The sequence below is a fragment of the Mesorhizobium sp. EU05-FHT14A09 genome (assembly GCF_058790995.1).
Genome location: NZ_JBYTDF010000009.1, coordinates 1 through 56,620, shown reverse-complemented (window position 1 = coordinate 56,620; position 56,620 = coordinate 1). Strand labels below are relative to the sequence as shown.

The following is a 56,620-nucleotide window of genomic DNA, read 5'->3' as shown; positions in this document are numbered from 1 at the left end:
GACAGGAAAGCCTTGCCGAGCTGCAGGCCGGCGAGCGCCAGCATGATCGCGGCGGCTGCCATCAGCACAGGCTTGCGGCGGGCCTTCAGGAGGTTGCCGATGCCGAACGACTTGATGCCGCCAACCTTGCCCGACTGCTGCTTGAGCGCTTCCGCCTCAGCGGCCGCCGCCTGGGCGGCACGGCGGGCTGCGGCGATGAAATCGGCTTTGGAGGCATCCGCCGCCCCCGACTTGGTGGGCTGGCCGCGCTCGTCGCGCACCCGCTTCATGATGGCGTTGAGGTCCGGGGCGCCCGAGCCGGGCTCGAGCGGACGGTTGAGCAGCTTCGGCTCCAGCGGCTCGTCGAGATCGACGGTCGGGACCTCGCCGCTTTCGGCCAGTGCCGTCGGCTGCGTCGGTTCGTTCTCGCGGCGCATCTTGAAGGCGCGTGCGATGCCGCCGAACATTGATTTGTTCTGGCTGGAGATTTCCGAATCGGCGGCAATGGCTTCGGAGCCGAGCGCGGCGCGTGCCGCTTCGGCCGCCGCCTGTGACGGCGTGCGTGCCCCGCCGCGCATGGCCGGAGCCATCGGCTCGTTCGGGAACGGCAGCGGCTCGTCCATGTCGAGCGCCGGTGCATCGCGGACGGTGATCTTCGGCGATGCCAGCGGTGCGCTGCCTTCCAGCGAGCCGAGGCGGTCAACGATCTTGAGCAGCGTGTCGTGGATGGCTTCGAACGTCTTGGTGTTGCGCTCGTCGGAGCGGCGGGTCAGGTCTTCCAGCGTCTTGAGGTCGCTGGCGAGCCCGGTCACGGCCACAGTATCGCCGTTCGACAGGCCGAGCGAGCGCACGGCATTTTCGGCGGCCTGTCTCGCGGTCTCCAGGATGGTGTCGCGATTGGTCGAGATCGATTCCTCGATCCGCTCGAGGCGCGGTGCGATGTCTTCGAACTCCGGCAGCGGTGCGCCGGGGCGCGACAGATGCGCGGTCAGGCCGGAAACCTGCGCCTCGAGGCTGCGCAGCAGGTCCGGATCGATGCCGGCTGCCTGCACCGAGCTGGAGTCGAGGCGGCTTGAGATGTCGTCGAGCCGGCTCTCCAGGCTGCGGATGGCATCCTGGCCGGCAGTGTCGGTGCCGCGGCTTTCCAGGCGCTGCGCCAGCGCGCTGAAACGGGCATCGATGGCATCCATGATGCCGGAATTGTCGGGTTCGGGCGCACGGCGCTCGAGGCGGTCGGCGACATCGTCCAGCCGGCGCTCGAGATCGCGGAACAGCATGTTGCCCTGCTGCATGGCGTCGTCCTGGCGACGCTCGATGATGCCGGACAGCGCTTCGAAACGCTGTTCCAACCCCTGGAACAGGTGGTCCACGACTTCGCCGCGCGGGCGTTCCTCGGCGACGTCCTCGATTTGGCGGGCAAGCGCTGCGATGCGCTGTTCGATGCGCTCGAACGGTGCCGGATCGAAGGCGCTCGATTGCGCGGCGACTGTCGAAGCGACGATGGCGCGCGAGATCTCGTCCAGCCGCTCGTCGATCATGCCGTAGACATCGCCGCCACGGCGGCCCTGCTGGCTGGCGAAATGGTCGACCGCGCCGGCCAGCGTGCGCACCTTGTCTTCCAGCGAGCGCAGCGAAAGCGAGTCCGGCAGCTTGTTGACCGCGGCGCCGATCTGTTCGAGCCGTTCGGCAAGGGCTGCGACATCGATCGCTTCGCGTTTGCCGGTATTGCCGTCGAAACGGTTCTCGAAGTTCGACCAGCGCTGGTCGAATTCCTGCCAGCGGCGGTCCACCGCCTGCACGCTTTCCTCGCGCGCCAGCGTGTCCATGGCGTTGCGGACCTGCTCCAGCTCGAGCCGCAGCAGGTTGACGCCCTTGTCGTCGCTCTTTTCGGCAAGACCGCGGATCGCGCCGGACAGGCGTTCGAATTCGAGGCCGAGTTCGGCGCTGTCGCGCGACGACGGCGCTTCCTGGGCGACGCGCTGGATATCCTTGCGCAGCGCCTGGAATTCGCGCTGCAGGCCGGAGCTCATCTGCTGGCGCAGTTCCTCGCGCAGGCCTTGCAGTTCGCTGGCGATCTTGCTCACCATCGCCACGCCGTCTTCCTGGCCGCGCATGCGTTCGATGTCGCGGGCGATCGACTGATAGGGCCGTTCGCTGCGCTGGCGGGAGGACCGGGGCTCTTCGTAGGCGCGCTGGTAGCCGCGCGTCGTGTTTTCATAATCGCGCTCGCGGGGGCGCTGGTCCTCATAGCCGCGCTGCGCGTGACGTGGAGCTTCATAGCGCTCGCCATAAGGCTGGCTGCGGCCGTAGCGCGGCTCTTCCTGGCGCGATGGCTCCTGCTGGCGCGCCGGCTCCTCGCGGTTGCGGCCGATCCGCTGTTCCAGCGCTTCCATCGACCGGTTGAGGTCTTCCAGCGAGGCATAGTCCCGGCGCGGACGCCCGGAATTGAGATTTTCGAGGTAGGACCGCTTGTTGTTCATCGAGCGCCCGTTTCGCATTTGGCTGGCCTTTGCCAGCAGTTCCCCAAACCACCCAGTCGGGTCCGAAGACGGTTCGGCCAGCGGAAGCTTGCTTCCTGGGTTGGCGCCCGCGCTTCGATGAAACCCGTGTGAAAAGCGAGACAGGATGGACACGGACCGACAGCCGCACCTTTCGCCCAGCATGGTAAACAACCCGTTAACCAAGCTTAAGAAGTCGAAGGATTCGTTGAGAAAAGCTTTCATCGTTGACCGTGGGGCATGGCCTTACGGCACCCCCACTTGCATTTCCGAAACGATGTCGGTATATCCTTTACGTAAACGTAAGTTGTGCAGTGCGGTAGCGCTTACGCATTAAGTCGAAACCAGGAAGCAACGCCCCCTAGCGCTTCCGCCACAGGCGACGCCAGGCAGCCAAGGCCGCGCGCCATAGCTGGGGCCTAACGGGAAATGTCGATGACTGTGCAGATGAACAGCGCTGGCGGGGTAGCCAGCAACACCAACGCCATATCCAACGAACCGGGCGAAGACCTGGTGCGCATCGGCGAGATGGCCAAGAAATACGGCGTGACGCTGCGCACGCTGCGTTTTTATGAAGACAAGGGCCTGCTGAAGCCGGAGCGCGACGGCGCCACCCGCCTCTATACGCATCGCGACCGCGTGCGCCTCAAGCTCATCCTGCTCGGCCGCAAGGTCGGTTTCTCGCTGCGCGAGGTCAAGCAGATGATGGATCTCTACGATCCGACCGGCACCAACACCAAGCAGCTGCGCCTCGCGCTGGAGAAGTCGGAAAAGCAGCTCGTGCGCCTGCAGAAGCAGCGCGCCCTGATCGACGACGCCATCAACGAGCTGAGCGGCGCCATGAACTCCGTCCGCCAGATGGTCGCCGACCGCGCCGCCTCCACCTCGGCCGCCGCGAACTGAATTTCGGATCGTCCGGTTGGGCGGTCTGTGACTGGACTGAAACTGAAAGGCGCGTTGCTTCGGTGGCGCGCTTTTTTGTGACTTGTTCAGCAAACAACGCGCTCCTCTTGGAATTCTTGGCGCGTCGCTCATCTCTCGCTCGCTAGATCATAGCATGCGAGACTAGATCAAGTCGGGTGCCTCGGAATTCTGACTAGTCCAATCTGTGGCTGCTGTCTTGACGCGATCCTTTTTCGGCAAGATGCAGAGCGGAGTTAGAAGCCAGCAGGTTGGCCGAGGGGAGCCTTGGACGGTTCAGCACGCGCACAGTGCGGGCAAGCTTCTGAAGCCAAATGCAATATCGGCCACATCAAGCGGTTCTACGAATCCGTCGAGATCAAAGAGGTCATGGGCAGCTACACGATCGATCACGTGCGCCGAAAGTTCTTGTGCGAACAATGTGACGCGAAGAAACTGGAAGATGAGTAAGCAGGTGCTGCGGGGCGTGCAATGACTGTTCAAGGTAGCGCTGATCGCATTCGCGAGGGGCTCAAGCGTTTTCGTGGCGAGCGCCTTGTTCAGAAGGGCGGATATCCCGGCCAGTTCAGTATCAACGGAGGTGATTGGGTCTCCAAAAGGGGAGGATGTGTTTTTTCGATCTTGCCGGGTCACCACTGGGCATTCCGCCTCAGGTCTGGATTTGTTCAGCCGATGTATGTGTGGGATGCCAAGCTGGTTTTTGACGGGCTTGACCCTGTGGGCATCTCTATTACCCGATGGCTCGAAGAAGCTACCCGCGAGCCTTTCCCGCGCTCTTCGCCGAACGTGGCATATTGCTCGCACATCACCGTTCAGAGGATAAACTACACGGATCCCTTCTATTCTAGGATTGAAGGACTTTCCGATTCGGATCTTGAAGACATCCGGTCGCTGATTGAGAAGCCATTGCAGGATTTGCTGGGGCGTAGCATCGAGGAAGTACGGCCCCAGCAAAAGTATGCCGGGGGTCTTGCTGTTTCGGTGGTTGGAGAGTTGCACTGGAATTGGCGTAATCCCATGCCTGAGCTTCTCGCAGTACAGGAGGAAATCCTGGATTTCACTGCAACCTTCAAGTCCGAGAGGGTCGCGAGCCGACCGCTTTCTCGTTACAAGCTGGATAATACGGTGAGCCGCCGTGAATGGTCTTGTGCCTTCACCGTGGAGGGTGAACCGAGTGTTCGTGTTCTAATCCCGTCAGAGGACCGAGAAAATCCCGACATTTTCGATGTTGTCGTTGAAATCTCGGGGATGGTTATACCTGTTCGGGTGGAACGCATGAGCCCTGTTCCGTTAGGCGGAGTTGCTTCTTTCCACGATGGGCCAATACTTGACTACTACCTTCTTTTCCATCCCTGTGGTGTTCATTTCGCGCCATATCCCAAAGCTCCATCTGAGTTGAGTCGGGCTATCGGTGATCGCGCGGTAGAGCATTTGAAGAATGCCTGGCTTGCTCGTGAGCTTGGCCTAAAGCGAGATTCTCGTCTGTTTGTAGATGTTTTAATCGCCTAGATAACGCCGGCGTCGGCTGCAATTCAGCATATTCGTCAATCTCCACTACCACAGAGGTTACCAATGGAGTCAGCCAGTCTGTCCCTTGGCCCGATCAACGTCTTTCATCGCAAGTCTGGTCTCCGGAACTCTGCTTAATCTCGTCGCCATTTGGGGGAGGGCGGCACGTCTGTGACGCTAGACAGGCATCCCGGCTTCGACCAGTCGCGTCCAGTAAGCGACACCGAACGGAATCGCGGCGTCGTTGAAATCATAGGCGGGGTCGTGCAGTCCCGCCGTTGCGCCATTGCCAAGCATGGCGATGTTGCCGGGCCGTTGCTCCAGCATGAAGGCGAAGTCCTCCGAACCCATGATCTGCGGATGAGCGGCATCGACGGCGTCGGCGCCCATGACGGCGCGGGCGACGTCCGCGGCAAACGCGGTTTCCTCCGCATCGTTCACCACCACGGGATAGAGGCTCCTGAAGAGGACGCTTGCGCTGGCGCCATAAGATGACGCGATCCCTTCGACGATATCGGTGATGCGCCGCTGCAGGGTGTCGCGCACATCCGGTTCGAACCAGCGCATGAGGCCGCGGATCTCGCTCGATTGCACGAAGGTGCCTCCCGGCTGCCCACCCTGGAACGATCCGACCGAGACCACGCCGCTCTTCAGCGGGTCGACATTGCGCGCGATGATCGTCTGTAGGGCAATCAGGATGTTGGCGGCAGGCAGCAAGGCGTCGACGCCGGCATGCGGGCTGGACGAATGGGCCGCCTTGCCGTCGATCGTCACCCTGAAGCTCGCCACCGCCGCGCCGAACGGCCCGGGGCGGGTGGCGAAGCGCCCGATGGCGAGGTCCGGGTCGTTGTGAAGGGCGAAAACCTTCTCGATGCCCCAGCGCGTCATCAGGCCGTCGTCGCACATCGCCTTCGCGCCGGCTAGCCCTTCTTCCGCCGGCTGGAAGACCAGGACGGCGGTTCCATCGAAGTTGCGGGTCTCGGCGAGGGTCCTCGCCGCGCCCAACAGCATCGCGGTGTGGCCGTCATGGCCGCAGGCATGCATCCGGCCATCGATCTTCGAGGCATAGGCAAGGCCGGTGGTCTCCTGGATGGGGAGGGCATCCATGTCTGCGCGCAGGCCGATGACCTTGCCCGACGCGTGCTTGCGGCCGCGCAGGGCGCCGACGACACCGCTCCTGCCGATGCCTTCCGTGACCTCGTAGCCAAAGGTGCGCAGCTTGTCGGCCACGAAGGATGCGGTGCGCGGAAGGTCGTAGCCGAGCTCCGGATGGGCATGCAGCTCACGTCGCCAGGCAATGATGTCATCATACATGGATGTACTCATTCCGAATGATCGCTGCGCAGGCGGGCTGCCGAAGCCTCGACCTGCGTGAGCATTGTCTCGACCTTCTTCTGGCCGCGCAGGAGCCATCATCACTGTGCGTAAGCCGTATTTCAAATGCAAGGAACTGCCGCCGGCAACGGCCCGCTCCGTCGTCGCCTGTCGAAAACCCTCCTAAAAAAGTGACCACCCACGCATATTGACGTTTACGCAAACGTCAATATTTGTTATCCAGATCTCACAGTCGGCCCGAAAGCCGTTTTGGTGCGGGCGCGTTGATTTTGTGGAGGAAGACGCAATGCCGATCTACCAGGCGCCTGTCCGCGATACGTTGTTCGTTCTGAACGAGGTGCTCGGTTTCGAGCGGTACAGCAATCTCCCCGGTTTTGCCGATGCATCCGGCGACGTGCTCGAGGCGATCCTCGCCGAAGGCGCCAAGCTGGCCGAAAACGTCATCCAGCCGACCAATCGTGTCGGCGACATGGAAGGCTGCGTGCGTCATGACGATGGCTCGGTGACGACGCCGAAGGGGTTCAAGGAAGCTTATCGGCAATATTGCGAAGGCGGCTGGATGGGCCTTGCCGCGCCTGCCGAATTTGGCGGCCAGGGCCTGCCTTATGCCGTGCACACCGCGGTCGCCGAATATATGGTCTCGGCCAATCTCGCGCTGTTGATGTATCCCGGTCTCACCCAGGGCGCGATCGCCGCGATCCTCACCCATGGCACCGACGAACAGAAGACCACCTTCGCGCCGAAGCTGATCGAGGGCGTGTGGACAGGCACCATGAACCTGACGGAGCCGCATTGCGGCACCGACCTTGGCCTGCTGCGCTCCAAGGCCGTGCCGAACGGCGACGGCACCTACAAGATTTCCGGCCAGAAGATCTTCATCTCGGCCGGCGAGCACGACATGTCCGACAACATCATCCATCTGGTGCTGGCCCGCATCGAGGGTGCGCCGGAAGGCGTGAAGGGCATTTCGCTGTTCATCGTGCCGAAGTTCAAGCTCGATGCCGACGGCAATCCGGGCGAGCGCAATGCAGCCTCCTGCGGCTCGATCGAAGAGAAGATGGGCATCCACGGCAATTCCACCTGCGTCATGAATTATGACGAGGCCGAAGGCGTGCTGCTCGGCGAGGCCAATGGCGGCCTCAAGGCGATGTTCACGATGATGAACGAGGCGCGTCTCGGCGTCGGCCTGCAGGGCCTGGCGCAGTCGGAAGTCGCCTATCAGAACGCTGTCGCCTACGCCAAGGAGCGTCTGCAGGGCCGTTCGATCTCGGGCGCCAAGTCGCCCGACAAGAAGGCCGACCCGATCATCGTGCACCCGGACATCCGCCGCAACCTGATGACCATGCGCGCCTTCAACGAGGCCGGCCGCGCCTTCACGCTGTGGACTGCGCTGAAGTCGGACATCGCCCACCGCTCCGGCGACGACGCCGACCGCCAGGCCGCCGACGACCACATGGGCCTGATGACGCCGGTGGTGAAGGGCGTGCTCACCGACAAGGGTTTCGAGCATGCCGTGATGGCGCAGCAGGTGTTCGGTGGCCACGGCTATATCGAAGAGCACGGCATGAGCCAGTTCGTGCGCGATGCCCGCATCGCCATGATCTATGAAGGCGCCAACGGCATCCAGGCGCTCGACCTCGTCGGCCGCAAGCTCGGCGCCAATGGCGGCCGCGCCATCCAGGCCTTCTTCAAGGAAGTCGGCGAGTTCTGCGAGGAAAACCGCGCCGACGAGAAGCTGGCGCCGTTCACCAAGGCGCTGAAGAAGGGCCTCAACGATCTGCAGGCCGCCACCATGTGGCTGATGCAGAACGGCATGAAGAACCCCGACAATGCCGGTGCGGCCTCGACCGACTATTTGCATCTCTTCGGTCTGGTCACGCTCGGCTACATGTGGGGCCAGATGGCCAAGGTCGCGCAGGCCAAGCTCACCGAAGGCGCCAACGGCTCGTCATCTTTCTATGACAACAAGCTGGTCACGGCGCGCTATTATATGGATCGCATCATGCCGGAGACGGCGGCGCATCTTGCCCGCATTTCCTCGGGTGCCGATTCCATGATGGCGTTGTCGGCCGACGCGTTCTGAACGGTACCGGCGTCTGTTCAGGATTGAACAGACGCCCTATATAAAAGCGGTCAACAGGGAGCAGTTCATGGCAACCAACCCCGCCGACATCCTGTCCTTGCCGCGAGCCGGTTGGGCTGGCGACGAGGTCGCCATGCTCTACGACATGTCGACCCGTTTTCTCTCCGAAGAGATCGCGCCGCACTACGACGCATACGAGAAGAACGAGATCGTCGACCGTTCCGCCTGGGAAAAGGCCGGTGCAGCCGGCCTGCTCTGCGCCTCGATGCCGGAAGAATATGGTGGCTCGGGCGGCACCTATGCCCATGAAAGCGTGATCGCCGAGGCGCTCGGCCATGTCGGTGTCGACGGCTTCGGCATCGCGCTGCACAACGCCATCGTCGCCCCCTATATCCTGCATTACGGCTCGGAAGAGCAGAAGAAGAAATGGCTGCCGAGGATGGCGACCGGCGAGCTGATCGGCGCCATCGCCATGACCGAGCCCGGCGCCGGCTCCGACCTGCAGGGCATCAAGACCCGGGCGGAAAAGGACGGCAACCAATACCTGATCAACGGGTCCAAGACCTTCATCACCAACGGCCAGAACGCCAATCTCATCATCGTCGTCACCAAGACCGATCCAACCAAGGGCGCCAAGGGCACCTCGCTGATCGTCGTCGAGACCGACGAAGTCGAAGGTTTCACCCGCGGCCGCAACCTCGACAAGATCGGCCTGAAGGCCAACGACACCTCGGAGCTCTTCTTCAACGACGTGCGCGTGCCGACGGCCAATCTGCTCGGCCATGAGGAAGGCCAGGGTTTCGTCCAACTGATGCAGCAGCTGCCGCAGGAGCGCCTGCTGATCGGCGCGCAGGCGGTCGGCATGATCGAGCGCGCGCTCGCCGTCACCGTCGACTACGTCAAGGAGCGCAAGGCGTTCGGCAAGGCGGTGGTGGAGTTCCAGAACACCCAGTTCAAGCTGGCCGAACTGAAGACCGAAGCCACCATCGGCCGCGTCTTTTACAATGACTGCGTCAAGCGCCATCTCAATGGCGGGCTCGACCCGGTCACCGCCTCGATGGCCAAGTACTGGCTCTCCGACCTGCAGTGCAAGGTCGTCGACGAATGCCTGCAATTGCATGGCGGCTATGGCTACATGAACGAATACCCGATCGCCCGCATGTATCGCGATGCCCGCGTGCAGCGCATCTACGGCGGCACCAACGAGATCATGAAGATGTTGATCGGCCGCTCGCTCTGAGCAACCGGTCCAACCTTTAAGGAGCATGAAAATGGCCGACGCTTATGTCTATGACGCTGTGCGCACGCCGCGCGGCAGGGGCAAGAAGGACGGATCGCTGCACGAGGTGCCGGCGGTGCGTCTCGGCGCCAAGGTGCTGGAAGCGCTGCGCGACCGCAACGAGCTCGACACCGGCGCCGTCGATGACATCATCTTCGGCTGCGTCGACCCGGTCGGCGAAGCCGGTTCGGTGATCCCGCGCGCCGCCGCCTTCGAGGCTGGCTACAACACCAAGGCGCCCGGCATGCAGCTGTCGCGCTTCTGCGCCAGCGGCCTCGACGCCATCAACCTGGGCGCGGCCAAGATCGCGCAGGGCGCCGACGATATCGTCATCGCCGGCGGCGTGGAATCGATGAGCCGCGTCGGCATGGGCGCCTCGGGCGGCGCCTGGTTCATGGATCCGTCGGTGGGCTTCCCCGGCTGGTTCGTGCCGCAGGGCATCTCGGCCGACCTCATCGCCACCAAGCATGGCTTCTCGCGCGACGACGTCGACGCTTATGCGGTGGAGAGCCAGAAGCGCGCCGCCAATGCCTGGCAGAAGGGTTATTTCAAGAACTCGGTCGTGCCGATCAAGGACCAGAACGGCCTCACCATCCTCGACCATGACGAGCACATGCGGCCGACGACGGACATGCAGTCGCTGGCTTCGCTGAACCCCTCCTTCGTCATGCCTGGCGAAATGGGCGGCTTCGACGCCGTTGCCGTGCAGCGCTATCCGGAGCTGGAAGAGGTCAACCACGTCCACCATGCCGGCAATTCGTCGGGCATCGTCGACGGTGCCGCAGCCGTGCTGCTCGGTTCCAAGAAGGGCGGCAAGGCGATGGGCCTCAAGCCGCGCGCCCGCATCCGCGCTTTCGCCAACATCGGCTCCGAGCCGGCGATCATGCTGACCGGCCCGGTCGACGTCACCGAGAAGCTGCTGAAGCGCGCCAAGATGAAGCTGTCGGACATCGACCTGTTCGAGCTCAACGAAGCCTTCGCCTCCGTCGTGCTACGCTACATGCAGGCCTTCGACATCCCGCACGACAAGATCAACGTCAATGGCGGCGCCATTGCCATGGGCCATCCGCTCGGCGCCACCGGCGCCATGGTGTTCGGCACCGTGCTCGACGAGCTCGAGCGCCGCAACCTCAACACCGCTCTGGTGACGCTGTGCATCGGCGCCGGCATGGGCACCGCCACGATCATCGAGCGCGTCTGATTTCGGCCGGAAGGAGAAGACAATGAGCTACAAGAACTTTTCGGTCGACATCGACGGCGACGGCATTGCGCTCGTCACCTGGGACATGCCCGGCCGCTCCATGAACGTTTTCACCGAAGAGGTGATGCGCGAACTGAACGCCATCATCGACCAGGTCGTGGCTGATGCCGCCGTCAAGGGTGCGGTCATCACCTCGGGCAAGGAGACCTTCTCCGGCGGCGCCGACCTCACCATGCTGCAGCAGATGCTGGGTCTCTTCGCCAAGGAAAAGGTGAAGGACAAGGAAAAGGCCACCCAGACGCTGTTCACCAATGTCGGCTTCATGACCGGCCTGTTCCGCAAGCTGGAAACCTGCGGCAAGCCGTGGGTGTCGGCCATCAACGGCACCTGCATGGGCGGCGCCTTCGAGATGTCGCTGGCCTGCCATGGCCGCGTCGCTGCCGATTCCGACAAGGTCAAGATGGCGCTTCCGGAAGTGAAGGTCGGCATCTTCCCGGGCGCCGGCGGCACGCAGCGCGTGCCGAGGCTGACCGACACGCAGGGCGCGCTGGAGATGCTGACCTCCGGCAAGAACCTGACCGCGCAGAAGGCCAAGGCCATGGGCCTGGTACACGAGATCGCCGAGCCGGCCAAGCTGGTCGAGACAGCCAAGGCAATGATCCGCAATGGCCTGAAGCCGGTCGCTCCCTGGGACGAGAAGGGCTTCAAGCTGCCGGGCGGTCCGGTCTATTCGGTTGCCGGCGCAAATCTCTGGCCACCGGCAATCGCCATCCTGCGTCGCGAGACCTATGGCAATTATCCGGCTGCCATGGCGATCCTGAAATGCGTCTATGAAGGCCTGCTGGTGCCTTTCGACACCGCGCTGAAGATCGAGACCCGCTACTTCACCGAGATCCTGCAGACCAAGGAAGCGGCGGCGATGATCCGCTCGCTGTTCGTGTCGCTGCAGGAGCTCAACAAGGGCGCCCGCCGTCCCGAAGGCATCCCGGAGAGCAAGTTCAAGAAGATCGGCGTGCTGGGCGCCGGTTTCATGGGCGCCGGCATCGCCTATGTCACCGCCAAGGCCGGCATTCCGGTCGTGCTGCTCGACCGCGACCTGCCGTCGGCCGAGAAGGGCAAGGCGCATTCCGACAATCTGATCTCGGAGCAGGTCAAGAAGGGCCGCGCCAAGCCTGAGGAGAAGGAAAAGCTGCTGTCGCTGATCACGCCGACGGCCGACTATGCCGATCTCAACGGCTGCGATCTCGTCATCGAGGCGGTGTTCGAGGATTCGGAAGTCAAGAAGGGCGCCACCGAGAAGGCCGAGGCCGTGCTGAAGTCGTCGGCGATCTTCGCTTCCAACACCTCGACCATCCCGATCTCGTCGCTGGCCAAGAACTCGTCGCGGCCGAAGAACTTCATCGGCCTGCACTTCTTCTCGCCCGTCGACAAGATGATGCTGGTCGAGATCATCCTCGGCAAGAAGACCGGCGACAAGGCGATCGCCACCGCGATCGACTATGTGCGCGCCATCAAGAAGACGCCGATCGTCGTCAACGACACGCGCGGCTTCTACGTCAACCGCTGCGTGCTGCGCTACATGTCGGAAGCCTTCCAGATGTTGATCGAAGGCATCCCGGCGCCGATGATCGAGAACGCCGCCAAGGCGGCCGGCATGCCCGTCGGTCCGCTGGCGCTGACCGACGAGACAGCGATCGACCTCGCCCAGAAGATCATGAAGCAGACCATCCGCGACCTTGGCGAAAAGGCCGTCGACAAGGACCAGTTCGCGCTGATCAACACGCTGGTCGACAAGCACGAGCGTCTCGGCCGCAAGAACACCAAGGGCTTCTACGACTATCCGCCGAAGCCGGCCAAGAAGAAGCTGTGGCCGGGCCTGAAGGACCTCTACCCGCAGCTCGACCCCGACAAGGTCGACTACGAAGAGGTGCAGCAGCGCCTGCTGGTTACCATCGCGCTCGAAGCGGCGCGCGTCATGGAAGAAGGCATCGTCACCGATCCGCGCGAAGCCGATGTCGGCTCGATCCTGGCGTTCGGCTTCGCGCCCTACACGGGCGGTGCGCTGTCCTACATCGACGGCATCGGTGCCAAGGCGTTCGTGAAGATCGCCAAGGGCCTGCAGAAGAAGTACGGCGCGCAGTTCAAGGCGCCGAAGCTGCTTCTCGACATGGCCGAGAAGGGCGAGACCTTCTACCAGCGCTTCGACCCCTATGCGAAGGGCGAGGTCAAGGAAGCGGCGTAAGCGGAAACAGCTTTCTCTCTCCCCGTTCACGGGGAGAGAGATGCGGCAGGTGAGGGGGCTGCACCCGGCTTGCGATTTTCAGAGCAGCCCCTCATCCGACCCTTCGGGCCACCTTCTCCCCGTGAACGGGGAGAAGGGAAGAAAGTAAAAGCATGTATGTCTGGGCACGTTTTGCGCGCATGGCGCTGACGGCGAAGTCGCGCGGCGCTACCGCGTCGGAGATGAAAGCCGGCTCACTTTCCGCTGTCTGCCGACCGACATCGACTTCAACGTCCATCTCAACAATGCGCGCTACATGATGCTGGCCGATCTCGGTCGCATCGACATCTTCATCCGCGCCGGCCTGATCGCGCTGGCACGGAAGCGGGGCTGGGCGCCGATGCTGGGCGGGCTGCAGACCGTCTATGTGCGCGAGATCAAGCTGTGGCGCAATTTCCAGGTGGTGTCCTCGATCGAGACCTGGGACGGCACCCAGGTGCTGGGCGGGCATCGTTTCGTGCTGGAGAACGGCGAGACCGCGGCCCTCATGAAGACGACCGCGGGTGTCTATGACCGCAAGGCCAGGCGTTTCGTCGACATCCAGGAACTGGTCGAGGCGCTCGGCTACGATGTCTCGCCGCGCACGCCGACCGAGGCGGAGCGGGCCTTCATGGCTTCGCACCAGGGGCTGCGGGCTGCAGCGAAGGCTGGCTGAACCCGAAGTTATGGGGCTACCCGCGTGCCCGCAGTGCAGCTGTCAGGGGCAGCCGGGTTGCCGCGATTGCCGGGAGCGCGCCGCCGATGATGCCGATGGCGAGGCCGAGCAGGCCGGCTGACAGCATCACATCCGCGTCGACCGTCAGCCGGAAGCCCATGCTGGTTTCGTTCGCCCCGACGGTGCTGGCTTCCCAGCCATTGAACAGCAGCCATGAAGCGAAGATGCCGACACATGCGCCGGCCGCGGCAAGCGCCACCGCTTCGAACCAGGTTGCCATGAATGCCGAGAGACGGCTGAAGCCAAGCGCGCGCACGGTGGCGATCTCGACGGTCCGGTCGGAGACCGAGCTCATCATCGTGTTGAGCGCACCGGCTGTCGCGCCGATCGCCATCAGCAGCGCGACCGGCCAGCCGAACAGGCGGATCAGGCTGGATGTGCGGCCCGACTGTGCGGCATAGAGATCGGCTTCGGAAACGGCGACAAGCGGCGTCGAGGTTACTGTGGCCAGGCCTGCCTTGAGCGCCGCGATCGATGCGGGGGAGGTGAGGCGCAAACGCAGGCTTTGCACTTGTCCCTGCCGATCGAAGGCAGCTCGAACCGCGTCGAGGTCGCCCCATATCTCGGATTCGAACGCGCTGCCATTGGCGGCGAAATGGCCGACAATCGTCCAGTCGACAGTCCCCAGCCGCACAGTGTCGCCACTCGCAAAGCCCGGGAAGTCGGCGGCGATGCGTGCGCCGACCACGATCTCGCGGGCGCCGGGTGCAAACAGCCGGCCCGCCTGGAGCACGATGCTTTCGCGGATCGAGGGGCCGGCGGCATCCATGCCACGAAGCGCGAGCGTCGAGGCCTGCCGACCGGCGGCTTCCACCGGCACCACCAGTTCGCGGGATACGAGCGGGTTCCCGGTTTCGTCCCGGACGATGTCCGCAGTCATCGCGCCCGCCAGCGATTGAATGCCGCGAACGGCGTCCGCCGGAATGTCCGATCCGGCTTCCTGGTTGGTGCCGCCGCCGAGGATGACGGCCACCAGCGGCGAGCCGGTGCCGGACAGCGCCTTTTCGAACCCCCCGGCCATGGCCAGGAAGCCGGCAAGGACGGCGACGACGAGTGCCACCGAAAGCGCCATCGACAGCGAGATTGCCAGGCGGCGCGGCAGGCTGCGAAGATTGGCCCGCGTCATCACGAGCGTCTGTCTGATCTGGGTGGACATGGCGACTACCTCGTTCTGAACGCTTTGATGATGGGGATGCGCATGGCGTTGATGGCCGGCAGCAGGCCGGTGGCGAGGCCGAGCAGCAGGGCGATCGCTGTCGCCCTGGCCAGCACCGGCAAGGAGAAGACGAGGCCGACGACGGGCCCGACAAGCACGGTCGCGAGCTTGGCCAACGCAAGGCCGACGCCTGCACCGATGATGAAGATGAACAGCGTCTCGCTGAGCACGAGCGCTACGATCCTGAGGCGGGAGACGCCCAGCGTCTTCAGGACGCCGATTTCGAAGCTGCGCTCGCGCACAGCGAAGACCATGGTGTTGATGACGATCATCAACAGCGTGACGAAGGCGGCGCCGGTGACCAGGTCGACGATCAGCCCGACATCGGCATACTGGCGCAGGAAGGCTTCGAGGAACTGCTTTTCCGACTGCGTTCGCGTCGGTGCGGCCGAATTCGCAAACAGCGCATCGATGCGTGTGGCAAGTGCACTTGCCTTGATACCGTCGCGCGGGCGGACGACGAAGGCGTCGACGGTGTCCTTGCCCTTGGACCGGGCCGCATTGACATAGTCGTATCGGGCGATGACGAAATAGGTGTCGGTGCTGGCGCCGGCACCTTCGAAGATGCCGGCGATCTCGAAGCGCCAGTCGCGAGTGCCGTCCTGTCTGGCCATCTGGAGCGCGGTGACGGCGATGTGCTGGCCGACTGTCCACCCTTGCGCTTCGGCCAGCGCACGACCGACCAGAACCCGGTCGCGGCCGCTGTCCAGCGCCTCGATCAAGCTCGGCGTCAGCCCGAGTTCCTTGCCGTTGACGGCCATCAGGGACTGCGGCTCGACGGCGCTGACGGCAACGACATTCTTCTCGTTGCCGGAAAACCCGCGCAGGCGCGCCATATAACCGACAGCGCCGACATCCGGCTCGGCGGCGATGCGGGAAAGATGCGCCATCGGCAGCGCCTGCGCGCGTCCCGCCGCGCTCATCACGCCCAGCACGTCCTCGCTGGCGGCCGAGGCGCCCTGCGAACCCGCCAGGAAACTCGCGGTGAGGCCATGGATGAGGAAGGCGACGGCAACGCAGACCATCAAAAGCACGGTGCGCAGCGGCTTTCGCCAGGCATTCTTGCGGGCAAGACCGAAGAAAGTCATCAGGCGGCCCTCTTCTCTTCGACGAACTGGCCCTTGTCGAGATGCAGCGTTCTTCTGGCGGAGCGAGCCGCCTGCGGGTCGTGCGTCACCATGACGATGGTCTTTTCCAGGGTGCGGTTGAGGAAGCCGAGCATCTCCAGCACATCGTCGGCGGACTTGCGGTCGAGATCGCCGGTAGGCTCGTCGCAGAGCAGCAGGCCAGGATCCGAGACGATGGCGCGCGCGATGCCGACACGCTGCTGCTGGCCGCCCGACATCATGGCAGGATACTGCTTCTCGCGGCCGGCGAGTCCGACCAGTTCGAGCACCTTGCCGACGCGCGCGCGGCGTTCGCCTGCCGAAAGCGGTTTCAGCAGCAGCGGCAGCTCGACATTCTCCGCCGCGTTCAGCATCGGCAGCAGGTTATAGAACTGGAAGACGATGCCCATATTGTGCGCGCGCCAGGACGACCGCGCCGTCTCGCCCATCTGGTCGAGCCGGTGGTTGCCGATGCTCAGGCTTCCGGCATCCGGCACGTCGATCCCGGCCAGCATGTTGAGCAGTGTCGACTTGCCCGATCCCGAAGGGCCCATGATCGCGACGAAGTCGCCACGCGGGATGACGAGGTCGAGTTCGCTGAAGATCGGGATCGGCTCGCCGCCGATGCGATAGCCTTTGCGTATGCCGGCAAGCACTATGTAGGGATCGTGGGTCATTGGCTGTCTGCTCCGGTCTTGCTGTTGGTGAGTTGGAGGCGAATGCGTGCGGCCATGTTCGGCCGGATGCCGGCTGGCGGATCGGTGAGCGCGAGGCGCAGGCCGACGGTGCCCTTTTCGATCGAGGCGATGGGGGCGACACGTTGCACTTCGACCGCAAACGGCCGGTCGGGAAATCCGTCGAGAACCGCTTCGCCGCGCAGTCCCCGCTGCAGGTCGGCCATGCCGGTCTCTGCGACATCGGCATCGATCACCATGGTTGTCTGGTCGCTGATCGTCAGCAGGCTCTGGTTCTCGCGCACGCTGTCGACACGCGCGAGAACGGTGTCTCCGACATGGGCGTCGAGCCGCGTCACGGTCCCGGCGAAGGGCGCCCGCACCGTCAGTTCGCGGACTGGCTCCTCGGCGATGCGGATGGCAAGCTCGGCGGTGGCCAAATCCTGTCGTGCCTGGGCGACGGCGTTTTCGGCGCGATCGACCGCCCTGCGCGCCTCTTCCAGTTGCTGGCGCGAAGCGGCGTCGCGGGCCGCAAGCGTTTCGGTGCGACCGAGGGCCGAACGTGCCTGGTCGAGGTCGATGTTTCGGCCGGCGAGCGAGAGAACCGCCGTCGCCCTTGTCGCCTCGGCGCGTTCGAGCGCGAAGCGGGCGCCGGCATCGTCGAGTGTCACCAGCACCTGGCCGGCTGCCACCAGGTCTCCCGCCTGGACGGCAACGCCGGTGATCCTGCCCTCGTATTTGGAAAAGACCGTGGTGATGCGGGGCGCGACCACATAACCCGAGCCGCTGATCTCGCGCGCGGCCGGTGTGCCGACAGATCCTCCCGCCGGCGCGGCCTTCGCCGGCGTTGGCTGTTCCACGGATGTCGAGGCGCCGGCCGCCTCATGCGCAGTTCCCGCTGCCAGGCCTGTGGTCTCGATACCGCGATGGATTTGCGGCTGGAGGAAAGCGATGGCAGCTGTCGCCGCCAGCGCTGAAAGACCCAAGGGCGGGATCAGCCGCCGAAGCGGTTTTGGTCGCGCCGCACCACTGTCCGGAATGGGTGACAGCGGCGTCAGCGCTGCGGCGAGTTTGCGGTCGTGTTCTGTGATCATGTTCATGCCGCCAGCATGACCGGCGTGGCGGCAAAAGAGACCTGGAACGCGTTCCGGACCGTCCTCGATCGCGATTCAGTCCTTCATGCTCAGAGGCTTGTTTTGAAACTGCGGCGGCATTTTCAGCTTGTGGTGCGTCCTTCGAGGCTCGCCGCATAATTTTTCGCTATAATTATAATGCCTTGCGGGCTCGCACCTCAGGATGAGGACCGCTGTACAACGGCACCAAAGCTCTGAGACATTTCAGAATTCGGCACCCGAATGGCACAACCGCCCTCATCCTGAGGTGCGAGCCCGCAAGGCGTTGGAATTCTGCCAACAACTTATATGGGCGAGCCTCGAAGGACGCACCAAGGCACCAACGATGCGCGGACCCGGGTTCGAAGCCTTCCTCTCAGGCTGTCCCGGCCTTCGCCTGCCTCCAGCTCAGCGGCGTCCTGTCGGTGACGCGCCGGAATTCGCGGTTGAAGTTGGATTTGGTCAGGAAGCCGACGTCGAACATGATTTCGGTTACCGGCTTCGCGGTCTCGGCAAGCAGGCTGCAAGCCTCCGCGATCCTGTAGTCGTTGACATATTGCGAGACGTTCTTGCCGGTCGCCCGGTTGATCGCCGTGGAAATCTGCCGCGCCGGAATTCCCGTCTTGCGGGCCAGCCGATCGAGATTGAGATCGACGTCGCGATAGACGTGCCGGGTCTCCATGAGTGTCTGGACTGCCGCCAGCGTTTCCCTGTCTTCCGCCTGTTCCAGCCTCGGCAGCGCTTCGCTTGCCTGTGCCGGCATGCCTCGGCGGCCAGCGGTCGCCACCGCGATCGACAATGCGGCCAGCAACGCCAGATTTGCGATGGTGATCAGCAGCGGGGCATGCGTTCCCCGTGTCCAGGCAAAATCGGCAAAGACGAAAACATCCATCATCGCCGACATGAGCAGCGCGGATGCCGCAAAGAGGCTTGCCCGATAGGCCGGCCCGGCATTCTCGAAGGGCGCCAGGCGAAGCGCATCGGCGCCCGGGCGCATCAAGAGCAGTATCGCGATGGCGTAGCCGGTGAAGATCGACGCAATCGCCAGGTCGATGGCATCACGCCACAGGACCATCAGCAACACGATGGCAGCGGCCGGGATCAGGCCGAGGCCGATCCGCAGGGATATCGAGAGTGTGCTGTTGCGGACCATGCCCGACACGCCCGCATAGACGAGCGGCGGCACTATGGCTGCAATGACGGGAAGAATGACGCCGACGCTGCCGATGCCATAACCCCATCGCAGCCCCAGCAGCACCGATTGCAACGCGGCCAGCAGGATCAGCACGAGAAACGGGATGTTCGGTGGCGCGTCGTCGTCGCGTCGGACGACGGCGGCAAACAGGATCAGCAGCAGGATGGCGACGACGAAGGGAAGCGGGATGAAGAGCATGAAGTCTGCACGGGCGGTTGGCGAAGCGGTCGCCATCATCGTCCACGAAACGGCTTTGCGCGACCTTGATCGTGTTTCAGCACCAGAAATCCCAAATAGCGGACAGCGGGGTAATCATTGTCGGCGGGTTTGGCAACGCTTGCGGTGGACAAGCCCGATTCGCGTGGCTACAACGGAAAGGTATTTTTTCCTGTTTGAGGAGAGCGAACCGTGCTCTCGCATGATCGTGTCTGGGCCGCGATAGATGCCCTGGCGGAGCGGTATTCGCTGTCGGCTTCCGGGCTCGCCAGGCGCGCCGGTCTTGACTCCACGGCCTTCAACAAGTCGAAGCGGCAGTCGTCCGACGGGCGTCCGCGCTGGCCCTCGACCGAGTCGCTGGCCAAGATCATGGAGGCGACGGGCGCGACGCTCGACGAGTTCATGGGGCTGATCCAGGATAGGCAGGCGCGCCCGCATGGCTCCAGCGCAGCTGTGCCGCTGGTCGGTTTCGCGCAGGCCGGCGCCGGCGGTTACTTCGACGATGCCGGCTTCCCGGTCGGTCAGGGCTGGGACCTCGTCGAATTGCCGGCGCAATCCACCGATACGGCTTATGCCTTGAAGGTTCAGGGCGATTCGATGATGCCGCTTTACCGCAATGGCGACGTTTTGATCGTGGAGCCGGGTGCCGCCGTGCGCCGTGGCGACCGTGTCGTCGTCAAGACCGGCGCCGGCGAAGTCATGGCCAAGGTGCTGGAACGCCAGACGGCGCGCACCATCTCGCTGCTGTCGCTCAATCCCGACCATCCCAACCGCGACCTGCCGATGGTGGAAGTGGAGTGGGTGGCGCGCATCGTCTGGGCAAGCCAGTAGGATGGCGGCATGAAACCGCTTCCCGCAGTGCTTGCCATCCTGCTGCTCGGCGCTTCCGCCGCCGCCATCATCGCGGGCGGACGCATCACCGGTGAAGGCGCCAAGGTCGAGATATCGAGCGAGGACGTGCCGACCCTCGACATGCTGGGCGATCAGCCCGCCACCGACCAGCCGGCCGGCACGGACGCCGCTCCGCCACCGGAACCCGCCGGGCAGCCGGCAAATGGGCTGCCGCCTGTCGAGCCGCAGCAGTCAGGGCAGGTTCAAAGCCCTGTGCCCATGAAACTGCAGGCTACGCCCCAGCAGCCGACGCCGTCGGCAGAGACCATCCAGCAACAGGCGCAGGCGGCGTCGCGCGCGATCGATCCGATGATGGCGGCGCCCCCGGACGATCCCGGCGCCTTGGAGCGCATCGAGCCGCGCGCGCCGCTGAGCAAGCTTTCGCTGGCACAGCCGAAGAAGCCGCCGATGCCGGACAAATGGAAAGGCACGCCGCTCTACCAGGCGGTGGCACCGGCTGCGGGTCGCCTCGAGGCCAAGGGCTATTCGGTCGCTGTCTCCGGTGTCGAAATCCTGCCGGAGGACGAGACCTGCACCGATGAAGCCGGCAAATCATGGCCCTGTGGCGTGCGCGCACGCGGCGCCTTCCGCGCCCTGATCAGACAGCGTGCCGTCAATTGCGTGGTGCCGCCGGAAGGTGGCCGCGACCTGATCTCCGCCGCTTGCCACATCGGCAAGATCGATGTCGGCGAGTGGCTGGTTTCCAATGGCTGGGCCCGGCCCACTGCCGGTGGACCTTACGCGGAGGCCGGCGAAAAGGCGAAGACGGAGAAGCGCGGCATCTTCGGCAAGGCGCCCGAGGGCACCGGCCTGCCGCCAGCCCCGCCGCCTGTTTCAGCGCCCGAAGCGATACCGGGCTCGATCATCGACAGTTCAGGGCTCGATGCGCCGAACGATCAGTCGCAGAACAATTCGCCGTCGATCTGGCAGCCGCCCGCCGGGGTGGCCCTCGGGGGCGATCCGACGCTGCGCGTTTTCCCGCCAGCGCCTGGGCAGTGAGAAATGCGGGCTGACTATCACAGATAGCGCGGCGCTGCTCCTCATCGCCCTGCCGGGCACTTTTCCCCGTGAACGGGGAGAAGGAGGCTGGAGCCGGCGAAGGCGCTCATTCTGCAAGCTTGGTGATTGGCGAAACCCTGGGCGGCAGCGGCTCTCTCCCCGTCACTATACGGGGAGAGGATGCCGGCAGACAGGTGAGGGGCGATGCCGGCGACCGGCATCCACCTTGCTCAGGCCGCCAGTTTTCCCGCCAGCGCCTGGTCGATGAGCGCGCGCGTCTCGGCGATGCCGTAGAGCTCGGCGAACGAGCCGAAGCGCGGGCCGCGTTCCTGGCCGATCAGCACCTGGTAGATCATCTGGAAGAAGGCGACCGACACGCCAGGCCCGCCTTCCGGGCTCTGTTTGCTGTGATCCTGGTAGCGCTCGATCTTGCGCGCGACGTTGAGCGCCGCGTTCTGGATCGTTTCGCTGTTCGAGCCGGCCGGCAGCGCGCCGAGCGTCTCCGAAAGCCTGGCCAGCGCGTCGCGTTCGACGTCGTCGGCGGCGCGGTAGACCTTGGTTGGCTTCACGAAGTCGTCGAAATAGCGGATCGCATAGCCGGTCAGCTTGTCGAGCTCGGGATGCGAGGCAGGCGTCACACCAGGCGCATGGCGCGAGATGAAGCCCCACAGCACGTCCTTGTTCTGGGCGTTCGAGGCGCTGACCAGGTTGAGCAGCAGCGCGAACGACACCGGCATGTCGACGACCGGCGGGTGGCCGTCATGCATATGCCAGACCGGATTGCCGAGCCGTTCCTTCCACTCCTGGCGCGGATAGGCCGAGAGGAAGGAATAATACTCGTCGACCGCCTTCGGGATGACGTCGAAATAGAGCTTCTTCGCCTGCCTTGGCCGCTGGAACATGTAGAGGCCGAGGCTCTCGGTCGTCGCATAGGTCAGCCATTCGTCGATGGTCAGGCCGTTGCCCTTCGACTTCGAGATCTTCTGGCCGTTCTCGTCGAGGAACAGCTCGTAGACGAAATGCTCCGGCGCGCGGCCGCCGAGGATGTTGCAGATCTTGTCATAGACGACGGCATTGGTCTGATGGTCCTTGCCGAACATCTCGAAATCGACGCCGAGTGCGGCCCAGCGCATGCCGAAATCCGGCTTCCACTGCATCTTCACCGCGCCGCCGGTCACCGGCAGCGTCGTCTCGGTGCCGTCCTCGTCGTTGAAGGTGATGGTGCCGGCCTTGGCATCGACATGCTTCATCGGCACGTAGAGCACGCGCCCGCTCTTTGGCGAGATCGGCAGGAAGGGGCTGTAGGTCGCCTGGCGTTCTTCACCCAGCGTCGGCAGCATCACCTTCATGATGGCATCGTATTTCTCGGCAGCGCGCAGCAGCATCTCGTCGAAGCGGCCCGACTTGTAATATTCCGTCGCGCTGGCGAATTCGTAGTCGAAGCCGAACGTGTCGAGGAAGCGGCGCAACATGGTGTTGTTGTGGTCGCCGAAGCTCTTGTAGTCGCCGCCGAACGGGTTCGGCACGACGGTGAGCGGCATCTGCAGATAGGGTTCGAGCGCGGTGCGGTCCGGCACGTTTTCCGGGATCTTGCGCATGCCGTCCATATCGTCGGAGAAGCAGAGCAGCTTGGTCTTGACCTCGCCTTTGGTCAGCACATGGAAGGCATGGCGCACCATGGTCGTGCGCGCCACCTCGCCGAAGGTGCCGATATGCGGCAGGCCGGACGGGCCGTAGCCGGTCTCGAACAGAACGGTCTCGGGGAACTCGCGGCCTTTGTAGCGTTCGACGATCTTTTTGGCTTCCTCGAACGGCCAGGCTTTGCTCTCGACGGCAGCGGCAAGCAGTTCGGGATTGAGATCGATCGAATTGGAAATGGCCATGATGGATGCCCTGAAACAAGCCCGGCCACGCTGCCGGACGGTCTGCTCTAGAGCATGATCCCGAAAAGTTGAAGACTTTTCGGATCACGATCATGCGCAAGGCAAGAGGTGGAGCGGATTGATTACGATGCATTCCGCTCCGTGACGCACCGAGGCGTCAACGATTTCGGGCATTTTTCCTTGATGTCTCTATGGGCAGCACGGCGAAGCTGCCGGTCCGCAGCAGGAGCTCGCAGCCTGTTGTTCCGCCAGCCAGCGGTCGCGCGGTTTGCAGCTCGCCGGGCGAGGCGAAAGCTCGACGATGATCTCGACCTCGCCCAGCGAAGGCGCGGCTGCACGATGCAACTGCATGGGCTGCACGCCGTCGCTCACCTCGAAGGTCAGCCGGGCGCTGCGGTCGAGCGAAAGGTGGTCGGTGACCTTGCCGACGATCGCGGCGAACTTCCTGGCCGTCATCTGCTCCGGCGCGTCATCGACATCCCACAATTGCACGAAGATTTCCGTCCAGGCTTCCGGATTGGCACCGCAGTCGAGACCGGCGAAGTTTCCGGCCTTCACCTCCGTCACGTGATAGCCCTTGCGCACCTTGCGCCCTTCATAGCGAAAGGTGAGCAGGCTCGACGGATGCTGGCCGAGCGCCTCCAGCAATTCACCGATGGTGATGTCGTCAGCCGATGCCGAAACATTGACGTTGCCAATCGCATTCATCTGCGTTAATCCTCATTTTGATACTTTTAGGATTATTGAAATATGGATGAACGTCAAGCCCTCGCGGCATTCGGTGCCCTGTCGCAGGAGACCCGGCTGCGTATCCTGCGCATGCTGGTGGTTGCCGGTCCGGAAGGCATTGCCGCCGGCGCCATTGCCGAGAAGGCGGAAGTGTCGGCCTCGAACGTGTCGTTCCATTTGAAGGAGCTGGAGCGGGCGGGCCTTGCCACGGCAAGGCGCGATGCCCGCTCGATCATCTACAGCGCCGAATACGAGGCATTGAGCGGCCTGATCCGGTTTCTGATGGAGGATTGCTGCGGCGGCCATCCGGAAGTCTGCGCCCCCGTCGTCACCGCAGCCACCTGCTGCAGCCCATCCAAGGACATCGTCCAATGAGCGACCACGTCTACAACGTATTGTTCCTGTGCACCGGCAATTCCGCCCGCTCGATCCTGGCGGAAAGCATTCTCAACAAGGAAGGCGCCGGCCGTTTCAAGGCCTATTCGGCCGGCAGCCAGCCGAAGGGCGGCGTCAACCCCTTCGCACTCAAGGTGCTCGCCGCGCTCGACTATCCAACCGAAGGTTTCCGCTCCAAGAGCTGGGACGAGTTCGCTGTGCCCGGCGTACCGGAGATGGATTTCGTCTTCACCGTCTGTGACAGTGCCGCCGGCGAAGCCTGCCCGGTCTGGCCCGGCAATCCGATGACCGCACATTGGGGCATCGAGGATCCGGCCGCGGTCGAAGGCTCTGATATCGACAGGGAACGCGCCTTCTCCACCGCCGCACGCTACATGAAGAACCGCATCGACGCTTTCCTCAACCTGCCGCACGCCTCGATCGATCGCCTCGCTCTTCAGCATCATTTGAAACGGATCGGTTCGACCGAGGGCGCGACATCGGCAGTCCTGCACCAGAACGCGCCGGCGGCCTGAGCGATGACCACATTCGAACGCTATCTGACCCTGTGGGTCGGCCTGTGTATTGGCGCCGGCGTGCTGCTCGGTCATCTCTTCCCAGGCCTGTTCCAGTCTGTCGGCTCGGCCGAGATCGCCAGCGTCAACCTGCCGGTGGCGGCGCTGATCTGGCTGATGGTCGTGCCGATGCTGCTCAGGATCGATTTCGCCGCGCTCGGCGAGGTCGGCCGTCACTGGCGCGGCATCGGCGTGACGCTGTTCATCAACTGGGCGGTCAAGCCGTTCTCGATGGCGCTGCTCGGCTGGCTGTTCGTCGGCTGGCTGTTCCGGCCTTATCTGCCGGCCGGCCAGATCGATTCCTACATTGCCGGGCTGATCATCCTGGCCGCCGCGCCCTGTACTGCGATGGTCTTCGTCTGGTCGAACCTGACCAAAGGCGAGCCGCATTTCACGCTGTCGCAGGTGGCGCTGAACGATGCCATCATGGTCGTCGCTTTCGCGCCCGTCGTCGGCCTGCTGCTCGGCCTTTCGGCCATCACCGTGCCATGGGGCACGCTGGTGCTTTCGGTCGTGCTCTACATCGTCATCCCGGTCATCGCGGCGCAATTCATGCGCCGGTACCTGCTGGCCAAGAGTGGGCAGCCTGCGCTCGATCGGCTGCTTGCGGTCCTGCAGCCCATCTCCCTCGTCGCATTGCTGGCAACGCTGGTGCTGCTGTTCGGCTTCCAGGGCGAACAGATCATCGCCCAGCCGCTGGTCATCGCGCTGCTGGCCGTGCCGATCCTGATCCAGGTCTATTTCAACGCCGGGCTTGCCTATCTGCTCAACCGCGTCAGCGGCGAGCAGCATTGCGTGGCCGCTCCCTCGGCGCTGATCGGCGCCTCCAATTTCTTCGAGCTGGCGGTTGCCGCGGCCATCAGCCTGTTCGGCTTCAATTCGGGCGCTGCGCTTGCCACTGTCGTCGGCGTGCTGGTCGAGGTGCCGGTGATGCTGTCGGTCGTCTGGCTCGTGAACCGCTCGAAGCCCTGGTATGAGCGCGGCACCGCAGTCGCTGCCAAACAAAGCGAAAGGACTGCATGATGGATGTCACCATCTACCACAATCCGGAATGCGGCACCTCGCGCAACACGCTGGCGCTTATCCGCAATGCCGGGGTCGAGCCGACGGTTGTCGAATATCTCCAGACACCGCCGACACGGGATGTGCTCAAGGATTTGATTTCAAGGGCAGGCCTGTCCGTACGCGAAGCGATCCGGCAGAAAGGCACGCCTTATGCGGATCTCGGCCTCGACGATCCGACGCTGAGCGACGATCGGCTTCTGGATTTCATGCTCGAGCATCCGATCCTGATCAATCGTCCATTCGTGGTGACTCCTTGGGGCGTGACCCTGTCGCGTCCATCCGAGCAGGTTCTCGACATTCTCCCGCTTCCTCAGAAAGGGCCTTTCACGAAGGAGGATGGCGAACCTGTCATCGATGCGGAAGGAAACCGCATTGTCTGAGCTGTCCAATCTCCTGGACGGAGCTTTCCGTCTTCCCGATGCGGCGGCGTTGTCGCGACCCTTCTCCGTGCATAAGCCGCGCATCCTCCTGTTGTACGGATCTTTGCGGGAGCGGTCCTACAGCCGCTTTCTCACACAGGAGGCTGCCCGCCTGCTGGAGAGTCTCGGTGCGGAGACCCGAATATACGATCCCGCCGGCCTGCCCTTGCCGGACGGTGCGCCGACCGATCATATCAAGGTCGAGGAATTGCGTGAGCTATCCCTATGGTCCGAGGGCCAGGTCTGGTGCAGCCCCGAGCGGCACGGCGCGATGAGCGGTGTGATGAAATCACAGATCGACTGGGTTCCGCTTTCTGTTGGCTCCATCAGGCCGACACAGGGGCGCACGCTGGCGTTGATGCAGGTTTCCGGCGGATCGCAATCCTTCAATGCCGTCAACCAGATGCGCGTGCTCGGCCGCTGGATGCGCATGCTGACCATTCCCAACCAGAGCTCGGTCGCCAAGGCCTATCAGGAGTTTGACACCGCGGGCCGCATGAAACCGTCTTCCTACTACGATCGCGTGGTCGATGTCATGGAAGAGCTGGTCAAGTTCACGCTGCTCACCCGCGATGTCTCGGCCTATCTCACCGACCGCTACAGTGAGCGCAAGGAGCACGCCGAGAAATCGACACGTGCGGATGTCGCCGATACCAGCGACTGGCTCTCGGTCACCAGGACGCCTGCGGCAAGTCCGGAAGGTCACAAGGTGACACTGACGGTTGGGCGGGAAATTTGAACTTCGGAAAGATGGAAGATGGCCTTTTCATTTGATCGCCGGCGCGCCGCAATCATCTGGGGTCTCGGTCTGACGCAGATCATCGGCTACGGCTCGCTGTATTACAGTTTCTCGATCCTTGCGCCGCAGATGGCGCGCGACTTCTCCTGGTCGACCGAATGGGTGTTTGGAGCCTTTTCCGCCTCGCTGCTTCTGGGAGGGCTTGCCGCTCCCTCGATCGGCCGATGGATGGACCGATATGGTGCCGGCCAGATGATGGCGCTCGGCTCGGTCATCGCTGCCGTCGCGCTGGTCCTGTGTGCGTTCGCACCCGAGCGCATCACTTTTGTTGCGGGGCTTGTTGCCGTCGAAGTCGCTTCGGCATTCGTTCTTTATAACGCAGCCTTTGCGCTGCTGGTTCAGATCACGCCTCAGAATGCGCAGCGAAGCATCACGCACCTGACCCTGATCGCGGGGTTCGCATCGACATTGTTCTGGCCCGTCACTTCGGCGCTGCAGCAGCATATGAGCTGGCGCGAGGTCTATCTCGTCTTTGCAGGCATCAACCTGTTGGTCTGCCTGCCGATCCATCTGTGGCTGTCATCGATCATGAAAGCCGATCGACGGCTTGCAGCCACCTTGCCCAAGGCCGACGTCGTGATCGGAACCATACCGACCGAAGATCGTCCCAGGGCTTTTCTGCTGATGGCAACGGGTTTCGCGCTGGAGGGCTTCGTGCTGTCGGCTCTTCTCATCCACATGGTACCGCTGTTGACGACAGTTGGCCTGGGAGCCAGTGCGGTTCTGGTCGGAACAGTCTTCGGACCTTCCCAGGTCTTCAGCCGCTTTGCCAACATGGTGTTCGGCAAAACGGTATCGCCGCTTTTCCTCGCCGTCATATCGGCCTCGCTGCTGGTCGTAGGCATGGCGGTGCTGCTTGCCAGCGCGCCGTCTTTCATCGGGGCGATTGCCTTTGCTATTCTGTTTGGGCTTGGCGCCGGTCTGACAAGCATCGTGCAGGGCTCGTTGCCGCTGCATCTGTTCGGCTCTGACGGCTACGGCGCGCTGTTGGGCAAGATATCCGCTGCCCGGCTACTGGCCTCCGCAGTGGCGCCCTTTGTCTTTGCTTTCCTGCTCGGACAGATCGGCACGTGGTCGGCTTTGTGCACAGCTATCGCCCTGGCAATCTGTGCCGGCATCGCATTCGCCGGCATCGGTTGGAAGCGACGGTCACTCGAACTGGTACCTGGAACCTGACTAGCCCAGTTCGAGATGCTTCATGAAATAGACGGAGGCTTTCGGCCTTCCGTAAGGATCGTTGAAGTGATGCGGAACCACGCCGATCTCGCGCCAGTTCAGCCGGCGATACAGGCGTTCGCCGGCGCCACCCTGCACAGTGTCGAGCAGCAGCAGGCTGCGCCGGTGCCGTCTGGCCAGGCGTTCGACCTCCGCCATCAGCGCGGCGCCGATGCCTTGACGCTGGAAGTCGCGATGCACGAGAAGCTTGTAGACCTCGGCGCGGTGCGGCGCGTTCGGCTCCGGCGAGAGATAGAGCTGCACGGTGCCGACAAGGCGGTTGTCGAGGAAGGCTCCGATCAGCAGGCGCTCCCCGTTGCTGGTCGAGCGGATCGTGCCCTCCCAGAAATCTCGGGCATGCAGCGCTTCCAGCGGCCAGACGAATCCGACAAGAGCGCCGTCCTGCACACTCTGGATCAGCATCTCGACCAGGACCGGCAGATGGGCATTCGCCGCCTCCGGCGTCAGCTTGATGACGTTCATTCTTCCTCCACCCGCTGTCCAGGTGCTGAAATTCACCTCAACCATCGGACACTAGCAACTGGTTGTTTCCAGTGTCATTTTGACTTCGCAATTCGGTTCACGTTCCAGGCGGGCGAAATGGCATCCGGCGAGCGCACAATGCAGGCCTTTGTTATGACGGGTTATGGCGGTGCCGAAGCCGCCGGACTGCGCGAGATGCCGCGGCCTCGACCTGCGCCCGGCGAGGTGCTGGTGCGAGTCGCTGCGGCGGGGCTCAACCCGGTCGATTTCAAGACCCGCGAAGGCAAGCTGAAAGTCATCCACCGTTACCCGCTGCCGGCCATCATGGGCAACGAACTGGCCGGCGTGGTCGAGGAGCCGGGCGAGGGCGTGACGGCGTTCGCCAAGGGGGACCGGATCTTCGCCCGCATGCCGAAGGCGGCAATGGGTGCCTTCGCGGACTATGCGGTCGTTCCCGCCGATCTCCTTGCCGCCGTGCCGGCATCGCTGGATTTCGAAAGCGCCGCCGGCGTGCCGCTGGCCGGGCTCACCGCGCTGCAGGCGCTGCGCGATGAACTCGGCGCGAAGAAGGGCAGCCGTATCTTCATTCCCGGTGGGGCAGGCGGCGTCGGCACCTTCGCCATCCAGTTGGCCAAGCATCTGGGGGCCGAGGTCACCACCACAGCATCGCCGCGCGGCAGGGCGCTCGTCGAACGGCTGGGTGCCGACGTGGTCATCGACTACACCACGCAGAAGTTCGAGGATCATGTGCGCGACATGGATGGCGCCTTCGACCTGCTTGGCGGCGAGACGCTTAAGCAAACATTTTCCGTGGTGAAGCGCGGCGGCAAGGTGGTCTCGATCGCCGGAATGCCCGAACCCCAGACGGCACTGAAGGACCTCGGCCGTGGTGTCGGGCTGGCCACCCTGTTCTGGCTGGCATCGTTCAGCCTGCGCGCCGAAGCCAGGAAGCACGGCGTCTCGTATCGCTATCTGTTCATGCATCCGAGCGGCAGCGAGCTCGCCGAACTTGGCGACCTGATCGGGCGCAAGAAACTGGAGCCGGTCATCGACCGGGTGTTCCCCTTTGCTGCAATCGGCGAAGCGTTCGCCTATCTGGAGGCCGGCCGCGCCAAGGGCAAGGTCGTGGTGCGGATGGCGGGTGCGTGATCCCCCTCTCCGTCTCGCCCTGCGGGCGATCCACCTCTCCCCCATTTCATGGGAGCGAGGAACACCAGGCTGGAGAAGCGCCGGCGTTGCCACAGCGGTTCCTCGCCCCTGCCGAAGGCGGGGGAGAGGTGGCTCGGGCGAAGCCCGAGACGGAGAGGGGGCTTCGCAGCCTCTGCGATTGGCCTCGCCCCAGCCCTCACAAAGCGCGGTTCGCGCGCGCCATGCCGTGCGCGACCAACCGGTCGATGATTTCGGGGTAGCTGACGCCGCTCGCCGCCATCACCTTGGAATACATGCTGATATCGGTGAAGCCGGGGATGGTGTTCAGCTCGTTGATGAAGATGCGCATGTCCGCCGTGACGAAGAAATCGGCGCGCGCCATGCCATCGCAGCCGAGCGCACGAAACGCCGTCGCCGCATGGGCGCGGATTTCGTCCTCGACGCCCGCGGGAATGTCGGCCGGCACCCTCAAGGCTGCCCCGTCCGCATCGATATATTTAGCGTCATAGCTGTAGAAGCCATGGCTTTCGGCCGGGGTGATCTCCCCGGTGCGCGATACGAACAGCGTGCCGTCGGGATTCTCCAGGACAGCGCATTCGATCTCGCGTCCCTTGACGAACGCCTCGGCCAGCAGCTTGTCGTCATGACGGAAACCTTCGGACAGGGCGGCCTCATACTCCGCTCGTGTCGAGGCCTTGCTGATGCCGACCGAGGAGCCTTGTCGCGCCGGCTTGATGAAGATCGGCAGCCCGAGCGCCTTCTCCAATCCATCGAAGGCCGGTGCGGCGCCGCGCCGGATGGTGACCGATTGCGCGGCGGGCACGCCGGCCGCGTTGAACAGCCGCTTGGCGATGTCCTTGTCGAGTGCGTTGGCCGAACCCGGTATGCCGCACCCGGCCAGCGGCACGCAGGCCACCTCGGCCATGCCCTGCACCGCGCCATCCTCGCCAGGAAGACCGTGCAGGACCGGAAACAGGATGTCGATCTTGGGCAGTTCGTAGGGCACGTCGTCCTTGGGCAGGGCGATCGCCCGCCCATGCCTGCCCGCCAGCAGGCAAAGCTCGGTGCCGCTGGATGGTGTCGCCAGCGTGCCGTTTTCATAGGTGCTCAGCAGCCACTGGCCTTCACGGGTGACGAAGATCGGGACGGGATCGTATTTCTCAGGCGCCAGCGCCTTCATGACATTGGCCGCCGAAAGCAGTGAAACATCATGCTCGGCCGAGCGCCCGCCGAACAACACGGCAATGCGTAGTCTTCCTGACACGTCGACCATGACATCCCCCTGAAAGCGCCGCCCGTGACGGGCCGTTGACCTGATCTCGCCGGGGTGTGGGGTACGTCTGAGGCTCAATTGGGGCGCGATGTTGCGGGTGCCCGATTTTCCACGGGCATGACGTGATTCCGTATCGATTGCATTTTTGGCGTTGCATCACCGCGCTGGGGTAAGCACAATGATCGGACCGGGCAGGTGCCCTTAGATAAGACACTGATATCAAAGGGAGAAATAAATTAGCGATTGCTCGAATTGAAAGGGCGGCCGCGCGGGCAAGGCAAATTTCGTGCACGGAATTGCAACGCGCCGCGATCCGCGGTGGGCAGAATCGCAGGAGATCCGTCAATGACGAAGAAACGTCCTGAAGGCATTGCCGACTACAAGGGACCAGCCGGTGGCTGGGGAGCGCTGAAAGCGGTCGCTCTCGCCCTCAAGGATCAGCAGGTGGTGGCGCGCGGCGCACGTGCGCTGATGAGCCAGAACAAACCCGACGGCTTCGATTGCCCGAGCTGCGCCTGGCCCGATCCCAAGCACACCGCATCCTTCGAGTTCTGCGAGAACGGTGCCAAGGCGGTGGCCTGGGAAGCGACCACCAAGACCATCGGCGCGGAGTTCTTCAGGCAGCACAGCGTTCGCGAACTGTGGACGAAATCCGACTACTGGCTGGAGGACCAGGGCCGCATCACCGAGCCGCTGCGCTACAATCCCGATACCGATCACTATGAGCCGGTCGCCTGGGACGCGGCGTTTGCCGAGATCGGCGCCGGTCTCGATGCGCTCGACCATCCTGACCAGGCCGAGTTCTACACGTCCGGCCGTGCCTCCAACGAGGCGGCGTTTCTCTACCAGCTGTTCGTTCGGCTCTACGGCACCAACAATTTCCCCGACTGCTCCAACATGTGCCATGAGGCCACCTCGGTCGGCCTGCCGAAGTCGATCGGCGTCGGCAAGGGCACGGTCAGCCTGGAGGATTTCGACCATGCCGACCTGATCCTGTCCTTCGGGCACAATCCGGGCACCAATCACCCGCGCATGATGGCCACCCTGCGCCAGGTGAAGAAGCGTGGCGCCAAGATCATCGTGTTCAATCCGCTCAAGGAACGAGCGCTCGAGCGGTTCGAGTCGCCGCAGTCCGTCGTCGAGATGGTGACGATGACGTCGACCCCCATCGCCAACACCTATTTCCAGGTCAAGGTCGGCGGCGACACCGCCGCGATCAAGGGCATCTGCAAGGCGCTGCTGGCGCTGGACCAACTGACCCAGCCCGCCGGGCAGCAGCCGATCTTCGACTATGGCTTCCTCGACGAGCACACATTCGGCTTCAATGCCTTCGCCGACGACCTGGCGGCGACAGCCTGGGCCGATATCGAAAGGGCCAGCAGCCTTTCCCGGGCGGATCTGGAAAGCGTGGCGGACGCCTATGCCCGATCGAAGGCCACCATCATCTGCTACGGCATGGGCATCACCCAGCACCGCACCGGCACGAGCAACGTGCAGCAGCTCGTCAACCTCCTGCTGCTGAAAGGCAATATCGGCCGGCCGGGCGCCGGGCTCTGCCCGCTGCGCGGACACAGCAATGTCCAGGGCGATCGCACCGTCGGCATCTGGGAGCGTCCCGGCGAAGCCTTCCTCGACCGTCTCGGGCAGGTGTTCGGTTTCGAGCCACCGCGCGCGCACGGCCATTCCGTCATCGATGCTGTCGCGGCGATGCGCGATGGCTCCGCCAGGGCGCTGATCTGCCTGGGCGGCAACCTCGCCGTCGCTTCGTCGGACCCGCATGCCTGCGCCGAGGCGTTCCGCAAGCTCGATCTTTCCGCCCACATCACCACCAAGCTCAACCGCACGCATCTGCTGGTTGGCCGCAACAGCTTCATCCTGCCTTGTCTCGGTCGCACCGATATCGACACGCAGGCCGGCGGCCAGCAATTCGTGACGGTGGAGGATTCCATGTCGATGGTTCATGCCTCGCGCGGCTTCATCAAACCGCCGAGCGCCAACGTCAGGTCCGAACCCTGGATCGTTGCCCAGATCGCCAAGGCGACGCTGAAGGGCAAGGGCGGGGTGGACTGGGATGCGATGGCCGCCGACTACGACCTGATCCGCGACAAGATCGAAGCCGTCTTCCCGGATTTCCAAGACTACAATGCCAGGGTCGCGGTTCCTGGCGGCTTCAACCTGCCCAATGCCGCCGCACAGCGCGTGTGGAAGACCGAAACCGGCAAGGCCAATTTCCTGATCGCGTCCGGCCTCCAGGAAGATGGCGCCAGCACCGATCCGGCTGTGCTGAACCTGACCACGCTGCGCTCCCACGACCAGTTCAACACCACGGTCTATGCGCTCGACGACCGCTACCGTGGCGTCTTCGGACGCCGTGACGTGCTGTTCATCAACACGCGCGAACTGGAGCGTCTCGGTTTCGAGGAGGGCGATGTCGTCGATGTCCTGACGGCGCTCGACCATGCCGGCGATCATCGCATCGTGCGCGGGCTGACGCTCGTCGAATACAACCTGCCCGACGGATGCTGCGGCGCCTATTATCCGGAAGCGCAGCCACTGGTCGCCCTCGACCATCACGATCCGGAAAGCCGCACGCCGGCCTATAAATCGATCCCGGTCCGCATCCGTGCGACGCAAGGCAGCACCGAGGCCGATCTTGTTGTCGAAAAGGCCGGCGTCCTGGGCGGCAGGTTTCCGCAGGCGGCGCACCGCGAATGAGGTCGCATGCCTTCAGACCGGTGGAAAACCGGTTTTCGGGCAGGCTTGATGAGACATGTTTCGAGGAGGAAGCGATGGGCGAGACGTATCACTGGTCCGATCCTGCCATGACGGCCGTCGGCCGCGCGCCGGACGATCCCAACCTGAAGTTCTCGATGGACGCCGCCGGCAACAAGCCGCCGAAGGATAGCCTTGCCAACATGAAACGGCCGGGCAAGGACGCCTCGCCAGAGGGCGCCCTCTATTACAACGGCGAAGGAGACGACAGCTGGCATCCGTGATCTGGCGTCGAGACGCGCCGAAGCGTCAGGTTTCGCGTGTCGGCGTGCCCTGGTGGAACATCATCCGCCAGGCGCCGTCGGAACGTTTCCAGATCGAGCTTCGCAGCGTGTGCAAGGCCTGATCGCCGTCGACCCGGCGCGTGCGGTAGGTCAGCAGGACGACATCGTCGGCCAGCGATTTCAGTTTGAAGCCGCTGGCCGCCAGCTCCGGCGCGGCATCGTTTGCTTCCGCGGCAAGACTGAGCACGATCTCCTGCTTGTCGTAGACCCGCCCCGACCTGCCGAACTCCACGAAATCGTCCGCCAGAAGCGCGCTGACGGCGGGTCTGGACGCTCGAACGCTCTGCTTGAACAGTTCCTCTTCCAGTCCCCGGATGAGGTTCAGGTCATGATCCACGGCTTTCTCCTGTCTGCGATCCCTTCAGGCGCGCGCCGGTATCATGGCCAGGCGTAATCCGGGCCCGTCCGGAAAAACGAGACGTTGTTGGTGAAAATGCTTGCCGGCTGCAGCCGGATCATCCGGTTGGCCGGGTCCTCGGTCTTGGCGATGGTGTCGATGAACCAGTCGTTCCAGTGCTCCCGCGGGCCGAGATATTTCAGAAGCAGGCGATGGAAACGTGCCGGTGACGAGGTTTCGACTGTCGCCGATCCACGCAGGCCGCAATGCAGCAGCACGCCGGCGGCATTGTCGAAATGCACGATCTCGACCGCGCATCGCGGCTCCCGCAGCAGACGGGTGACCGAGCTGCCGCCTTCGTCGCCGAGCATCCACAACACACCTTCTTCCCATATGAACCAGACCGGCGCATTGCGCGGCGCACCGTCCTCGGCAAGCGTCGAAAGGTTTGCCATCAGTGGCAGGGTCAGCACCGCATCGGGATCAAAAGCACGCATCATCGGCATAATCTCCGGGCAATGAGGTTTGCTTTGCTCGAAACAAAAGTGTCGGATGGCCTGAACTGAACAGTGACCTGAACAATGAAAACCCGGCGCGACGTCCTCGGTCAATCTCTTGCCACTGCCGGCATATTGGCACTCTCGCCAAAACATGTGCTTGGGGCTGCTCGGCTGTCCGACCTTGAAGAGCAGATCAAGATGGAAATGCGCCGTTTTGCGGTGCCCGGCGTGTCGTGGGCTCGCATTTCAGATGGCGCCGTTCACAGTGCAGGTGTGCTGGGTAGCCGATCAGCGGGAATTCGAGCGTCGATCAGCCCGACAACGCGTTTTCAGGCGGCCTCGCTCAGCAAGACCATCAACGCCCTGTGCGTCCTGACGCTCGTGCGGGATGGTGTTCTTGATCTGGACGAGCCCGTCAATGGACGTCTTACAGGCTGGCAACTCGGTGGCCACAACAACGCAGGAAGCGTAACGACCCGGATGCTGCTGTCGCATTCCGGGGGTGTCAACGTGCCCGGCTTTCGCGGCTATGAGCGATTTCGCTCTCTTCCCAACGTCAGCGAGATACTCGATGGCATTCGCCCCGCCAACTCGCCGAGCATACGCATTCAATACGATCCCGGAAGCCGTTTTGCCTATTCGGGTGGCGGGGTCACCGTGTTGCAAAAACTGGTCGCTGACGTTACCGGCCTGTCCTATGTGCTCGCCGTCGAAAAGCGCGTCCTCGACCCTCTCGGCATGCTTTCATCGAGCCTCGCGCAGCCGCCGCACGAGATCGACCTGGCCCTGGGGCATGATGGCCAAGGCACGCTTATCGAAGGAGGGTATCGCCTCTACCCAGAGCAGGCGGCGGCTGGTCTATGGACGACTGCCGCCGATATGGCGCGCGCGATCTGTGCCGTGCTGAGATCCCTGGACGATGCGGCTGATGCGCTTCTGCCGTCTCGCCTGGCGAAGCAGATGATCACACCCGTCATCGAAAAAGCTGGCCTCGGCTTGTTTGTCTCCAGGGCGGGAAACATCGGGCACGTTGGCGTCAACCTAGGGTTCGGCGCTGTTTTTGCCGCAGCTCCTGCTCTCCGACGCGGCTATGTCGTTATGTCGAACGGCCAGAACAGCGAGAGGCTCAATGATGCCGTTGTTGAGCTTCTGACCAGATCTGCAGGCTGGGACAGGATAGACTGACACCGTTCGTCGGTGCTCAGGCTGGAAAAACGCGTTGCCGCGATGCTTGCGGACATTTCTCCTTGTTGCTGCCTTTGTTCATTCTTAGCTCCAATGGCATTGCTGGTTTCAAGCCAGCCAATGCCAAACCGAACGGAGACATGATGCCTGGCCTCAATCCGCATGAAGCCCTGATCCACCTGATGGTGATCACTTCGGCTTCGGATCGCGACATGACCGATGTGGAACTGGCGCGGATCGGCGATGTGGTCTCGTCATGGCCGGTGTTCGAGGACTTCAGCCACAACAAGCTGGTGGCGGTCGCGCAGAAGTGCCAGAAACTGCTGCACGAGAAGGATGGGCTGGATGGGGTGCTTGCCAAGGCCGCCAAGGCCTTGCCGGAGCGGCTGCACGACACCGCCTATGCGGCGGCGTTCGAAGTTGCTGCCGTCGACCTCGAAATGCGGCTGGAAGAGGTGCGCGTGTTGCAGCTCATCCGCCGCGCGCTCGACCTCGACACGCTGACGGTGGCGGCCATCGAGCGCTCGGCCAAGGCTCGCCACCGCATGCTCACGTGAGCGAAGGACCTGTTGTGGACGGCCGGCCTCGATCTTCCGGTCCGGTCCGTCGCGGGCAATAATTTCCTGCGCCGCGCACTGTCTGCGGAGCTGGTCAATCCACATCCAGGCTCATCGGCACGACGTCGCGATCTTCGCCGATGGCGTAGTCGATGCGCATGATCCGTCCGGCAAAATCCGGACTTGTCCGTCGCTCCGGGTCCACAGGTTCCGGATTGCTGCGCCCGAATGTCAGTTGCGACAGTGACAGCCTGAGCAGTGTCCGCTCGAATTGGTGTTCGTTATCGGCCTGGCCATCGACGATCAGGCGACCGCGTCCCTTGAGTGTTCCGGTCTTCTCGAACACGAAGGCGACGTTTGTTGCACCGGGCGGAACCTCGCGCTTCGAAACGATCCGGCTGATTTCAAAACCGGCGTGGTTGTAGGTATAGACCAGCCGGTTGTCGATGATGTCGATCGCATAGCCGCCATGGCAACTGCCAAAGCAGACGAGTGTCCCGCCCTGGTCCGTGTCGTCACGCTCGATCGCGATCGTGATGCGATGCGAGACATCCTGTGTCATCGGGGCTGCCTCCGCGGGAATGGCGGAGATCGGTGGGAAGAAGCTGCATTCGGTACGCCAGCGCGGTGCGCCGGGTCGGAAAGGTGGTTTGAACAGCGTGTCGCTGTCGTCGAGCGGCATCACGCCGTAGCGACCGGCTTCGGCCCACCAGCGTTCCTTCATCTCGGCCAGCTTTTCGGGTTTTTCGCGGGAGAGGTCGTGTATCTCGGAGAAATCCTCGTCGAGATGGTAGAGCTCCCAGCGCTCGCTGTCGAAGTCGCTTCCGGCTTTGTGCTGCGTTACCGCCTTCCAGCCGCGATGCCAGATGCTGCGATGCCCATACATCTCGAAATATTGCGACTGCTTGACGGTCGGCGCATCGGGCGCGTCCAGCGTATATGCGAAGCTTTCTCCGTGAATGGGCATCTGTGCCACGCCGTTGATGGTGTCGGGGGCATTGACGCCGCAGATCTGCATGATTGTCGGCGTGATGTCGGTCACATGCGCGAATTGCGTGCGAACGCCACCTTTGTCGGCAATGCCTGCCGGCCAGGAGAAGATCATCGGATCGCGGACGCCGCCGCCATGGGTGAAACTCTTGTAGAGCTTGAGCGGTGTGTTGGAGGCCTGCGCCCAGCCCCAGGGATAGTTGCCGGAACTGCGCGCCGATCCGATGTCGGCGATGCTTTCGCGCGAAACGGAATAGTCCTCCGGCAGGCGGTTGAACCAGCGCAAGACGTTCGTCGTGCCGTCCGGATCGCAATCGGTGGACGCGCCGTTGTCGGAAATCAGCACGATGATCGTGTTGTCGCGTATGCCGGTGCGGTCGAGGAAGTCGAGCAGCTTGCCGAATGCCGCATCGGTGTGGTCGAGCAGTGCGGCATAGGCCTCCTGCATGCGTTCCGAAACCTCGCGCTCGTCGCCGTCAAGCTCCGCCCAGGCGCGAACACCAGGATTGGGCAGGGGCAGTTCGGTGGCTTCGGGCACGAGGCCCATGGCCTTTTGCTTGGCCAGTCTGCGCACGCGCTCCTCATCCCAGCCATGGGCGAAGCGGCCGCGATATTTCGCCAGCGTCGGCCCTGGGGCCTGGTGGGGAAAATGCCCCGCGCCATAGCAGAGATAGAGGAAGAACGGCTTGTCCGGCCATATCGCCATCTTGTCGGCGATGTAGCGGACCGCGCGGTCTGAAAGGTCGTCGGACAGATGATAACCCTGCTCAGGCGTGGCGGGCGGGGAGACCTGCTGGTTATCCTGGCAGAGTTCCGGGTGGAACTGGTCGGTGCTGCCGTTCATGAAGCCGTAGAAGCGTTCAAAGCCACGGCCGAGCGGCCACTGGTCGAAGGGGCCGGCGGCATTGGCGTTTTCGGTCGGCGCCAGATGCCACTTGCCGACCGCATAGGTCGCGTAGCCCTGCGCCTTCAGCATTTCGGCCAGTGTTCCGGCGCGATGGCTGATGGCGCCGCGCCCGGATGGCCAGCCCATGTCGGTATTGGCCAGATAACGCATGCCGACGGAATGGTGGTTGCGCCCGGTAAGCAGGCAGGCGCGCGTGGGGGAACACAGCGTTGTCGTGTGGAAGTTGCTGTAGCGCAGGCCGGTGTCGGCGAGCGCATCGAAATTCGGAGTATCGATCGATGAGCCGAAGCAGCTGAGGTCGGAATAACCCACGTCGTCGAGCACGACATAGATCACGTTCGGTTTGCCCGCCGGGCCTGTCGGAATGTCCGCGTAGTCGCGCTCGGATTCGTGGTGCGTGCGGCCAATGCGGCCCCGAAATTCGGAAATCATGAAACCTGTCCCACGTCTGAGGCCCACGTATCAGGAATGACGGCTGGACCCGGGTGAGCGCGGGGCCAGCCGGGTTGGATCAGTAGCCGGTGACGCCTCTGAGATAGCGCTTGAACAGCGTGCGTCCGAGCAGCCGCCAGAGCCTGTCCGTGGCGAAGCCCAGGAGACCGAGCGCGATGATGGCGGCGAACATCCAGTCGACCTGGAAGTAGAGGCGCGAGGTCCAGATGATGTAGCCGAGCCCCGCTTCGGCAGCGAGCATTTCGGCCGCCGCGATCACCAGGAAGGAAGAGGCGAGCGCCAGCCGCATGCCGACATAGATCGAGGGTAACGAGGCCGGGATCATCACCCGGAAGAACACTTGCTTCCTGTTTGCGCCGAGGCAGCGCGCGGCATTCAGCTTGTCCTGCGAGATCGAGGACACACCGCTTGCCGTATTGACCATCACGATGAAGGCCGTTGCATAGGCGATCAGGATGATTTTCGACATCTCGCCGACGCCGAACCAGATGATGAACAACGTCACCAGCGCGATGGCCGGGACGAAGCGGAAGAAGTGGATGAACGGGTCGACCAGGTGTCGCGCCACAGGCGAGACCCCGACCGCGAGCCCGATTGGAATGGCGATGGCGCTGCCGATGAGCCAACCCGAGAGAATGCGCGTCATCGATACCAGTACCGACTGGGTCAATACGCCTTCCGACAGCATCTGCGTCGCGCCGTTGAACACAGCGACAGGCGTGGGCAGGAACATGGGATCGACCAGCCAGGTCGAAGCCGCCTGCCACAGGATGATGAAGACGGCGACACTCAGGGCCGACCAGGCATAGGATGGCATCAGTTTAGTTCCCATTGCGACGCCGCTTCCCGCTCGATGTCGCCTTCGATGGCCTTGACGGCATCGGCGAAACGGCCGTCGAGATCGTCGCGCGGATAGGGCAGGTCGATGTCGTAGATGCGGGTGATGTTGGCGCGCGGCCCCCGGCTCATGACGGCGACGCGTTGGCCCAGCAACACCGCTTCGCGGATGTCGTGCGTGACGTAGACCATGGTGCAGCCGGTCTCGCGCCATATCCGTGTCAGCTCTTTCTGCAGGACGCGGCGCGTCAGCGCATCGAGCGCGGCGAAGGGTTCGTCGAACAGGATCAATTCCGGTTCGGCGGCCAGGGTGCGGGCGATCTGCACGCGCTGTTTCATGCCGCCGGAAAGCTCATGCGGAAATTTCTGCTCATGTCCGCGCAGGCCGACCAGGTCGACGTGATGTTGCGCGATGGCGCGACATTCGACGCCGGGCTTGCCGGCGACGCTCGGACCAAAGCCGACATTTTCCGCCACGTTAAGCCACTGGAACAGTGGTTCTTCGATGGACTGGAACACCATGCCACGACGCCGGTCCGGCCCTGAAATGGGCTGGCCATTGGCCAGGACCCGCCCTTCGGTCTGTCTTTCGGTTCCGGCCACGATCTTGAGCAGGGTCGACTTGCCCGAGCCGCTCGGCCCGACGAGCACGAAGAACTCTCCCTTCGCAACGGTCACCGAGAGGTCGGCGAGGATCAGTTCGCTGCCGGCCTTCTGGCCGGGATAGGCCATGCCGACCTTGTCGAAGACGACCGCCGGCGCGGCGCCCGGCTGGTCGGGCTCGTTTGCTGAAATGCCTGTCATGATCGTGCCGCTCAATTGCCCAGCTTGACCAGGCCGGGTGCCGCCTTTTCGAGGAATTCCGGGTTTACGCCCTTGTCGAAGCTGACCGATCGCGACTTGGTCCTGGCGAGGAAGTCGGCAACCTCGTTGAAGCCGCTGCGCTCATAGTCCGTGAGCGCGAGTGCGAATTCGTTGTAGTTGAGCAGATCGCGCATGGTTTCGCGCGGCGCACGGGTGTTCCTGGCGATGAGGCCTGCTGCCTCGTCCTTGTTCTGCGCGATGAACTGGCTTGCCGCGTCAAGCGCGCGCAGCGTCGCCACCGTCAGCTCTGGATGCTTCTGCGTGAAATCGGTCTGGGCAACGATATAGGCGCTGCTGCTGCGCTTGGCGGCGGCGTCATCGGTCAGCACGTAGTGCTTGCCGCCGTCGATCGTTCTTTGCGTGCCGTCAGCCCAGACGAAGGCGGCGTCGATGCGGCCGGAACGAAGCGAAGCGACGATCTCCATGAGGCTGGTGAAGCCGACGATCTCGACCTTGTCCTCGGGGATTCCATTTTCCTCGAGATATTTGATCGTGATCAGATGCTGCGCGGTGCCGGTGGCGATGCCGATCTTCTTGCCGACCAGATCCTTGGCTTGCTTGATGTCGTTGCTGACAACCAGCTTGTGGAAGCCCGGCATGCTGTGAAAGATGCCGGCAAGCACGGTGAGCTTGCCGCCCTGCATGCGGGACACGATGGGGAAGTCGAGCCCGACCGCCATGTCGGCGCGGCCGATCAGAAGCGCATCGATCGCTTCGACGCCGGTGGCGAAGGTGGTGATCTGCGCGTCGATCCCTTCCTTCTCGAAGAAGCCCTTTTCCTTGGCGATCCATATCTGGGAGCCGGTGGTGTAGGCGTCCACACCGAAGCGCACCGGCGCAAGGGTTTGTGCCACGGACATCTGCGCCGAGAAGAGCCAGAAGGCTGATACGAGGCTAAGGACAGTCTTTGCAAAGCGGGTCATTTCGGTTCGTCCTCCGGCGCAGGGGCGGCATTCCCCTGGAAATGAGCGGGTGCGAGCGCCATCACCTGATGGCTGTTCAGAAGATGCGGGACCATCCAGGAGCGCGAGGCGAGGGGGACGCTTCCATCGCCCGAATGCACGAGGGCAGTGCTCCAGAGGAGCGCGTCTCCCTCGTTTACCTGGAGCAGGTTGGCGATTTCGTCGGTTGCGTTGATCGCGGACGTGCGTGTCGAGAGTGATGCGCCATCGACGACGGTGAAAGGGGCGATGGCGGCGAGCGCATTGTGCTCGGTCAACGCGTTGAAGGCATTCAGCGGCACGCCAGGCGCGAGATAGTGGTCGACCAGGATGCAGGGTTGGTCGTTGGCCAGGAACAACCAGCGCAAGCGCTGGCTCGGCTTCTCGGCGGCCAGGCCAAGGATTGCGGCGATCTCTTCCGGAGCGATGGCTTCGCCGCGAACGATCTCGCGGAAGGACGGCTTCATTCCCGCGTTCTCGATCAGCTTCCAGAAGCCGGGAGCGCCGGTCAGTGCGTTGAGAATGGGGGGATTGGCTATGAATGTGCCGACGCCGTGCTTGTTCTTGAGCAGGCCCTTGGCCATCAGGTCGGCATAGGCCTCGCGCAATGAGTTGCGGCTGAGGCCGAGCATCCGGGATATGTCCACTTCCGCTGGCAGACGGTCACCCACCGCCAGTTTTTGCCTGCGGATATACTGCATGACACGCTCAGTCGCAGTGCCCGACATCGCTCTCTCCTCCAAGAGGTAGGACGTCCTACCTTTACGTGTTCTCGGGAAAGAGTCAAACTCCTTGGGCTCCTGTGTCGGATTCACATGCCATGGCTTGTTGCACCCCGGGCCCGCCCGTGACGGATCGTCTCCGCGAAGAAGTCGTCGCGCCCGCTCCGCTTGTGCTGGACAATCATCCGGAAATGGCGCGGATTCCGGCTGGACGCTGGCTGTTGGGGGAGGAGCGGACGTTCGCCAATCCTGATGATGGCGAAGGGCCGGTGAGGCAGGTCGACCTGCCTGCCTTCCTCATGGACAAGACCGCTGTGACAAACCATGCCTTCGCATCATTTGTCGGCACAACAGGTTACATCACGGACGCCGAGCGTCTTGGCTGGTCGTTCGTCTTCATGGCGCAGGCACACCCGAAGGCGGCAATCGTCACGGATACGGACGCAAGCGCACCGGAGTGGTGGCTTCCCGTTCGCGGTGCCTGCTGGCATGCCCCGGACGGCTCGGGGTCGTCTCTGCGTGGATTGCAGGACCATCCCGTCGTTCACGTTTCATGGAACGATGCCGCCGCCTTTGCCGCGTTCGCCGGCAAGCGGCTACCCACGGAAGCCGAGTGGGAAGCGGCGGCGCGAGGTGGACTTCAACGGGCGATCTATGCCTGGGGCGACGACCTGCATCCGGGTGGGCGCCACATGTGCAACATCTGGCAAGGGCGATTTCCCCTGAACAACACCGCAGACGACGGATATCTCGGTACCGCGCCGGCGCACAGCTTTCCCCCCAATGGCTTCGGGCTCTACAACACGCTCGGCAATGTATGGGAATGGACGGCTTCGCGCTGGTCGGATGAGGCGTCCGGTTTGATGGCGATGCGCGGCGGATCCTATCTTTGTCACGCAAGCTATTGCGATCGCTATCGGGTCGCTGCCCGGACCTGCAATCATTTCGGCGCCACTTCCAGTCATTTGGGCTTTCGCTGCGCGGCTGATCCTGGATCAGAATCCGTCAGCCGCGCGAGGTCATCCAGACACCGATGAGCGTCACGCCGAGCCCTGCGAACATCGTCAGCGTCAACGGTTCCGAAAACAGGGCCCATGACCACAGCATGGTGACGGGTGGGCTGAGATAGATCGCGGCACTGACCTTCGCGGCCGGGAACATCCGCAGCGCCGTGTAGTACAGGGAATAGGCAGCGAAGGTCGCGAACAGCACCAGCCACGCCACGCCGATGGCAAAGTTCATGGTCATCGGCGGCGCGATTTTGCCTTCCAGCAGTGCGCAGATCCCAAACAGCGCAGCCCCTGTGAACGTGTGGATGCAAAGGCTCTGGTGGACCGGCATGTGTCCGCTCCGTCGTCGTTTGTGCAGCACGGATGCCACCGCGAAGACCAGCATCGACCCGACGGTCAGGCCATAGGCCCAGAGCGGCGCGGTGCCGAAACTCAGGCTGTCGAGCGACACGATGAGCACACCTGCGACGGCGACCGCGGTTCCCAGCCATTGCCGCCTGCTGAGCTGCTCGCCCAGCACCGGTTGCGACAGCACGGCGATCGCCAGCGGCAGCAGGTCCGAGGTCAATGCGACAAGGCCTGTCGGAACCCTCTGCTCGATCGCCAGGGCAAAGCCGCCGAGATAGAGGAACACCGACATCACCCCGAACCACATCTGGCCAAGCACCGCGCGTGGCGTCATCTTCGGACCGATCGCCAGGGCGAACGGCAACAGGATCAGGCCTGAGATCAGCGTGCGCCAGAACAGGAGGGTGACGACATTCGTTTCCTCGCTCGCATAGCGGGTGCCGACGAACCCGGAACTCCATGCCATGACGAGAAGCGAGGCCATCAAAGGCCAGACAAACCGGCTTCGGTTCTGTGCGGTCAGGGTCAGCGGCTGGTTGGTCATCGTCTACCGATCGGATTATTCCCTGGCAGCTATCAGCAACGGATCGGTGGAGGCTCATGACAAATTTCGATCGATACATGACATCATCGTCGAATTGGTCATTTGAAAATTGCTTTCCGAAGCCCGCCGTGGCTGAATGATCACGATGCAGCGTGAGCGCGGGAACATGACGGACCTCAACAGCCGGCGTCTGGAAATCGATGCGTTGCGGGCGCTGCTCGCCATCCGGCACCATGGCGGTGTCACGCGTGCCGCCGTAGCGCTGGGACTTTCCCAATCAGCCGTCAGCCACAAGATCAGGAGGCTGGAGACGAGCCTCGGCTGTGATCTCCTGAACCGCGTGCCTGGATCGACCGCCTTTACCGCGGCCGGCGACGATCTGCTCGACTATGCGGGGCGCATCCTGGGCCTTCATGACGAGGCCCTGCTCAGCCTGTCGAAGACCACACTCGCGGGACGGATTGCGCTTGGCCTGACCGAAGACACCACCTGCACCGCGCTTTCGCGCATCCTGGGCAGATTCGGCCGGCTGCACCCGCAGGTCAGCGTCCGAACCAAGGTTCGCATGAGCTTGGTGCTGAGATCGATGCTGGAGCGCGGCGAGATCGATGCGGCGGTGATTCAGGTGTTCGCGCATGAGGTGCGTCCGAGCGATCTCGTGCTCATGAAGGAGAAGCTCCATTGGGTGAAGCATCCCGATCTCGACCTGCCGGAAGACGGCGCCATACCGTTCCTGTCATTTGACGATGAATGTTTCTACCGCCGCTGGGCACTCGACATCGGGCAGGACGCAGGTGTCGTGCTCGAGACTGTCTTCGAGTGTTCGAGTGCCGCCGGTATCGTCGCGGCGGTCAACGCGGCGATGGGGGTTGCGCTGCTGAGCGGGCGGCATCTGCGCCCGGAGATGCAGATCATCGCAGGCAGACTGCCGCCGCCGCCACCGCTCGTCTATGTCGTGCGGCGTGGCCGCAAGGTTCGCAATCCCGCCCTTGATACCCTCGTGAAGGAGATCGAGAGCGAGACCAGCCGTTACGGCGGTCTGGCGCTCGCCGGTTGATCGGCAACGATCAGTTTGAATGACCGCCGGAGCGCAAGCCAATCCTCTGGGGTCAGTAGAAGCTGACCGGGAAGTAGCGCAGATAGAGTTCGGCGAAGGTGCCTTTCAGCGCGATCTGCTGCAGCGCGTAGTCGAGCGCCGCGGCAAGCGTCTTGTCGTCGGGCTTGACCGCGATGGCCAGGCCCGTGCCGAGATATTCCGGCGCCAGATAGGGCCCGCCGGCGAAACGGCAGCAGTCCGCGGCGTCCGAGCCGGCCAGCCAGAAGCCGAAGCGCATGCCGTCGCCGAAAGCAGCGTCGATCTTGCCGGCCTTCATATCGGCAAACAGCGCTTCTTCGGTCGGGTAGGGAGCTGCCGTCACCTCCGGAAAGTCGTCGCGCAGCATGCGTTCATGCGCCGAATTCGCTACCACGCCGACGCGTTTGCCCTTCAGCTTCGCGTAAAGTGGCTCGCTCGCCGCCTTGGCCTTGGGCATGACGAAGCGTGCCGGAAACTGCAGGTAGGAACGCGAGAAAGCATATTTCTCGCGGGTTCCCTGCGACACCGCGACACCGGCCATGATCGCTTCGCCGTCGCCTCTGGCCAGTGCTGCATCGAGTTCCGCCCAGGGCAGGGCCTGGATCTGGCATTTGTCGGCAATGGCAAGCTCGGCGCAGATGGCGCGGGCGAGATCGACATGGAAGCCGGAAAGCTTGCCGGAGGTGTCGAGGAAATTGAACGGCGGGAAATCGGTGGTGGTCAGGAAGCGCAGGCGCGGCATCTGGCTGAGATCGGGTTTCGGCAGCCGCTCATTGGCATCCCACAGCATCGGCGGCTGCGGTTCGGCAGCGCGCGCGGCCGGGCCGCAAACCAGCCCCAGGGCCGGCATTGCCAGAAGAACAGTCAGGGCCAAGCCGCGCAGCGTCACATCGAAACTCCTGTTCCGCTTTTCATACAATGGGGGAGTAGGCAGTCCAATGGGTCAGTAGGCAGTAGGCAGTAGGAATGTGCACCAGGCGACGCACTTGCAATTGGTTCAGGCCGACTGCCCACTGCCCATTGCCTACTGCCCCATTGGACTGCCTACTCGATGGTGATATTTCCAGCCGCGGCTTCCACGTCGAAGCTGGGCATCACGCCGAGCATCGGAGCCGCGCGGCGGATGATGTTGGCTGCCATCGGGCCGGCGCTGAAGCCGGCGGTGGCGGCACGGTCCGAGTTTTCCCGCTTCGGTTCGTCGACGATGGTCAGGATCACGAATTGCGGATCGTCCATGGGCAGCGCGGCAACGAAAGCGTTGAAATTCCGGTCCTTGGAATAGCGGCCATTGACCACCTTCTCCGCGGTACCGGTCTTGCCGCCGACGCGATAGCCGGGAACCGCCGCGGACCTGCCGGAGCCTTTTTCGCCGTTCAGCTTGTAGATGTAGCGCATGTCCCGGCTGGTCTGGTCTTTGACCACCCGTTCGGAAACGGCAAGGGCTTCCTGCAGGCTTCGTGGCAGAAAGGTCGGCGGCATCAGCCGGCCACCATTCATCAGGGCAACCACGCCGACCGCAGTCTGCAACGGCGTTGTCGAGAAACCATGCCCGAAGGCCGCCGTGATCGAATGCACTTTCTTCCAGACACGCGGCTCGGTGGGCTGAGCGACCTCCGGCAATTGTGTCCGCGTGCGGTCGAGCAGACCGAGGCGCTTGAGGAAGTCACGATGCCCCTCGATGCCGACTACATCCGCCTCGCGGGCCGAACCGATGTTGGAGGAATACAGGAAGACTTCCGGCAGGGTCAGCACTCTGCCTTTGCCGCGAAAATCCCTGATGATCTGCCGCCCGATCCTGAGCGGCTGGCTGGCGTCGAACGTGCTGTTGAGGTCAACCTTGCCGGAGTCCAGCGCCATCGCGGTGGTGAAGCTCTTGATGGTGGAACCCATTTCGTAGAGCCCTGCCGACATGCGGTTCAGCTTGTCCGGGCTCTGGGCATCGAACGGGTCATTCGGGTCGAAGTCGGGAACGGACGCCATGGCAACGACTTCACCCGTCTTGGCATTGATCACGACGGCTCCGGCGGCAATCGCGCGAAAGCGCGTCATGGCCTGGAGCGCCTCGTCACGCACGATGTGCTGCACGCGCAAGTCGACGGACAATCTGACCGGGGTGAGGTTTGCGGCCGTTGCCATGCCCAGCTGCTGCAGATCGGCCAGCCCCTGGTCGTCGATGTATTTTTCCAGGCCGGAGATGCCGCGGTTGTCGAGATTGGTCAGCCCGACGATGTAGGAGGTGACGGGTCCGCCGGGATAAAAGCGCCGTTTCTCGGAACGGAAGCCGATGCCGGGCAGGCCGAGGGCCATGATGTCGCCCTGCTGCCTGGGGGTGAGCTGGCGGCGCAGCCAGACAAATCCCTTGCCGCTCTTCAGCTTCGCGTAGGTATCCTCCACATCGAGATCGGCGAGCACCGTCGACAGTTTTTCGATGACCTCATCCACGTCGACGATGCGGCGCGGCTCGGCAAACAGCGAAGACATCTTGATATCGGTCGCCAGCAATGCGCCGTTGCGGTCGATGATGTCCGGCCGGGATGCGGTGGGGCGGATGACGGGGCCGTTGCTTTCCGGCACGCTCTGCATGCCCAGATAAACGAGGCGGCCACTCATCGCTGCGTAGACCGCGAGGAAACCGGCCGTGATGAAGACCACCCGGCGGCGCGGAGCGCGACGCCTGCCCTGTACGATCAGGGGGGTGCCAGGCGCGCGCCTGGCCATAAACCTCTGCTTCAGCCAGCCTGTCCAGCCCCCGACCATGCGACGCGTTCCCACGCGCTGTTTTTGCGACAGCGTCTTGATATCGTTAAAGAAATATACGGCGAACGCGTCGATCTATGGTTTAATTCGTGAAAAATCGCTTAAAAGTTAAATTAACCTTTATGGCCAGCCCCGGAATTCCGGTGGAAATCGATATAAGTCACGCAATATGGTTAACGGCGGCGGCGTTAAACTTGGTGGGAAGGGAATAGGGGAGTAAGGCAGCAGGGCAATGTTGCCAGATATCTGCGCGTTTCCGCGGAAAACCTGTTTCCCACTCCCCCAATCCCTTACTCCCCTCACTTCACGAATGAAGGCCCTTCGCCGATGATCTTCTTGTCTTCCTTGCCGATCGCCGCGACGTCGCGGCCCTCGTAGGGCAGGCTGAGCAGGATGCGGCGGATGACGGCGATGCGGGCGCGGCGCTTGTCGTTGGCGCGCACGATGATCCACGGCGCGTGCTTGGCGTGCGTGCGCTTGAACATCTCGTCGCGCGCCTTGGTGTAGTCATCCCATTTGTTCACGCCGGCGATGTCGATGGGCGAGAACTTCCAGTTCTTCAGCGGGCTGTGGCGGCGGTCGTGGAACCGCGCCAGCTGCGTTTCGCGGCCGATGTCGAGCCAGATCTTGAAGAAATGGATGCCGTCATTGGTAATCATCTTCTCGAAATGCGGCACTTCGTCGAGGAAGTCCTCATGCTGCTGCGGCGTGCAGAAGCCCATCACCGGTTCGACGCCTGCGCGGTTGTACCAGGAGCGATCGAACGACACGAGCGCGCCGGCCGTCGGGAAATGGTTCACATAGCGCTGGAAGTACCATTGCCCCTTTTCGGTTTCGGTCGGCTTGGTCAGCGCCACATTCTGCGCACTGCGCGGATTGAGGAACTGGTGCAGCGCGAAGATCGAGCCGCCCTTGCCGGCGGCGTCACGGCCCTCGAACAGCGCCATCACGCGCTGTCCGCTCGCCTGCAGCCATGCCTGCGCCTTCACCAACTCGATCTGCAACTGCTCCAGCGTCTCGGCGTAATCCTCGCTTTTCATCTTCTTGTCGTAGGGATAGCCGCCCGCCGACAGCTTGTTCTCCTCGATCCATTCCGGCAGTTCCGCTGCATCGATGTCGAACAAACGCTCCTTGCCATCGATCTGGATCTTGAGCGGTTCCGGGATCGCGATGCCGGCAACCGGGGTGATGGGCTTTTCTTTTTTCATCGATACGAACCTCTGCAACTTTCAAACTCATGCTATGGGGAGCCGGTAATAGGGTCCAGCGGGAAGTTGGCACTGGAGCGTTTCCGCCTTTCACGGAAATGCGGAAACGCTCTAAGTCTTTGTTACGCAATTCCGGACGCAAAACCGTCACACAGTTTTCCCGGAATCGCGCTAGGCCGCCCGGATGGATTGGAGTGCATATGAGCGACGTTACGGGTGAGGATCGCCATTCCAGGACGAGTTTGATGGTCAGGCTGTGGGAGTCGCGCTGGTATCTCCTGGCGGGTCTTGCGGCCGTGACGGTCGCCTATGGCTTCGGGCCGGGCAGGGCCTGGGCCTTGCCACTGGCTGTCCTGCTGCTGTTTGCAGCGCTTTTTAGCGCCAAGCCGCGCGCGCGCGTCGCAGAAAAGGCAAGGGAAGTGGAGGCCGAGGGCCTGCAGCGCCTTTCCGGCGAATATCTTGCGGCTGCCGTCGCCGATCCCTTGATCATCTTCGACCGCACCACCACGGTCGTTCACGCCAATGCCGCCGCGTTCGCTGCATTCGGTGGCATGTCGCCCGGCCTGTCGCTGCCGCTGAAATTCCGTGCGCCCGAAATGCAGGCGCTGCTCGACAGCGTCGTCTCGGGCAAGGTCGCCTCCGATGCGCTCGATTACCTCGAGAAGCTTCCCGTCGAGCGCGTCTACAGGGTCAGCGCCTCCTCCGTCGGCAACGGCACGGACCTGTTCGTGCTGGTGTTCAAGGACCAGAGCGAGGCACGCCGCATCGACCGCATGCGCGCCGACTTCATCGCCAATGCCAGCCATGAGCTGCGCACGCCGCTCGCCTCGATCGCCGGTTTCATCGAGACGCTGCGCGGTCCGGCCCGCAACGACCCGGCAGCGCGCGAGCAATTCCTGCAGATCATGCAGAACCAGACCAGCCGCATGGCGCGCCTGATCGACGACCTGCTGTCGCTGTCGCGGCTGGAGATGAAGCCCTATCTGAAGGCCGGTGCGCGGGTGGATCTGCGCCAGACACTCGAAAGCGTCATCGATTCGCTCAGCCCGCTGGCCCGCGACAGCAATCTCGTCGTCGAGCGTGATTTCGCCGAGGGCGAACTTGCCGTGCCGGGCGATCGCGACGAGCTGTTCCAGGTGTTCGAGAACCTTCTGGAAAACGCCTGCAAATACGGCCAGTCCGGCGGCCGCGTCGCTGTCAGCGTCGCGCCCGGCGGAACCACTGCCGAGCCGACCGTCGACGTCACCATCCGCGATTTCGGTCCCGGCATCGCGGAGGAACACATCCCGCGCATCACCGAACGCTTCTACCGCGTCGATGTCGAAACCAGCCGTGCCCAGAAGGGAACCGGCCTCGGCCTGTCCATCGTCAAGCACATTTTGACCCGCCATCACGCACGCATGTCGATCCGCTCGGAACTCGGCAAAGGAGCGGCTTTCACGGTCCATTTGCCAGCAAACTAGATTTTAGCGCAAATGCAGACTATCTCTGGGGAAAGCGTTTCGTCTTACTGTCACATGGCTGGCGTATCAGCAGTCAATTGACAGGCGAATCACCGCACATTCCAGAAGGCAATGCCCATGCAGTCCGTGCATATTGTCAGCGCTTATGACGAGGAACTGAAGTTCCTGGCCAAGCGCATTGCGGCCATGGGCGGTCACGCGGAACGCATGGTCGAACAGGCGGTGACGGCGCTCGTCAATGCCGACCAGGATCTCGCCCAGAAGGTGATCCGTGACGACATCGTGCTCGACGAGGGCCAGCGCGAGATCGACGACAAGGCCATCCTCATCATCGCACGGCGCCAGCCGATGGCGACCGACCTGCGCGAGATCGTCGGCGCCATCCGCATCTCCGCGGACCTCGAGCGTGTTGGCGACCTCGGCAAGAACGTCGCCAAGCGGGTGATGTCGGTGACCGACGGTCGTGATGCCACCAGCCTCTATCGCGGGCTCGAAGCACTGGCCAATCTTGCTTTGATCCAGCTCAAGGAAGTGCTCGACGTCTATGCCTCGCGCTCGGTCGAGAAGATCGGCCTGGTGCGCGACCGCGACGAGCAGATCGACGCCATGTACACCTCGCTGTTTCGCGAGCTGTTGACCTACATGATGGAAGATCCGCGCAACATCACCTCCTGCACGCATCTGCTGTTCTGCGCCAAGAACATCGAGCGTATCGGCGACCACGCCACCAACATCGCCGAGACCATCTATTACATCGTCACCGGCGACCAGATGCCGGCCGACCGCCCGAAGGAAGACAAGACCGATCGGGTGGTGGTGCAGCAGGCTGAGGTGGTGAAGTAGGGAAGAGGCAGTGGGCGGTAGGGAATAGGCAGTAGGCAGTAGGGGAATAAGGCAATAGGGCAGTTTGCTGTCCTGATTGCTTCTCCGCCAACTCCATCCCAGCCACCGCGGATCAGGCAACATTGCCTTATTCCCTTACTGCCTACTGCCTACTGCCTCTGCCACCTGCCTATTCCCTTGCCATCACGCCAAGCCAGGTTCACTCTACGCCGCAGAGTGAGGTTCCTCGGGAGGCGACGATGGACCATGTTCGCGATTTCACACCGGGGCCGCAGGATCAGCGCATCGTCGCTTCGAGCGTCTATGTCAGCGGGCGGCGCGTTGCCGATATCCCGATCGAGGAAGCCGGCGAATGGTCGCGCAAGAAGGACCATGTCGTCTGGATAGGCCTGCTCGAGCCCGACCGCGACCTGTTGCGGCGCGTGCAGGCGCAGTTCAACCTGCATGATCTGGCCATCGAGGATGCCGAGCACGCGCACCAGCGGCCGAAGCTCGAGCAGTATGGCGACGCGCTCTTCATCGTCGCCCGCACGGCGCAACTGGTGGAGAAACGCGTCAGCTTCGGCGAGACGCATCTGTTCATCGGCAAGGGCTATCTGGTCAGCGTCCGCCACGGTCCCTCCACGTCCTACGCCACGGTGCGTCAGCACTGGGAGACCTGCCCGACATCCTTGGCCAAGGGCGAGGATTTCGTCCTCTATGCCATCCTCGATTTCATCGTCGACAACTATTTCCCGGTGCTGGAGCAGATCGAGGACGAGGTCGAGGAGATCGAAGACGGCGTGCTGGTCAAGCCGATGGACGCCAAGGCGATCGAGCGCCTCTACATGCTCCGCCGTGACCTCTTGCGCCTGCGCAACGCGGCGCTGCCGCTGGTCGAGGTCTGCCGCCGGCTGACCAGTTCCGAACTGCCGCAGATCGATGCCGACATGCATCCGCTGTTCCGCGATGTCACCGACCATATCCGCACCGTGCAGGAGAAGATCGATTCCCTGCGTGAGGTGCTGGCGTTCGCCTTCGAAGCGAGCCTTCTGGTCGGCCAGAGCCAGGAGACGGCGATCTCCAAGAAGCTCGCCTCATGGGCCGCCATCCTGGCGGTGCCGACCGCCTTCGCCGGCATCTACGGCATGAACTTCAACGACATGCCGGAACTGAAGATGGAATATGGCTATCCGACCGTGCTGGCGGCCATCGCCGGCATCTGCGTCTTCCTCTACTGGCGCTTCAGGAAGAACGGGTGGCTGTGAAAACGAGGCAGTCGGCAATCGGCAGTCGGCAATAGGGTAACAACGGCTGCCTCATTTCCGGTCCTCATCTTTTTTCGATTGCCGACTGCCTATTGCCGACTGCCTAGGGACCTCATGCTTCACCACGTCGAAATCTACGTCTCCGACCTCAAGGCTTCGCATGCGTTCTGGGCCAACATCCTGGCCAGGATCGGCTATGAGGAAACCGGCCATTGGGATGACGGATTCACGCTCGAGCATGGCGACGACGGCTACCTGACCTTCGTGCAGGTCGCCGATAAATATCGGGAACACGGCTACCATCGCTGCGGCGTCGGGCTCAATCATCTCGCCTTCAAGGTCAAGGGCAGGGAAGCCGTCGATGCGCTCCGGAACTATTGCATCGAACACGGCATCCCCAGCCTCTATGACGAGAAGTATCCGTTCGCGAATGGTGGCACGGATTATTACGCCCTGTTCGTCGAAGACCCGGACCGGATCAAGGTGGAGTTCGTGGCGGAATAGGCAGTAGGCAGTAGGCAGTAGGCAGTAGGCAGTAGGCAGTAGGAATTGCGTTCTCTATGCCCAACTGCCTACTGCCTGATCTTGAACAATTCCGCCGCATTCCGATCGAGGATCGCCTCGACGTCCTGCTGCGGCAGTCCTGCCCGTTCGATGTAGCTGACCGTGGTTGCGAAGAATTCGCCGGGCTGGAATGGGAAGTCGGTTCCAAACAGCAGCCGGTCGGCGCCGAAGGTGTCGATCGCGGCCCGCAGCGCCGGCACGTGGTCGTGGCCGACGGTGTCGTACCAGAGGCGCTGCGCGGCCAGGCTCGGCTTTTCCGGCGTTCCCGGCGCTTCCCAGGCCACGTGCTGGTCGATCCTTTCCAGCGTCATCGGCAGCAGCCCGCCGAAATGCGGAATGATGATCCTGATGCCGGGGAAGCGGCTGGGGATGCCCTTGAGGATCAGCTGCATGGCGGCGACCGTGTCTTCGACCGGCGCACCGATCGACCAGGTCAGTTGATGCTCGGTGATCAGCGGCGAATGCGCGCCATGGCCGGCGGGATGGACGGACAGCACGCTCTGCCGGCGGTCGAGTTCCCGGTAGAGCGGCTCGAACCACGCGTCGGCGATCGAACGGCCAAGCACCGAGGTGGTGATGCAGGCGCCGAGCATGCCGAGTTGCGAGATCGCCCGGTCGAGCTCGGCAAGCGAGGCGTCGACATGGGGCAACGGCAGCGAGGCGATGGCCCGGAACCGGTCCGGGTGGCGTTTGACCAACGCGGCATATTCGTCATTGACCTGCCGCGCCGCCGCGACGGCGGTTGCCTCGTCCTCGAAATGCGGCGACAGCGGCGTGGCGGTCAACACCTGCAGGTCGATGCCGACGGCGTCGAGCATGGCGAAGCGGGCGGCAAGCTCGTCATCCGTCACGCCGGCGCCCAACTGCCGGTAGGCGGCGACTTCGTTTCTGCCGAAACCCTCGAGCAGGTCCAGATAGGCGCTGCTCCAGGCATGGGCGTGTACATCGATGCGCATGGTCTGATCGTCCTGTTGGCTGTTGCGAAACGCTCACTGCGCCTCGGTGATCGGTTTCGGCATGACCGACAGCAGCAGCCGCGATGGATTGGCGGCATCGTGCAGGACGCGCTGCTCGGCCACCACCGCGGTTCCGGCACCCTCGCGGTTGCCGTTGTTCAGGTTGCGGTCGTAATGCGGGAAGTTGGAACTGGAGATTTCGAGTGCGATGCGATGGCCGCGCTGGAACAGCGAGGAGGTCGGGCCGAGGTCGATCGTATATTTGATGACCTTGCCGGGTTCGAGCGGCGCGCGCCGTTCCAGGGAGTCGCGCATGCTGGCGCGGATGATGCCGTTGGCCAGGTTGTAGGCCTTGCCGTCGGGATGAACATCGACAAGCTTGGCGGTGAAATCTGTGTCGACGGCGGACGAACTTGCGTAGAGCTCGACCGTGACCGGCCCGGTCACCTCCATGTCCTGCTCCAGCGGCGGCGTGGCGTAATAAAGCACGTCGGCGCGGTCCTCAACGCTCGCCTGGTCGACAGGACCGATCGGCGCGCTGTCGGGCGAACAGCATGAATGTCCGCCGAGGCTAGGCACCGGATCGGCGGGATCGTAGCGGTACTGGTCGGCGGCCTGCTGTACCTCAGGCTTCTCCGTCGCCAGCGCGCCATTGCCGAAACGTGTGTTGGCCTGGCCACGGCTCTGCAGATAGAACGAGACGGTCTTGGCCTCCGCCGGCGGCCAGCTGTCCGCCTCGCGCCAGCGATTGGCGCCCATGACGAAGATGCGGACCGGCTTGTCGGCGTCGAGCCCGTTGGCCTCGCCCTTCAGCCAGTGGTCGAACCAGCGCAGCAAAAGCGTGTCGATCGGATTGGTCGCCTCGGCGCCGAAATCCAGTTCGCCGACCTTCTGCAGCCAGGGCATGTGGCTCCATGGCCCGATGACCAGGCGCTGTCCCGAGCGGGCTGCATCCGAGCCGCCTTGTTCGCGCATGCCGGCATAGTTCTCGACGCCGCCGCGCAGGAAGACGTCGTACCAGCCGGCGAGATTGAGGGCTGGCACCGTGATCTGCGGATAGCGCGCGCGGATGCTCCAGGGTCTCCAGTAGGAATCCCACGTGTCGTGGGCGATCCAGTCGGCATAATAGGGCGCAACCGCCTCCTCGTATTGCGATGCGGGCAACAGGCGCGACAGCGGCGACTGGGCGTAGACCGACGAAAGCTTGCCCGCAGCGGCCTGGATGTCGTTCAGCGCCTGCTGGTTGCCCTGTCGCCGCGACGCCGACAACGCCACCGATGTCAGCGGCCACGACTGGATGAAAGCCTGCGACAGCGCGCCGCCTTCATAGGTCCAGCCGTTGAAATAGTCCGATCCGGTCTGCGCCGGCGCGATCGCCGCCAGATGCGGCGGCCGCTCGGCAGCGGCGAGCCACTGTGTCGCACCGACATAGGAGAAGCCATACATGCCGACCTTGCCGCTGGACCCGGGCAGGGCAGCGGCCCATTCGACGCTGTCATAGCCGTCCGCGCCCTCGTTGCGGAACGGGTAGAACGTGCCCTCGGATTTGTACTGGCCGCGCACGTCCTGAATGGCGACGATGTAGCAGTGCGAGGCATAGACTTCCGGCCGGGCATAGACGAAGGCCTGCGCGTCGCTCTTGTTGTAAGGCAGCCGCATCAAGAGCACGGGATAGGTGCCGGTTTCGCTCGGGCGATAGACATCGCCCAGCAGGGTGGTGCCGTCGCGCATCTTGGCCGGTACGTCGCGGTCGACCTTCACGGTGCAGGCGGCCGACCATGCCGGCGTGGCGGTCAGGGCGGCGGTCGTCATCGCAGCGGCAATGATGGCGCTGCGGGCAAGCAGCGATGGGTTCGGCTGGCGCATTTCAGGATCCTGCGAAAGGGACAAACAGGACCATCGTGCAGACGGTGGCACAGCCGTCTATCTGCCAGGATCGCAGTGGGGGCATGCGAAAGCGTATGGGGGCGGGGAGCCTTGCGCGGGCCTTATCTCCCCCCTTGCGGGACCGTTGCAAAACTCAGCGAAGATAGCCGGCGGATGAAGAATAGGCGCTGCAGGGGGCTTCCCGGGAGGGATTT

The 56,620-nt window shown here is 63.3% G+C and carries 50 protein-coding genes and 1 pseudogene (1 of these 51 cut by a window edge); 27 read left to right on the top strand and 24 right to left on the bottom strand.

Annotation, left to right across the window (positions count from 1 at the left end):
- On the bottom strand, positions 1–2,459 hold the 5' portion of the coding sequence (locus AC3WTO_RS24450; protein ID WP_492463660.1) for a peptidoglycan-binding protein. The gene continues 1,312 nt to the left of window position 1, outside the view; only the first 2,459 of its 3,771 coding nucleotides appear in the window; its start codon is at positions 2,457–2,459; the stop codon falls past the left edge of the window.
- A 453-nt stretch (positions 2,460–2,912) separates the two neighbouring features.
- Between AC3WTO_RS24450 and AC3WTO_RS24445 the strand changes: the two genes are divergently transcribed.
- From AC3WTO_RS24445 to AC3WTO_RS24435, 3 genes are all read left to right on the top strand, one after another.
- A complete protein-coding gene (locus AC3WTO_RS24445; RefSeq protein ID WP_492463661.1) occupies positions 2,913–3,380 on the top strand; it encodes a MerR family transcriptional regulator in 468 nt (155 codons plus the stop codon).
- A 285-nt stretch (positions 3,381–3,665) separates the two neighbouring features.
- Complete coding sequence (locus AC3WTO_RS24440) at positions 3,666–3,848, top strand: hypothetical protein (RefSeq protein ID WP_492463662.1); 183 nt, start codon at positions 3,666–3,668, stop codon at positions 3,846–3,848.
- A gap of 21 nt (positions 3,849–3,869) precedes the next feature.
- Entirely contained in the window at positions 3,870–4,907 is a 1,038-nt protein-coding gene (locus AC3WTO_RS24435) for a hypothetical protein (protein ID WP_492463663.1), read from the top strand.
- Between the two features lie 177 nt (positions 4,908–5,084).
- Here AC3WTO_RS24435 and AC3WTO_RS24430 read toward each other — a convergent pair whose 3' ends face one another.
- Positions 5,085–6,221 carry a M20 aminoacylase family protein gene (locus AC3WTO_RS24430; RefSeq protein WP_492463664.1) on the bottom strand — a complete coding sequence of 379 codons (1,137 nt, stop codon included), beginning with the start codon at positions 6,219–6,221 and terminating at the stop codon, positions 5,085–5,087.
- 307 nt (positions 6,222–6,528) lie between these two features.
- Between AC3WTO_RS24430 and AC3WTO_RS24425 the strand changes: the two genes are divergently transcribed.
- The 5 genes and pseudogenes from AC3WTO_RS24425 to AC3WTO_RS24405 all read left to right on the top strand — a co-directional run bounded on the left by AC3WTO_RS24425 (position 6,529) and on the right by AC3WTO_RS24405 (position 13,741).
- Positions 6,529–8,325, top strand: coding sequence for an acyl-CoA dehydrogenase C-terminal domain-containing protein (locus tag AC3WTO_RS24425; protein WP_492463665.1), 1,797 nt, complete (start codon positions 6,529–6,531; stop codon positions 8,323–8,325).
- Positions 8,326–8,392: 67 nt separating this feature from the next.
- The gene (locus AC3WTO_RS24420; protein WP_492463666.1) at positions 8,393–9,565 is read left to right on the top strand and encodes an acyl-CoA dehydrogenase family protein; all 1,173 of its coding nucleotides are present in this window, start codon (positions 8,393–8,395) and stop codon (positions 9,563–9,565) included.
- A 31-nt stretch (positions 9,566–9,596) separates the two neighbouring features.
- Complete coding sequence (locus AC3WTO_RS24415) at positions 9,597–10,805, top strand: acetyl-CoA C-acetyltransferase (RefSeq protein WP_492463667.1); 1,209 nt, start codon at positions 9,597–9,599, stop codon at positions 10,803–10,805.
- 22 nt (positions 10,806–10,827) lie between these two features.
- The gene (locus tag AC3WTO_RS24410; protein ID WP_492463668.1) at positions 10,828–13,047 is read left to right on the top strand and encodes a 3-hydroxyacyl-CoA dehydrogenase NAD-binding domain-containing protein; all 2,220 of its coding nucleotides are present in this window, start codon (positions 10,828–10,830) and stop codon (positions 13,045–13,047) included.
- Positions 13,048–13,199: 152 nt separating this feature from the next.
- Positions 13,200–13,741: pseudogene (locus AC3WTO_RS24405) on the top strand (thioesterase family protein).
- 16 nt (positions 13,742–13,757) lie between these two features.
- Here AC3WTO_RS24405 and AC3WTO_RS24400 read toward each other — a convergent pair.
- The 5 genes from AC3WTO_RS24400 to AC3WTO_RS24380 all read right to left on the bottom strand — a co-directional run bounded on the left by AC3WTO_RS24400 (position 13,758) and on the right by AC3WTO_RS24380 (position 19,341).
- Positions 13,758–14,957, bottom strand: coding sequence for an ABC transporter permease (locus AC3WTO_RS24400; protein ID WP_492463669.1), 1,200 nt, complete (start codon positions 14,955–14,957; stop codon positions 13,758–13,760).
- A gap of 5 nt (positions 14,958–14,962) precedes the next feature.
- The gene (locus tag AC3WTO_RS24395) at positions 14,963–16,105 is read right to left on the bottom strand and encodes an ABC transporter permease (protein WP_492463670.1); all 1,143 of its coding nucleotides are present in this window, start codon (positions 16,103–16,105) and stop codon (positions 14,963–14,965) included.
- Positions 16,105–16,800 (bottom strand): ABC transporter ATP-binding protein, encoded by a 696-nt coding sequence (locus AC3WTO_RS24390; protein WP_492463671.1) that lies wholly within the window; start codon positions 16,798–16,800, stop codon positions 16,105–16,107. Before AC3WTO_RS24390 ends, AC3WTO_RS24395 begins: the two co-directional genes overlap by 1 nt.
- The gene (locus tag AC3WTO_RS24385; RefSeq protein ID WP_492463672.1) at positions 16,797–17,891 is read right to left on the bottom strand and encodes an efflux RND transporter periplasmic adaptor subunit; all 1,095 of its coding nucleotides are present in this window, start codon (positions 17,889–17,891) and stop codon (positions 16,797–16,799) included. Before AC3WTO_RS24385 ends, AC3WTO_RS24390 begins: the two co-directional genes overlap by 4 nt.
- A 394-nt stretch (positions 17,892–18,285) precedes the next feature.
- A complete protein-coding gene (locus AC3WTO_RS24380; protein WP_492463673.1) occupies positions 18,286–19,341 on the bottom strand; it encodes a helix-turn-helix domain-containing protein in 1,056 nt (351 codons plus the stop codon).
- Positions 19,342–19,512: 171 nt separating this feature from the next.
- On the opposite strand from AC3WTO_RS24380, the gene AC3WTO_RS24375 reads away from it, so the two are divergent.
- Both AC3WTO_RS24375 and AC3WTO_RS24370 read left to right on the top strand, forming a co-directional pair.
- Positions 19,513–20,151 (top strand): S24 family peptidase, encoded by a 639-nt coding sequence (locus AC3WTO_RS24375; RefSeq protein WP_492463674.1) that lies wholly within the window; start codon positions 19,513–19,515, stop codon positions 20,149–20,151.
- Between the two features lie 9 nt (positions 20,152–20,160).
- Complete coding sequence (locus AC3WTO_RS24370; RefSeq protein ID WP_492463675.1) at positions 20,161–21,210, top strand: thermonuclease family protein; 1,050 nt, start codon at positions 20,161–20,163, stop codon at positions 21,208–21,210.
- Positions 21,211–21,440: 230 nt separating this feature from the next.
- On the opposite strand, the gene AC3WTO_RS24365 is transcribed toward AC3WTO_RS24370, so the two are convergent.
- Together AC3WTO_RS24365 and AC3WTO_RS24360 are read right to left on the bottom strand one after the other, a co-directional pair.
- A complete protein-coding gene (locus AC3WTO_RS24365) occupies positions 21,441–23,093 on the bottom strand; it encodes a lysine--tRNA ligase (protein WP_492463676.1) in 1,653 nt (550 codons plus the stop codon).
- Between the two features lie 189 nt (positions 23,094–23,282).
- Positions 23,283–23,801, bottom strand: coding sequence for a DUF6428 family protein (locus AC3WTO_RS24360; RefSeq protein WP_492463677.1), 519 nt, complete (start codon positions 23,799–23,801; stop codon positions 23,283–23,285).
- Between the two features lie 42 nt (positions 23,802–23,843).
- Between AC3WTO_RS24360 and AC3WTO_RS24355 the strand changes: the two genes are divergently transcribed.
- From AC3WTO_RS24355 to arsK, 6 genes are read left to right on the top strand one after another with little or no spacing between them, the layout of a single operon-like run.
- Positions 23,844–24,197, top strand: a complete 354-nt coding sequence (locus AC3WTO_RS24355; protein WP_492463678.1) for an ArsR/SmtB family transcription factor — start codon at positions 23,844–23,846, stop codon at positions 24,195–24,197.
- Entirely contained in the window at positions 24,194–24,733 is a 540-nt protein-coding gene (locus AC3WTO_RS24350) for an arsenate reductase ArsC (RefSeq protein WP_492463679.1), read from the top strand. Before AC3WTO_RS24355 ends, AC3WTO_RS24350 begins: the two co-directional genes overlap by 4 nt.
- Positions 24,734–24,736: 3 nt before the next feature.
- Positions 24,737–25,795 (top strand): ACR3 family arsenite efflux transporter, encoded by a 1,059-nt coding sequence (gene arsB, locus AC3WTO_RS24345; protein WP_492463680.1) that lies wholly within the window; start codon positions 24,737–24,739, stop codon positions 25,793–25,795.
- Positions 25,795–26,217: an arsenate reductase (glutaredoxin) gene (gene arsC / locus AC3WTO_RS24340; RefSeq protein WP_492463716.1), complete on the top strand. Its 423-nt coding sequence runs from the start codon at positions 25,795–25,797 to the stop codon at positions 26,215–26,217. Before arsB ends, arsC begins: the two co-directional genes overlap by 1 nt.
- A complete protein-coding gene (gene arsH / locus AC3WTO_RS24335) occupies positions 26,192–26,995 on the top strand; it encodes an arsenical resistance protein ArsH (RefSeq protein WP_492463681.1) in 804 nt (267 codons plus the stop codon). Before arsC ends, arsH begins: the two co-directional genes overlap by 26 nt.
- A gap of 18 nt (positions 26,996–27,013) precedes the next feature.
- Entirely contained in the window at positions 27,014–28,231 is a 1,218-nt protein-coding gene (gene arsK, locus AC3WTO_RS24330; RefSeq protein WP_492463682.1) for an arsenite efflux MFS transporter ArsK, read from the top strand.
- Here the strand turns inward: arsK and AC3WTO_RS24325 are convergent, their stop codons facing one another.
- A complete protein-coding gene (locus tag AC3WTO_RS24325; protein ID WP_492463683.1) occupies positions 28,232–28,753 on the bottom strand; it encodes a GNAT family N-acetyltransferase in 522 nt (173 codons plus the stop codon).
- A 138-nt stretch (positions 28,754–28,891) separates the two neighbouring features.
- Between AC3WTO_RS24325 and AC3WTO_RS24320 the strand changes: the two genes are divergently transcribed.
- On the top strand, positions 28,892–29,902 hold the full coding sequence (locus AC3WTO_RS24320) for an NADP-dependent oxidoreductase (protein WP_492463684.1): 1,011 nt from the start codon (positions 28,892–28,894) through the stop codon (positions 29,900–29,902).
- A 196-nt stretch (positions 29,903–30,098) separates the two neighbouring features.
- On the opposite strand, the gene AC3WTO_RS24315 is transcribed toward AC3WTO_RS24320, so the two are convergent.
- Positions 30,099–31,175 carry a D-alanine--D-alanine ligase family protein gene (locus tag AC3WTO_RS24315; RefSeq protein WP_492463685.1) on the bottom strand — a complete coding sequence of 359 codons (1,077 nt, stop codon included), beginning with the start codon at positions 31,173–31,175 and terminating at the stop codon, positions 30,099–30,101.
- Between the two features lie 345 nt (positions 31,176–31,520).
- Between AC3WTO_RS24315 and AC3WTO_RS24310 the strand changes: the two genes are divergently transcribed.
- Both AC3WTO_RS24310 and AC3WTO_RS24305 read left to right on the top strand, forming a co-directional pair.
- Positions 31,521–33,890 (top strand): FdhF/YdeP family oxidoreductase, encoded by a 2,370-nt coding sequence (locus AC3WTO_RS24310; protein WP_492463686.1) that lies wholly within the window; start codon positions 31,521–31,523, stop codon positions 33,888–33,890.
- A 74-nt stretch (positions 33,891–33,964) separates the two neighbouring features.
- Entirely contained in the window at positions 33,965–34,171 is a 207-nt protein-coding gene (locus tag AC3WTO_RS24305) for a hypothetical protein (RefSeq protein ID WP_492463687.1), read from the top strand.
- Between the two features lie 25 nt (positions 34,172–34,196).
- Here AC3WTO_RS24305 and AC3WTO_RS24300 read toward each other — a convergent pair whose 3' ends face one another.
- Positions 34,197–34,568 (bottom strand): nuclear transport factor 2 family protein, encoded by a 372-nt coding sequence (locus AC3WTO_RS24300; protein ID WP_492463688.1) that lies wholly within the window; start codon positions 34,566–34,568, stop codon positions 34,197–34,199.
- 41 nt (positions 34,569–34,609) lie between these two features.
- Positions 34,610–35,068, bottom strand: coding sequence for a pyridoxamine 5'-phosphate oxidase family protein (locus AC3WTO_RS24295; RefSeq protein ID WP_492463689.1), 459 nt, complete (start codon positions 35,066–35,068; stop codon positions 34,610–34,612).
- 81 nt (positions 35,069–35,149) lie between these two features.
- Between AC3WTO_RS24295 and AC3WTO_RS24290 the strand changes: the two genes are divergently transcribed.
- Together AC3WTO_RS24290 and AC3WTO_RS24285 are read left to right on the top strand one after the other, a co-directional pair.
- Positions 35,150–36,253 carry a serine hydrolase domain-containing protein gene (locus AC3WTO_RS24290; protein WP_492463690.1) on the top strand — a complete coding sequence of 368 codons (1,104 nt, stop codon included), beginning with the start codon at positions 35,150–35,152 and terminating at the stop codon, positions 36,251–36,253.
- Between the two features lie 143 nt (positions 36,254–36,396).
- Positions 36,397–36,810, top strand: a complete 414-nt coding sequence (locus tag AC3WTO_RS24285; RefSeq protein WP_492463691.1) for a tellurite resistance TerB family protein — start codon at positions 36,397–36,399, stop codon at positions 36,808–36,810.
- A 94-nt stretch (positions 36,811–36,904) separates the two neighbouring features.
- Here AC3WTO_RS24285 and AC3WTO_RS24280 read toward each other — a convergent pair whose 3' ends face one another.
- From AC3WTO_RS24280 to AC3WTO_RS24260, 5 genes are all read right to left on the bottom strand, one after another.
- Entirely contained in the window at positions 36,905–39,139 is a 2,235-nt protein-coding gene (locus AC3WTO_RS24280; RefSeq protein ID WP_492463692.1) for a sulfatase-like hydrolase/transferase, read from the bottom strand.
- Positions 39,140–39,218: 79 nt separating this feature from the next.
- Positions 39,219–39,977, bottom strand: a complete 759-nt coding sequence (locus AC3WTO_RS24275; protein ID WP_492463693.1) for an ABC transporter permease — start codon at positions 39,975–39,977, stop codon at positions 39,219–39,221.
- Positions 39,977–40,801, bottom strand: a complete 825-nt coding sequence (locus AC3WTO_RS24270) for an ABC transporter ATP-binding protein (RefSeq protein ID WP_492463694.1) — start codon at positions 40,799–40,801, stop codon at positions 39,977–39,979. Before AC3WTO_RS24270 ends, AC3WTO_RS24275 begins: the two co-directional genes overlap by 1 nt.
- Positions 40,802–40,812: 11 nt before the next feature.
- Positions 40,813–41,784, bottom strand: coding sequence for an ABC transporter substrate-binding protein (locus tag AC3WTO_RS24265; RefSeq protein WP_492463695.1), 972 nt, complete (start codon positions 41,782–41,784; stop codon positions 40,813–40,815).
- Positions 41,781–42,530: a GntR family transcriptional regulator gene (locus AC3WTO_RS24260; protein WP_492463696.1), complete on the bottom strand. Its 750-nt coding sequence runs from the start codon at positions 42,528–42,530 to the stop codon at positions 41,781–41,783. Before AC3WTO_RS24260 ends, AC3WTO_RS24265 begins: the two co-directional genes overlap by 4 nt.
- 119 nt (positions 42,531–42,649) lie before the next feature.
- On the opposite strand from AC3WTO_RS24260, the gene AC3WTO_RS24255 reads away from it, so the two are divergent.
- Positions 42,650–43,561 (top strand): formylglycine-generating enzyme family protein, encoded by a 912-nt coding sequence (locus AC3WTO_RS24255; RefSeq protein WP_492463697.1) that lies wholly within the window; start codon positions 42,650–42,652, stop codon positions 43,559–43,561.
- Here the strand turns inward: AC3WTO_RS24255 and AC3WTO_RS24250 are convergent.
- Positions 43,530–44,426: a DMT family transporter gene (locus tag AC3WTO_RS24250; protein ID WP_492463698.1), complete on the bottom strand. Its 897-nt coding sequence runs from the start codon at positions 44,424–44,426 to the stop codon at positions 43,530–43,532. The two genes, AC3WTO_RS24255 and AC3WTO_RS24250, sit on opposite strands and share 32 nt — an antisense overlap.
- A 166-nt stretch (positions 44,427–44,592) precedes the next feature.
- On the opposite strand from AC3WTO_RS24250, the gene AC3WTO_RS24245 reads away from it, so the two are divergent.
- Positions 44,593–45,483 (top strand): LysR family transcriptional regulator, encoded by an 891-nt coding sequence (locus AC3WTO_RS24245; protein ID WP_492463699.1) that lies wholly within the window; start codon positions 44,593–44,595, stop codon positions 45,481–45,483.
- A 52-nt stretch (positions 45,484–45,535) separates the two neighbouring features.
- On the opposite strand, the gene AC3WTO_RS24240 is transcribed toward AC3WTO_RS24245, so the two are convergent.
- The 3 genes from AC3WTO_RS24240 to ppk2 form a co-directional block, all read right to left on the bottom strand.
- Positions 45,536–46,351: a transporter substrate-binding domain-containing protein gene (locus AC3WTO_RS24240; protein WP_492463717.1), complete on the bottom strand. Its 816-nt coding sequence runs from the start codon at positions 46,349–46,351 to the stop codon at positions 45,536–45,538.
- Positions 46,352–46,545: 194 nt separating this feature from the next.
- Positions 46,546–48,219, bottom strand: coding sequence for a peptidoglycan D,D-transpeptidase FtsI family protein (locus AC3WTO_RS24235; RefSeq protein ID WP_492463700.1), 1,674 nt, complete (start codon positions 48,217–48,219; stop codon positions 46,546–46,548).
- Positions 48,220–48,557: 338 nt separating this feature from the next.
- On the bottom strand, positions 48,558–49,466 hold the full coding sequence (ppk2, locus tag AC3WTO_RS24230) for a polyphosphate kinase 2 (RefSeq protein WP_492463701.1): 909 nt from the start codon (positions 49,464–49,466) through the stop codon (positions 48,558–48,560).
- Between the two features lie 200 nt (positions 49,467–49,666).
- Between ppk2 and AC3WTO_RS24225 the strand changes: the two genes are divergently transcribed.
- The 4 genes from AC3WTO_RS24225 (at position 49,667) to AC3WTO_RS24210 (ending at position 53,523) form a co-directional block, all read left to right on the top strand.
- A complete protein-coding gene (locus AC3WTO_RS24225; protein WP_492463702.1) occupies positions 49,667–50,929 on the top strand; it encodes a sensor histidine kinase in 1,263 nt (420 codons plus the stop codon).
- Positions 50,930–51,046: 117 nt separating this feature from the next.
- The gene (gene phoU, locus AC3WTO_RS24220; protein WP_492463704.1) at positions 51,047–51,772 is read left to right on the top strand and encodes a phosphate signaling complex protein PhoU; all 726 of its coding nucleotides are present in this window, start codon (positions 51,047–51,049) and stop codon (positions 51,770–51,772) included.
- Between the two features lie 239 nt (positions 51,773–52,011).
- A complete protein-coding gene (gene corA, locus AC3WTO_RS24215) occupies positions 52,012–53,019 on the top strand; it encodes a magnesium/cobalt transporter CorA (RefSeq protein ID WP_492463705.1) in 1,008 nt (335 codons plus the stop codon).
- A 114-nt stretch (positions 53,020–53,133) separates the two neighbouring features.
- Entirely contained in the window at positions 53,134–53,523 is a 390-nt protein-coding gene (locus AC3WTO_RS24210; protein WP_492463706.1) for a VOC family protein, read from the top strand.
- Between the two features lie 68 nt (positions 53,524–53,591).
- On the opposite strand, the gene AC3WTO_RS24205 is transcribed toward AC3WTO_RS24210, so the two are convergent.
- Positions 53,592–54,539: an amidohydrolase family protein gene (locus AC3WTO_RS24205; protein WP_492463707.1), complete on the bottom strand. Its 948-nt coding sequence runs from the start codon at positions 54,537–54,539 to the stop codon at positions 53,592–53,594.
- Between the two features lie 33 nt (positions 54,540–54,572).
- Positions 54,573–56,405, bottom strand: coding sequence for a CocE/NonD family hydrolase (locus AC3WTO_RS24200; protein ID WP_492463708.1), 1,833 nt, complete (start codon positions 56,403–56,405; stop codon positions 54,573–54,575).
- Between the last annotated feature and the right edge of the window lie 215 nt (positions 56,406–56,620).

Excerpts from the sequence above, each read along its gene's own strand:
- AC3WTO_RS24445 (WP_492463661.1), top strand. The coding sequence starts at position 2,913 with ATGACTGTGCAGATGAACAGCGCTGGCGGGGTAGCCAGCAACACCAAC.
- AC3WTO_RS24435 (WP_492463663.1), top strand. The coding sequence starts at position 3,870 with ATGACTGTTCAAGGTAGCGCTGATCGCATTCGCGAGGGGCTCAAGCGT.
- AC3WTO_RS24430 (WP_492463664.1), bottom strand. The coding sequence starts at position 6,221 with ATGTATGATGACATCATTGCCTGGCGACGTGAGCTGCATGCCCATCCG.
- AC3WTO_RS24425 (WP_492463665.1), top strand. The coding sequence starts at position 6,529 with ATGCCGATCTACCAGGCGCCTGTCCGCGATACGTTGTTCGTTCTGAAC.
- AC3WTO_RS24420 (WP_492463666.1), top strand. The coding sequence starts at position 8,393 with ATGGCAACCAACCCCGCCGACATCCTGTCCTTGCCGCGAGCCGGTTGG.
- AC3WTO_RS24415 (WP_492463667.1), top strand. The coding sequence starts at position 9,597 with ATGGCCGACGCTTATGTCTATGACGCTGTGCGCACGCCGCGCGGCAGG.
- AC3WTO_RS24410 (WP_492463668.1), top strand. The coding sequence starts at position 10,828 with ATGAGCTACAAGAACTTTTCGGTCGACATCGACGGCGACGGCATTGCG.
- AC3WTO_RS24400 (WP_492463669.1), bottom strand. The coding sequence starts at position 14,957 with ATGTCCACCCAGATCAGACAGACGCTCGTGATGACGCGGGCCAATCTT.
- AC3WTO_RS24395 (WP_492463670.1), bottom strand. The coding sequence starts at position 16,105 with ATGACTTTCTTCGGTCTTGCCCGCAAGAATGCCTGGCGAAAGCCGCTG.
- AC3WTO_RS24390 (WP_492463671.1), bottom strand. The coding sequence starts at position 16,800 with ATGACCCACGATCCCTACATAGTGCTTGCCGGCATACGCAAAGGCTAT.
- AC3WTO_RS24385 (WP_492463672.1), bottom strand. The coding sequence starts at position 17,891 with ATGATCACAGAACACGACCGCAAACTCGCCGCAGCGCTGACGCCGCTG.
- AC3WTO_RS24380 (WP_492463673.1), bottom strand. The coding sequence starts at position 19,341 with ATGATGGCGACCGCTTCGCCAACCGCCCGTGCAGACTTCATGCTCTTC.
- AC3WTO_RS24370 (WP_492463675.1), top strand. The coding sequence starts at position 20,161 with ATGAAACCGCTTCCCGCAGTGCTTGCCATCCTGCTGCTCGGCGCTTCC.
- AC3WTO_RS24365 (WP_492463676.1), bottom strand. The coding sequence starts at position 23,093 with ATGGCCATTTCCAATTCGATCGATCTCAATCCCGAACTGCTTGCCGCT.
- AC3WTO_RS24360 (WP_492463677.1), bottom strand. The coding sequence starts at position 23,801 with ATGAATGCGATTGGCAACGTCAATGTTTCGGCATCGGCTGACGACATC.
- AC3WTO_RS24355 (WP_492463678.1), top strand. The coding sequence starts at position 23,844 with ATGGATGAACGTCAAGCCCTCGCGGCATTCGGTGCCCTGTCGCAGGAG.
- AC3WTO_RS24350 (WP_492463679.1), top strand. The coding sequence starts at position 24,194 with ATGAGCGACCACGTCTACAACGTATTGTTCCTGTGCACCGGCAATTCC.
- arsB (WP_492463680.1), top strand. The coding sequence starts at position 24,737 with ATGACCACATTCGAACGCTATCTGACCCTGTGGGTCGGCCTGTGTATT.
- arsC (WP_492463716.1), top strand. The coding sequence starts at position 25,795 with ATGGATGTCACCATCTACCACAATCCGGAATGCGGCACCTCGCGCAAC.
- arsH (WP_492463681.1), top strand. The coding sequence starts at position 26,192 with ATGCGGAAGGAAACCGCATTGTCTGAGCTGTCCAATCTCCTGGACGGA.
- arsK (WP_492463682.1), top strand. The coding sequence starts at position 27,014 with ATGGCCTTTTCATTTGATCGCCGGCGCGCCGCAATCATCTGGGGTCTC.
- AC3WTO_RS24325 (WP_492463683.1), bottom strand. The coding sequence starts at position 28,753 with ATGAACGTCATCAAGCTGACGCCGGAGGCGGCGAATGCCCATCTGCCG.
- AC3WTO_RS24320 (WP_492463684.1), top strand. The coding sequence starts at position 28,892 with ATGCAGGCCTTTGTTATGACGGGTTATGGCGGTGCCGAAGCCGCCGGA.
- AC3WTO_RS24315 (WP_492463685.1), bottom strand. The coding sequence starts at position 31,175 with ATGGTCGACGTGTCAGGAAGACTACGCATTGCCGTGTTGTTCGGCGGG.
- AC3WTO_RS24310 (WP_492463686.1), top strand. The coding sequence starts at position 31,521 with ATGACGAAGAAACGTCCTGAAGGCATTGCCGACTACAAGGGACCAGCC.
- AC3WTO_RS24305 (WP_492463687.1), top strand. The coding sequence starts at position 33,965 with ATGGGCGAGACGTATCACTGGTCCGATCCTGCCATGACGGCCGTCGGC.
- AC3WTO_RS24295 (WP_492463689.1), bottom strand. The coding sequence starts at position 35,068 with ATGATGCGTGCTTTTGATCCCGATGCGGTGCTGACCCTGCCACTGATG.
- AC3WTO_RS24290 (WP_492463690.1), top strand. The coding sequence starts at position 35,150 with ATGAAAACCCGGCGCGACGTCCTCGGTCAATCTCTTGCCACTGCCGGC.
- AC3WTO_RS24285 (WP_492463691.1), top strand. The coding sequence starts at position 36,397 with ATGCCTGGCCTCAATCCGCATGAAGCCCTGATCCACCTGATGGTGATC.
- AC3WTO_RS24280 (WP_492463692.1), bottom strand. The coding sequence starts at position 39,139 with ATGATTTCCGAATTTCGGGGCCGCATTGGCCGCACGCACCACGAATCC.
- AC3WTO_RS24275 (WP_492463693.1), bottom strand. The coding sequence starts at position 39,977 with ATGCCATCCTATGCCTGGTCGGCCCTGAGTGTCGCCGTCTTCATCATC.
- AC3WTO_RS24270 (WP_492463694.1), bottom strand. The coding sequence starts at position 40,801 with ATGACAGGCATTTCAGCAAACGAGCCCGACCAGCCGGGCGCCGCGCCG.
- AC3WTO_RS24265 (WP_492463695.1), bottom strand. The coding sequence starts at position 41,784 with ATGACCCGCTTTGCAAAGACTGTCCTTAGCCTCGTATCAGCCTTCTGG.
- AC3WTO_RS24260 (WP_492463696.1), bottom strand. The coding sequence starts at position 42,530 with ATGTCGGGCACTGCGACTGAGCGTGTCATGCAGTATATCCGCAGGCAA.
- AC3WTO_RS24250 (WP_492463698.1), bottom strand. The coding sequence starts at position 44,426 with ATGACCAACCAGCCGCTGACCCTGACCGCACAGAACCGAAGCCGGTTT.
- AC3WTO_RS24245 (WP_492463699.1), top strand. The coding sequence starts at position 44,593 with ATGACGGACCTCAACAGCCGGCGTCTGGAAATCGATGCGTTGCGGGCG.
- AC3WTO_RS24240 (WP_492463717.1), bottom strand. The coding sequence starts at position 46,351 with ATGCCGGCCCTGGGGCTGGTTTGCGGCCCGGCCGCGCGCGCTGCCGAA.
- AC3WTO_RS24235 (WP_492463700.1), bottom strand. The coding sequence starts at position 48,219 with ATGGCCAGGCGCGCGCCTGGCACCCCCCTGATCGTACAGGGCAGGCGT.
- ppk2 (WP_492463701.1), bottom strand. The coding sequence starts at position 49,466 with ATGAAAAAAGAAAAGCCCATCACCCCGGTTGCCGGCATCGCGATCCCG.
- AC3WTO_RS24225 (WP_492463702.1), top strand. The coding sequence starts at position 49,667 with ATGAGCGACGTTACGGGTGAGGATCGCCATTCCAGGACGAGTTTGATG.
- phoU (WP_492463704.1), top strand. The coding sequence starts at position 51,047 with ATGCAGTCCGTGCATATTGTCAGCGCTTATGACGAGGAACTGAAGTTC.
- corA (WP_492463705.1), top strand. The coding sequence starts at position 52,012 with ATGGACCATGTTCGCGATTTCACACCGGGGCCGCAGGATCAGCGCATC.
- AC3WTO_RS24210 (WP_492463706.1), top strand. The coding sequence starts at position 53,134 with ATGCTTCACCACGTCGAAATCTACGTCTCCGACCTCAAGGCTTCGCAT.
- AC3WTO_RS24205 (WP_492463707.1), bottom strand. The coding sequence starts at position 54,539 with ATGCGCATCGATGTACACGCCCATGCCTGGAGCAGCGCCTATCTGGAC.
- AC3WTO_RS24200 (WP_492463708.1), bottom strand. The coding sequence starts at position 56,405 with ATGCGCCAGCCGAACCCATCGCTGCTTGCCCGCAGCGCCATCATTGCC.